The organism is Leptospira paudalimensis, assembly GCF_026151345.1.
Lineage (GTDB): Bacteria > Spirochaetota > Leptospiria > Leptospirales > Leptospiraceae > Leptospira_A > Leptospira_A paudalimensis.
This window is the reverse complement of record NZ_JAMQPR010000001.1, coordinates 403928-461598: the sequence shown is the minus strand read 5'-3', so window position 1 is coordinate 461598 and position 57671 is coordinate 403928. Positions and strand designations below refer to the sequence as shown.

52 protein-coding genes (2 of these 52 running past the window's edge) are annotated in these 57671 nt (G+C 37.7%); 12 read left to right on the top strand and 40 right to left on the bottom strand.

Features of this window, described 5'->3' with window-relative positions; all coding sequences use genetic code 11:
* The 4 genes from ND855_RS02160 to rsgA all read right to left on the bottom strand — a co-directional run.
* A protein-coding gene (locus ND855_RS02160) for a tetratricopeptide repeat protein (protein ID WP_265356985.1) crosses the window boundary here: on the bottom strand, positions 1-1045 show its beginning. 2549 nt of this gene lie to the left of the window's left edge; the window shows 1045 of its 3594 coding nt (coding positions 1-1045); the start codon lies at positions 1043-1045; its stop codon lies beyond the left edge, outside the window.
* Positions 1042-2655: an LIC10124 family lipoprotein gene (locus ND855_RS02155; protein WP_265356984.1), complete on the bottom strand. Its 1614-nt coding sequence runs from the start codon at positions 2653-2655 to the stop codon at positions 1042-1044. Before ND855_RS02155 ends, ND855_RS02160 begins: the two co-directional genes overlap by 4 nt.
* Positions 2652-3623: a FecR family protein gene (locus tag ND855_RS02150; protein ID WP_265356983.1), complete on the bottom strand. Its 972-nt coding sequence runs from the start codon at positions 3621-3623 to the stop codon at positions 2652-2654. The genes ND855_RS02155 and ND855_RS02150 overlap by 4 nt, the downstream gene beginning before the upstream one ends.
* A 65-nt stretch (positions 3624-3688) precedes the next feature.
* Entirely contained in the window at positions 3689-4642 is a 954-nt protein-coding gene (gene rsgA / locus ND855_RS02145) for a ribosome small subunit-dependent GTPase A (protein WP_265356982.1), read from the bottom strand.
* A 49-nt stretch (positions 4643-4691) separates the two neighbouring features.
* Here rsgA and ND855_RS02140 point away from each other — a divergent pair, with 49 nt between their 5' ends.
* Positions 4692-6518, top strand: a complete 1827-nt coding sequence (locus tag ND855_RS02140) for a GAF domain-containing sensor histidine kinase (RefSeq protein ID WP_265356981.1) — start codon at positions 4692-4694, stop codon at positions 6516-6518.
* A 4-nt stretch (positions 6519-6522) separates the two neighbouring features.
* On the opposite strand, the gene ND855_RS02135 is transcribed toward ND855_RS02140, so the two are convergent.
* Complete coding sequence (locus ND855_RS02135) at positions 6523-7611, bottom strand: acyl-CoA desaturase (protein ID WP_265356980.1); 1089 nt, start codon at positions 7609-7611, stop codon at positions 6523-6525.
* Positions 7612-7668: 57 nt separating this feature from the next.
* Between ND855_RS02135 and ND855_RS02130 the strand changes: the two genes are divergently transcribed.
* Complete coding sequence (locus ND855_RS02130) at positions 7669-8805, top strand: LBF_2804 family protein (RefSeq protein ID WP_265356979.1); 1137 nt, start codon at positions 7669-7671, stop codon at positions 8803-8805.
* Between the two features lie 40 nt (positions 8806-8845).
* Positions 8846-9361 carry a thiol peroxidase gene (tpx, locus tag ND855_RS02125; RefSeq protein WP_108960817.1) on the top strand — a complete coding sequence of 172 codons (516 nt, stop codon included), beginning with the start codon at positions 8846-8848 and terminating at the stop codon, positions 9359-9361.
* Here tpx and ND855_RS02120 read toward each other — a convergent pair.
* From ND855_RS02120 to ND855_RS02110, 3 genes are all read right to left on the bottom strand, one after another.
* Entirely contained in the window at positions 9345-11654 is a 2310-nt protein-coding gene (locus tag ND855_RS02120) for an ATP-binding protein (RefSeq protein WP_265356978.1), read from the bottom strand. The genes tpx and ND855_RS02120 overlap by 17 nt on opposite strands.
* Entirely contained in the window at positions 11651-12742 is a 1092-nt protein-coding gene (locus tag ND855_RS02115) for a metallophosphoesterase family protein (protein ID WP_265356977.1), read from the bottom strand. Before ND855_RS02115 ends, ND855_RS02120 begins: the two co-directional genes overlap by 4 nt.
* Positions 12743-12817: 75 nt before the next feature.
* Positions 12818-14011: a CaiB/BaiF CoA transferase family protein gene (locus ND855_RS02110; RefSeq protein WP_265356976.1), complete on the bottom strand. Its 1194-nt coding sequence runs from the start codon at positions 14009-14011 to the stop codon at positions 12818-12820.
* Between the two features lie 78 nt (positions 14012-14089).
* Between ND855_RS02110 and ND855_RS02105 the strand changes: the two genes are divergently transcribed.
* Entirely contained in the window at positions 14090-18349 is a 4260-nt protein-coding gene (locus ND855_RS02105) for a beta strand repeat-containing protein (protein ID WP_265356975.1), read from the top strand.
* 57 nt (positions 18350-18406) lie between these two features.
* Here ND855_RS02105 and ND855_RS02100 read toward each other — a convergent pair whose 3' ends face one another.
* Together ND855_RS02100 and ND855_RS02095 are read right to left on the bottom strand one after the other, a co-directional pair.
* Positions 18407-20248: a sulfatase gene (locus ND855_RS02100; RefSeq protein ID WP_265356974.1), complete on the bottom strand. Its 1842-nt coding sequence runs from the start codon at positions 20246-20248 to the stop codon at positions 18407-18409.
* Positions 20245-20634 carry a DMT family transporter gene (locus ND855_RS02095; protein ID WP_135595064.1) on the bottom strand — a complete coding sequence of 130 codons (390 nt, stop codon included), beginning with the start codon at positions 20632-20634 and terminating at the stop codon, positions 20245-20247. The genes ND855_RS02100 and ND855_RS02095 overlap by 4 nt, the downstream gene beginning before the upstream one ends.
* Positions 20635-20682: 48 nt before the next feature.
* On the opposite strand from ND855_RS02095, the gene ND855_RS02090 reads away from it, so the two are divergent.
* On the top strand, positions 20683-21528 hold the full coding sequence (locus ND855_RS02090; RefSeq protein ID WP_265356973.1) for an alpha/beta fold hydrolase: 846 nt from the start codon (positions 20683-20685) through the stop codon (positions 21526-21528).
* A 184-nt stretch (positions 21529-21712) separates the two neighbouring features.
* Here the strand turns inward: ND855_RS02090 and ND855_RS02085 are convergent, their stop codons facing one another.
* From ND855_RS02085 to ND855_RS01985, 21 genes are all read right to left on the bottom strand, one after another.
* Positions 21713-21958, bottom strand: a complete 246-nt coding sequence (locus ND855_RS02085) for a hypothetical protein (RefSeq protein WP_265356972.1) — start codon at positions 21956-21958, stop codon at positions 21713-21715.
* A gap of 474 nt (positions 21959-22432) precedes the next feature.
* A complete protein-coding gene (locus tag ND855_RS02080; protein ID WP_265356971.1) occupies positions 22433-23170 on the bottom strand; it encodes a hypothetical protein in 738 nt (245 codons plus the stop codon).
* Positions 23171-23817: 647 nt separating this feature from the next.
* Positions 23818-24723: an SH3 domain-containing protein gene (locus tag ND855_RS02075; RefSeq protein ID WP_265356970.1), complete on the bottom strand. Its 906-nt coding sequence runs from the start codon at positions 24721-24723 to the stop codon at positions 23818-23820.
* 198 nt (positions 24724-24921) lie between these two features.
* Positions 24922-25083 (bottom strand): hypothetical protein, encoded by a 162-nt coding sequence (locus ND855_RS02070; protein ID WP_265356969.1) that lies wholly within the window; start codon positions 25081-25083, stop codon positions 24922-24924.
* Positions 25084-25294: 211 nt separating this feature from the next.
* Positions 25295-26155 carry an SH3 domain-containing protein gene (locus tag ND855_RS02065; RefSeq protein WP_265356968.1) on the bottom strand — a complete coding sequence of 287 codons (861 nt, stop codon included), beginning with the start codon at positions 26153-26155 and terminating at the stop codon, positions 25295-25297.
* A gap of 292 nt (positions 26156-26447) precedes the next feature.
* Positions 26448-26657, bottom strand: a complete 210-nt coding sequence (locus tag ND855_RS02060) for a hypothetical protein (protein ID WP_265356967.1) — start codon at positions 26655-26657, stop codon at positions 26448-26450.
* A gap of 248 nt (positions 26658-26905) precedes the next feature.
* Positions 26906-27682: a hypothetical protein gene (locus ND855_RS02055; protein WP_265356966.1), complete on the bottom strand. Its 777-nt coding sequence runs from the start codon at positions 27680-27682 to the stop codon at positions 26906-26908.
* Positions 27683-27789: 107 nt separating this feature from the next.
* On the bottom strand, positions 27790-28515 hold the full coding sequence (locus ND855_RS02050; protein WP_265356965.1) for a hypothetical protein: 726 nt from the start codon (positions 28513-28515) through the stop codon (positions 27790-27792).
* 10 nt (positions 28516-28525) lie between these two features.
* Positions 28526-29293, bottom strand: coding sequence for a hypothetical protein (locus tag ND855_RS02045; RefSeq protein WP_265356964.1), 768 nt, complete (start codon positions 29291-29293; stop codon positions 28526-28528).
* Between the two features lie 44 nt (positions 29294-29337).
* Positions 29338-29604 carry a hypothetical protein gene (locus ND855_RS02040; protein ID WP_265356963.1) on the bottom strand — a complete coding sequence of 89 codons (267 nt, stop codon included), beginning with the start codon at positions 29602-29604 and terminating at the stop codon, positions 29338-29340.
* 188 nt (positions 29605-29792) lie between these two features.
* Positions 29793-30458, bottom strand: coding sequence for a hypothetical protein (locus tag ND855_RS02035; RefSeq protein ID WP_265356962.1), 666 nt, complete (start codon positions 30456-30458; stop codon positions 29793-29795).
* Positions 30459-31354: 896 nt separating this feature from the next.
* A complete protein-coding gene (locus ND855_RS02030) occupies positions 31355-32101 on the bottom strand; it encodes a hypothetical protein (protein ID WP_265356961.1) in 747 nt (248 codons plus the stop codon).
* A 2-nt stretch (positions 32102-32103) separates the two neighbouring features.
* A complete protein-coding gene (locus ND855_RS02025) occupies positions 32104-32604 on the bottom strand; it encodes a hypothetical protein (protein WP_265356960.1) in 501 nt (166 codons plus the stop codon).
* Between the two features lie 63 nt (positions 32605-32667).
* Entirely contained in the window at positions 32668-33237 is a 570-nt protein-coding gene (locus ND855_RS02020; RefSeq protein WP_265356959.1) for a hypothetical protein, read from the bottom strand.
* An 18-nt stretch (positions 33238-33255) separates the two neighbouring features.
* A complete protein-coding gene (locus ND855_RS02015) occupies positions 33256-34023 on the bottom strand; it encodes a hypothetical protein (protein WP_265356958.1) in 768 nt (255 codons plus the stop codon).
* A 195-nt stretch (positions 34024-34218) separates the two neighbouring features.
* The gene (locus tag ND855_RS02010; protein WP_265356957.1) at positions 34219-34872 is read right to left on the bottom strand and encodes a hypothetical protein; all 654 of its coding nucleotides are present in this window, start codon (positions 34870-34872) and stop codon (positions 34219-34221) included.
* A 113-nt stretch (positions 34873-34985) separates the two neighbouring features.
* The gene (locus tag ND855_RS02005; RefSeq protein ID WP_265356956.1) at positions 34986-35534 is read right to left on the bottom strand and encodes a hypothetical protein; all 549 of its coding nucleotides are present in this window, start codon (positions 35532-35534) and stop codon (positions 34986-34988) included.
* A complete protein-coding gene (locus ND855_RS02000) occupies positions 35521-35865 on the bottom strand; it encodes a winged helix-turn-helix domain-containing protein (RefSeq protein WP_265356955.1) in 345 nt (114 codons plus the stop codon). The genes ND855_RS02005 and ND855_RS02000 overlap by 14 nt, the downstream gene beginning before the upstream one ends.
* 171 nt (positions 35866-36036) lie before the next feature.
* Positions 36037-36744, bottom strand: coding sequence for a YqjF family protein (locus tag ND855_RS01995; protein WP_265356954.1), 708 nt, complete (start codon positions 36742-36744; stop codon positions 36037-36039).
* 45 nt (positions 36745-36789) lie between these two features.
* Positions 36790-38217 carry a dihydrolipoyl dehydrogenase gene (lpdA, locus tag ND855_RS01990; protein WP_265356953.1) on the bottom strand — a complete coding sequence of 476 codons (1428 nt, stop codon included), beginning with the start codon at positions 38215-38217 and terminating at the stop codon, positions 36790-36792.
* Between the two features lie 43 nt (positions 38218-38260).
* Positions 38261-39001 (bottom strand): class I SAM-dependent DNA methyltransferase, encoded by a 741-nt coding sequence (locus tag ND855_RS01985; RefSeq protein ID WP_135595082.1) that lies wholly within the window; start codon positions 38999-39001, stop codon positions 38261-38263.
* A 77-nt stretch (positions 39002-39078) separates the two neighbouring features.
* Between ND855_RS01985 and ND855_RS01980 the strand changes: the two genes are divergently transcribed.
* The 4 genes from ND855_RS01980 to ND855_RS01965 are packed head-to-tail and all read left to right on the top strand — an operon-like array spanning position 39079 to position 43339.
* The gene (locus ND855_RS01980) at positions 39079-40245 is read left to right on the top strand and encodes a hypothetical protein (protein ID WP_265356952.1); all 1167 of its coding nucleotides are present in this window, start codon (positions 39079-39081) and stop codon (positions 40243-40245) included.
* Positions 40246-40761, top strand: coding sequence for a chemotaxis protein CheX (locus tag ND855_RS01975; RefSeq protein ID WP_265356951.1), 516 nt, complete (start codon positions 40246-40248; stop codon positions 40759-40761).
* A 6-nt stretch (positions 40762-40767) separates the two neighbouring features.
* A complete protein-coding gene (locus ND855_RS01970; RefSeq protein ID WP_135595088.1) occupies positions 40768-41805 on the top strand; it encodes an alpha/beta hydrolase family protein in 1038 nt (345 codons plus the stop codon).
* A gap of 52 nt (positions 41806-41857) precedes the next feature.
* Positions 41858-43339: a DUF342 domain-containing protein gene (locus tag ND855_RS01965; RefSeq protein ID WP_265356950.1), complete on the top strand. Its 1482-nt coding sequence runs from the start codon at positions 41858-41860 to the stop codon at positions 43337-43339.
* 33 nt (positions 43340-43372) lie between these two features.
* On the opposite strand, the gene msrA is transcribed toward ND855_RS01965, so the two are convergent.
* Both msrA and mtnA read right to left on the bottom strand, forming a co-directional pair.
* Entirely contained in the window at positions 43373-43885 is a 513-nt protein-coding gene (gene msrA, locus ND855_RS01960; RefSeq protein WP_265356949.1) for a peptide-methionine (S)-S-oxide reductase MsrA, read from the bottom strand.
* Complete coding sequence (gene mtnA / locus ND855_RS01955; RefSeq protein ID WP_265356948.1) at positions 43882-44955, bottom strand: S-methyl-5-thioribose-1-phosphate isomerase; 1074 nt, start codon at positions 44953-44955, stop codon at positions 43882-43884. The genes msrA and mtnA overlap by 4 nt, the downstream gene beginning before the upstream one ends.
* A gap of 122 nt (positions 44956-45077) precedes the next feature.
* Here mtnA and ND855_RS01950 point away from each other — a divergent pair, with 122 nt between their 5' ends.
* Positions 45078-45344, top strand: coding sequence for a sigma-54 down-regulated protein (locus tag ND855_RS01950; RefSeq protein ID WP_100717631.1), 267 nt, complete (start codon positions 45078-45080; stop codon positions 45342-45344).
* A 6-nt stretch (positions 45345-45350) separates the two neighbouring features.
* On the opposite strand, the gene ND855_RS01945 is transcribed toward ND855_RS01950, so the two are convergent.
* The 4 genes from ND855_RS01945 to ND855_RS01930 are packed head-to-tail and all read right to left on the bottom strand — an operon-like array spanning position 45351 to position 49582.
* Positions 45351-46091 carry a hypothetical protein gene (locus tag ND855_RS01945; protein ID WP_265356947.1) on the bottom strand — a complete coding sequence of 247 codons (741 nt, stop codon included), beginning with the start codon at positions 46089-46091 and terminating at the stop codon, positions 45351-45353.
* Entirely contained in the window at positions 46088-47905 is a 1818-nt protein-coding gene (locus ND855_RS01940) for a CHAT domain-containing protein (RefSeq protein ID WP_265356946.1), read from the bottom strand. Before ND855_RS01940 ends, ND855_RS01945 begins: the two co-directional genes overlap by 4 nt.
* Before the next feature lie 12 nt (positions 47906-47917).
* On the bottom strand, positions 47918-48628 hold the full coding sequence (locus ND855_RS01935; protein WP_265356945.1) for a hypothetical protein: 711 nt from the start codon (positions 48626-48628) through the stop codon (positions 47918-47920).
* Positions 48629-48664: 36 nt separating this feature from the next.
* Positions 48665-49582, bottom strand: a complete 918-nt coding sequence (locus tag ND855_RS01930) for a sigma-70 family RNA polymerase sigma factor (protein WP_265356944.1) — start codon at positions 49580-49582, stop codon at positions 48665-48667.
* A 45-nt stretch (positions 49583-49627) separates the two neighbouring features.
* On the opposite strand from ND855_RS01930, the gene ND855_RS01925 reads away from it, so the two are divergent.
* A complete protein-coding gene (locus tag ND855_RS01925) occupies positions 49628-50542 on the top strand; it encodes a M23 family metallopeptidase (protein WP_265356943.1) in 915 nt (304 codons plus the stop codon).
* Positions 50543-50582: 40 nt separating this feature from the next.
* Here the strand turns inward: ND855_RS01925 and ND855_RS01920 are convergent, their stop codons facing one another.
* From ND855_RS01920 to dnaE, 3 genes are all read right to left on the bottom strand, one after another.
* Complete coding sequence (locus ND855_RS01920; protein ID WP_265356942.1) at positions 50583-52472, bottom strand: AMP-dependent synthetase/ligase; 1890 nt, start codon at positions 52470-52472, stop codon at positions 50583-50585.
* A 71-nt stretch (positions 52473-52543) separates the two neighbouring features.
* A complete protein-coding gene (locus tag ND855_RS01915; protein ID WP_265356941.1) occupies positions 52544-53650 on the bottom strand; it encodes a helix-turn-helix domain-containing protein in 1107 nt (368 codons plus the stop codon).
* A gap of 5 nt (positions 53651-53655) precedes the next feature.
* A complete protein-coding gene (gene dnaE, locus ND855_RS01910) occupies positions 53656-57153 on the bottom strand; it encodes a DNA polymerase III subunit alpha (RefSeq protein ID WP_265356940.1) in 3498 nt (1165 codons plus the stop codon).
* A 163-nt stretch (positions 57154-57316) separates the two neighbouring features.
* Between dnaE and cobT the strand changes: the two genes are divergently transcribed.
* A protein-coding gene (gene cobT / locus ND855_RS01905) for a nicotinate-nucleotide--dimethylbenzimidazole phosphoribosyltransferase (protein WP_265359327.1) crosses the window boundary here: on the top strand, positions 57317-57671 show its 5' portion. 704 nt of this gene lie beyond the right edge of the window; only the first 355 of its 1059 coding nucleotides appear in the window; its start codon is at positions 57317-57319; the stop codon falls past the right edge of the window.

Genomic DNA, 57671 nt, shown 5'->3' with positions numbered 1-57671 from the left:
CTTTTTTTACTTCACCCCATTTCCACTCACATATCCCTTGTTTGTTGCGAATCTCAGCGTTTTTAGGAACTTTTTGTAAGGCTTGTTTGGAAGTTTTTAAACAATCTGAATAATTGTGTGTTTGAATGAGAACGTTACACAGACCAACGTAAGCATTTGCATTTGTATCAGAGAGGGAGATAGATTTTTTAAAACTCTCTTCACTCTCTTTCAATTTTCCATTTAATAATTGTGCGTTCCCTAAAAAGGACCATACCGAAGCATTTTGAGGCTGTAATTCCGAAGCTTTTTTGAATTCGTTAGTTGCTTCTGCATAATTTTTTTTGTTTAAAAAATCATTTCCTCTTTGGATGAGAGAAGCAATTTTAGTGGAAAGTTTTGCGTCTTTTGCAGACTTAAGTTCTGGATTTAATTTTTCAGCTTTTGCAAAATAACTCTCAGCTTCATCATATCGTTTTAGTTCTAAACAAACATCACCTAATTGATTGAGTAATTCAATCGGATATGGGAAATCTTTTTTATCTTCTAATGACTTCAAAGTGACCAAACTTTCTTGGTAACGACCTAAGTTTTTTAATAAAAGTCCGGTTTTGTATGTGTAAATGGATTCTTCTGGTCTTAGTTTATTGAGAGTTTGATACGTATTGAGTGCAGCTTCATTCTCACCTAAAGTGGATTGAACTGTTCCCAGTCCGATAAGGATTTTCTCATTTTGAGGGTCTAAATTATTCCCTTTTTCATACGCAGATTTGGCATTTTCATATTCACCTAACTGGTAATAGGATGCACCAAGTAACGCATACCCTTCAACAAGTTCAAATGTTTGGATCGAAGATTTTGCTTTTTCTAAGGCAACATCAATGTTTCCTTTTTGGAATTCATTACTTCCATCAGCGATAAGAGTTCTAGCTTCTTCGATTTTTTGTCGATCTGAAGCATTTGATTTTTCTACAACAGAATCTTTTACAGTGACAGACTGAAAATCACGAGACCTACAACCAATAAATGTGACGAGTAAAACGGATACAACAATCAATTGTTTCATTTTTGGAACCTTTGTTCAAACTTAACCATGTCTGGGTACTGGATTTTTAATCCTCTGAGTGGGACTCCCACCAAAGGGGCATTATGTGGAGTGAGAACACCTATATTCCAAAATGTTTCAAAATTCCAAGGAAATTCCTCAACCATTTTGTTACCCAAATACAAACGTATCATTTTTTTCTCAATATCAGTTGTGAACTTTATGCTACGACCTTTGAGTTCATCTTCCTTATTCCATCGATATGAGGAACGAACTGGTGCTTCTGATTCAGATTGTGAGAACTTCACGATATGAAAATCAGTTTGGTCTACATACACTAAAATCGAGTTTTGAGAATGGTCATGGATTGAAAGCCCAAGCGCACCATTGTATTCTTTTTTTAAATCTAGTATGAGTTCAACTTCAAGGTAATCAGGAATGAGGTCTTCAGAAAAAACTCCATACCAACCTTTCGGTAATTCTTTGTTTTTTGCAAATGTCAATTTGCCTGGAAATGTTGCAGAGAAGTTAGGTGAAGGTGTTGACAGGTTCCAAAATTCTTCAGATTCCCAACCCACTCCATCTTCCAAAGAAATTGGTAAAGCAATTGATGTAATTTGTTTTGGTCGAATTTTGATTCCTGCCTTTGCATATTCAAAATGGGAATCTGTTGTGGTACGAATGAATTGGACCGGATAACTTCCGTAAGGAACTCCTGATTCAGCGAATTGTGTTTTACCTTTTTTTTGTCCATCAATGACAACATCAAGCCCAGGAGGGAAACTAGAAACAACGACAGTTCCTTGGGAAATATCATCATTCCATTCTTGGAATACTCTTGTTGTTTTCCCTGCACGAACTAAGATGTTTCGTTTTACTTGGTCTTTACCAGGTTTTGCAAATGAAAGTGTATGTTTTCCATTGATCAGTGTGTAATTGAGTAAAGGTGCTTTTCCCACTTCGACCCCATCCAGATAAATGGTTGTGCCGGGAGATGTAGAAAAAACAGAAACTTTCCCTTGTAAGGAAGATGTAAAATAATTTCGTAATTCATCAACAGAAGGAGAAGAAACCTCTAGAAAATAAGCAGGAACAAACTCTGTTAAAGGGAGGAGGTGTTTTTTTCCATGAAAGACATCGAAGGACTTTGTTGATTTGGTTTTTGGTTCTTTTTCTTCTTGGTAAACAAAAACCGCCTTACCAAAGTTTTGTGAAAGAACAGGGTCTTTGTATTGGACGTCCACTGTCATTCGATCTGCAGATTTGGAAAGACTGAGTTCCAAAATGATATCGATATCATTCGACTCAAAAAACTTGGGATCTTGTTTGATCGGGGCTTTTTGGTATGTACCCAATTTGGAATGAGGGAAGAGGATTTTTTCTTCTATGAGGGCTAAGTCAGATGGAGAAAACCCCTCTGGAATTTGTTTCCAGAGGAGAGTGAAACTTGGGGTTGATTTATTTACCAGTCGTTCTCTGTAATCTCTACCCGAAGGAAGGGGTTCAGACTCTCCAAGATCTGGAGTGACAAACTTAGGTTTTGTAAAACTTCGATTGAGTGTTTCGATCTTTGTGACCGAAGAACAATAACCGACTAAAAAACAAAGGACCGGTAAATAAACATATCTCATTTCGTCTTATCAAAACTCTCTTTTGGAGCTAATTTTAGTGAATCTTTTTGCACATCTTTTTTGATGTATTTAGAATCTTCAATTGATTTTGCAGTAGTGATCACTTCATCTGACTTTGATTTGGTGATTTCACGAGTTTTTGCTGCTTTTTCTAATTCTTCGACAGAAGAACCTAGGTTCATCTTTTGAAGTTCTTCATTGTTTGATTTGAGTTCATTTGCAAGAGACTCAAACTGTAACATTTTTGTGTTTTCAAACACTAACATTTCTTTCATTTCACCTAAGGATTGTTTGTCCATTGGTTTGATCATTTTATCAGAAAGTTTTGTGTCAGAAGCCACTTCAGCTGACTTTTGTTTGTCGACTACGATTTCATTATCAGAGTTTGATTTACGGATCGCAACCGCACCATCAAGAACGGTATACTTTACAACACAATTTGAGGATCCACATCCTACGTTTCCACCTTTAGCAGAAGGATTTTCTACATTAGTAAGGAAGATCGTTCCACGAACACCCGCGATTGACGTTGGAGTCACAACACTGAAAGATTCTGTTTTTCTTTCTTTACGAAGAACAGTTACTAGTTTTCCGTATTGCATGTTCACTTCTGTTTCACGTGTTCCATCGTTTGCAGCAAATGCTTGGCTTACACTGAGGGAAGTATTTTTGTTTAGTTTGAGAACGCCGTCTTCACCTACCAAAAGTTCAACAGATCCATTTTCACCTGTAACAATTGTGTCTTGTGAAGTTAATGTATCACCTAAGCTTGGTTTGATTTGCCCATTTTCTCTTAATACGACTACATCACCTTTTACAAAGGCAATGATCACATTACTAGCTGGTTGGTTTTTATCTGTAACATTTGTTACAGTCTCTTTTGAGTCTTTTTGGCAAGCTACGGCAAACATGGCAAAAATCGCCACAAATCCCAAAACCGACAATTTTTGTATGATTGTACGTTTCATATTCCTTCCTCCGGAAATAACATTCTTAAAATAGATAACAACTGAAGCCTTGGCAACTCTTTTCCCTAATATCTTTTTGTGACAGCTTTTGACCAATGGTCCCTGCGGGTCACACGGTAGGGGTTCTCCAAACTTTCGATCATGGATTCGAGGCTCTTTTTTCGGGTTTCGTCCATGGTTTCATTCATGTATTTACGCATTGGACACTCAGAACCCAGTTCACAGCAATAAATTTCCTGACAACTTTCCTTTACTTTGCGTAATTCAGGAAAACTTTCCCAAAGTTCGATTGGAGTGAGGTGCAAAATCCCCCATTCTTTGACGCCTGGGGAGTCGATGAGGACGGTATTTCCTTCCAAAAATAGAGCAAAGGAATTGGTGGTGGTGTGTTTTCCTTTTTTTGTAGAACCACTTACCAAATTGGTTCGTTGAACGGTTTTTTGGTGGAGGTGGTTCATGAGAGTGGATTTGCCCACACCTGAGTTTCCACAGAGGAACGTACGTTTGCCTTTAATTTTTTCCCATAGAGGTAGGATCGATTCTTCAGAAAGAAGGGATACACTCATGACATCATAACCTAACTCTCTATAGTAGGTTTCTCTATCTGTAATCTCTTCTTCAGAAACAAGATCCTTTTTTGTAAAAATGATCAGAGGTGGAATTTCTGTATGATAGGAAGCGGCGAGTAGTCTGTCTATAAACCCTGGTTTTGTTTCTGGGTCTTTACAAGAAGCAAGGATTGCCACTTGGTCTAAATTTGCACATAACACATGACTGTCGCCTTTATCACTTTTGCGAGTGAGGTAGTTTTTACGTTCCAATCGTTCTGAGATGACCCACTCTTCCCCCGACGATTTTTCGGCTAGAATCATGTCACCGACCACGAAGGGATGGCGTTCGTTTGAATTTTTAAGGCGGAGTTTCCCTTTGAGTACAGCTAGGGCATAGGAAGTGGCCTCTGAATAAATTTCATAATAGGCACCAAAGATACGAGCGATTGTAAATAGTTCTTTACCCAAGTGGATTCAACACCAAAATATTCTAGTTCGTACATTGTATACAATCGACATGCAAATACAAGTTTTCTTTCTTACTTCTATCATTCTAACATCCAGTTTTGGATGGTTTGCCTTTGCTTATGGATTAAGCAAAATCCAATCTTCTCCTTTCTTATCCTTGGTTGCGGTTGGTATGGGTTGTTTCAGTTTCACTCTCTTTTTCTTTATCCCTCGTATGAATCAATCGCAAGGTGAAGAAAAACCAAAAAAACGAGATGAACTCGTTCAAAACCTCTTTGCCTTAGAGAAATTCAAGGAAGAACTGATCTCGTTTAATGATCCAGACCAAATTAGTGAAACCATCAGCCAATTTTTAGCTTCTAAAATTCCTGCAGAGTTTGTGCAAGTGTACACATGGGATGAAAAGGAAGGCCAATTTAGACCAAGACCTTTCCTAACATCCAAAGACCACCAACATTCTGACTTACCATCCATTCCTGTTTTCAATCCATTTTTGCTTTGGTTATCCGAACGAGAAGGGATTCATATCAAAGAAAATTTTATCCAATATGTTTCCCCAAGTCATGAAAAAATTGCGAAGGAAGCATTACATTTTTTTAGCGATACTCGTTCTGAATTGGTAGCAACACTATCGATTAAGTCAAGTTTGGTGGGTTTTATCTTACTTGGAAAACACAAAGAAGGGAAAATTTACGATTTAGAAGAAATTGAAATCATTTTAGATATCCTTTCGGTTTCACTCATGTCCCTTTCCAATTCTATGATTTACCAACAGTTGCTAAACTTAACAGAAACCTTGGAAGCAAAGGTAAGAGAAAGAACAAAAGAGTTAGAAGAAACACAAGCCCATCTTGTCCAATCGGAAAAAATGGCTTCTCTTGGGGTGATGGTAGCAGGAATTGCTCATGAAATCAACACACCAGCTGCCGTCATCAATGGTGCCGCAGACAATCTGGATGCCAATCTGGTTTTCGTCTTATCCCACTTAGGTGATATTACACACCTCATTCAAAATCCTGATTTTCGTTCTTTGTATTTGGATATCTTATTCAGTTTTGTCAAAGAAGATCCCAATACTAAAATTGATCCAAAAGACAAATTCAAACTGAAAAAAGAAACCAAACTCAAGTTCATACATGATGGGATGCCAGAAAACGATGCTACTGATCTTGCAACCTTTCTCATCGATCACCACCTCATGCATATGCAAGAAGAATTATTACGTATTTGGAAATCGGGCGGAAAAGAAACCTTTGAGATGTTAAAGAACACGTTAAGCCTACAACGTAATATCAAAAATATCAAATATGCGATTCGTAATATTGTTAGGATCGTGAAAGCTTTAAAATACTATTCCCATCTAGGCCAAAATTCATACGAAGTATCAGACATACATGAAGGACTTGAAAACACACTGGTGATTATGCAAAACCAAATCAAACATGGTGTGGAAATTGAACGTAATTATGGAACTATCCCTCTTGTTCGGTGTAATTTGGATGAACTCAACCAAGTTTGGACAAATCTCATCACCAATGCCATCCATGCGATGAAAAAAGTCGAACACCCAAAACTCATTATTTCTTCCAGAAGGATTGGAGAAGAATATGTGATGGTTAGTTTTGAAGACAATGGATCAGGGATTCCCACTGAAATTAAAGACAAAATATGGGATCCATTTTTTACAACAAAAGACCAAGGCGAAGGAACAGGTCTTGGGCTTGGGATTGTGAAAGGAATCATCGAAAAACACAAAGGAAGGATTGAAGTGGAATCGTCCCCCGGTAGAACATTATTTATGGTCTACTTACCGTTAGTGGGTCCAGGTGATGTGCCAAATCTCCCTAAAGAAATCTTTAGGGAGGTGAGAGGGTAAATTATTACGAAAAAAGAGGACGACTTAAGAGTTTTTCCCAATTTTCCTTTGTGGTTTCAAAGTTCTTTTTGGAAAGTCCTGCTTCAGTTTGATTCTCAGTTTGTTTTGCTTTGGACCATTTTTGGTATTCTGCGATGGCAGTTTCTCTGAGATGTGCCAATTGTTCTGACCAAGTTTTTAGTTTTTCTTCACCGAGATTTGCATACTGGTGTAATGTTTCCTTTTCTTTGATAAACATCGTTTTTTGTAAGATCTTTTCTTCAGAAACTTTTTTCAAATTGTAAGTGAGACCAAAAAAAGAAAGGAATTTGATCATCCATTTGGATGGATCATAATCATACCAACGGATTCCATTGCGGTAGTCCATTTGGAATTCGTGGTGGAAGTTGTGGTATCCTTCACCAAACGTAAAAAAGGCGATGATCCAATTGTCACGTGCTGTTTGTTCTTTTGAAAAAGTTCTTTCTCCCCAAACATGGCAAGCACTGTTGATAAAGAAAGTAAACTGGTGAACCACAAACAAACGTAAAAACCCAGCGACAAAAAATCCTTCTAAAAAGGACCCCCATAACATGGTGATAAGACCTGGCAGGATAAAACACATAAAGATTGAAATCGAATAAAAATGTTTGTGTTGCCAAACCACAAGTGGGTCATTCATCAAATCTTGTACCCCTTGGCCTACATACTTTCGTTTGCGAAATAACCAACCAATATGAGCATACCAAAACCCTTTTTTAATGGAGTATGGGTCTTTGTCAGTATCTACAAATTTATGATGGATACGATGGTCTTCACTCCATTCAAGTGCAGTGGATTGAAAGGCAGCAGCACCAAATAATAATAACAAAAGTTTTATGGGAGATTTGGCTTCATAGGCTTTGTGAGAAAAAAGTCTGTGGTAACCGACTGTAATCCCCATACCTGTTGCAAAAAAATAAAACAAAAAGAGTGCCCAAGTTCCTAAATGAATGGATTCATAAAGATACACATAGAGGGTTCCGAAAATACCAACGAGTGGTGATGTGAGTAAAAAAATCGTGGTCACCCAATCGATTGGGTTTTTGACTTTGATTTCAGCTTGTGTCGTCATAGAAAATTCCTGTTCCATGGAGTGGGAGTCCGAAATCAGATTCCGGTTGCAAAAAAAATGAGTACAGATCGTTACAAACCAGGAATTTTAGAACAATGGGGGCGCCGAGTTCTCATTTCCTTGCGTACTCTTACGAAAGAACAGAAGTCCGAAGGAGAGAAAGGTTTTTCGAATGTTTCGAAACGGCTCCTCTTTTGGGGGAGTTTTTGGTCTTTTTGGATTGGATTTTTCCCTTCCGTTCTCTTTGTGTATCTTTCTGTATATTTACCTCCTATTTCTTTCGAATCCTTCTCCAAGGTTTCGTATGAAGGTCTCTTTTGGTTTGTATCCTTACTCACCATCGTGACTGTGATTGAGTTTTACCTCTTGTTTCGATTGGGGTTCTATCTTTCTTACCAGATGGCAAAGGCAGCTGATGTGGAACTGGCAGACGAACCCGAACTCATCACACCGATTCCTGGGATGATGGCACGACTTGTTTTGGAAATCCCTGACCCAAGGATCCGTTTGTATGGAATTGATCCCTATAAACATTTAAACGAGAGAGCATTGTTCTTTCGCACATTACTCTATAAAAGTAAGGTTTTCCTTTCCAATATCTTCGCAAAACTAATGTTAAAAGTGATTTTGGGTAGGACAAGTTTACGGTTTCTCATTGAATACATCTCAGGTCCCATCACAGGGATTTGGGATGCTGTCACCACCTACATGATTCTTTTTGAACTCCGAAAACGAATCATCACACGAAAATTAGCAGATTCCATTTTACTCCAAATCAAAGCAAAAAACCGAAATCCAAAACTCATTGAATCGGTGTTACGTTCTGTGGCCCTTTCTATAGTCTATACCAAAACCTTCCATCCCAATTTTGAATACTTACTCTTTGGGTTACTTGGGCTTTTACCCAAAAGAGCAAATTTACAAAACCTGGATGATTGGGAACATTTTGTTTTGTCGTTACAAGGCCTTACAACAGAAGAGAAAAAATGGCCAGTATCTGTCTTTGCCATATGTGCTTCCTTTGATGGAAAATTAAATGCAGAAGAGCTTAATGCTTTTGTCGGCCTCAGTGAACATTCACCCACCTGGATTTTGGAACGTGTACGTTTTTTAAGTGCGACCATCCAAAAAGGAGAACTAACAGAATCTTTCCTTTGGATGGAAAAAATCCTTCCAAAAGAAGGAAAGACCTAAGAGACTCATGTTTTAGTCTAATAGAAACATAGGAGAAAATATGGCTCAAGTAACACTCAAAGGAAATCCCGTACCTCTCGAAGGATCCATCCCAAAACCAGGAGACAAAGCTCCCGATTTTAAAGTCGCCAAACAAGATTTAAGTGATATATCCTTAAAAGATTTAGCAGGAAAGGTAAAAATCCTCGTAGCAGTACCGAGCCTTGATACTCCTGTTTGTGCTATCGAAACTAAAAAGTTCAATGAAAAAGTTGCAAAAGAAAATGGAATCACAACTCTCATTATTTCTGGTGACCTTCCTTTTGCCATGAAACGTTTTTGTTCCACAGAAGGCATTGATTCAGACAACCTGATCACTGGTTCTCAGTTTAAAGATTTTTCGTTTTCCAAAAACTACGGAACCCATATCTCTGGTGGTCCACTTGCTGGTCTTTCTGCTAGAGCCGTATTCGTTGTGGATAAAAACGATGTCGTTCGGTATACGGAACTTGTTCCTGAAATCGGAAGTGAACCAAATTATGACACCGTTCTTGCAGAAGCTAAGAAACTGGTTTAATTAAAGAATGGATCTGGCAGGGAAGTTTCCACTTTTCTGCCAATCCTTTGATTGTCGTAACCAAATCCTCATCAAAACTAAATAATACCAGTTTCCATTCCTCACCTGCATTCAAAATACATTGTAAAGTATATTCCAATGCGGCATTTCGCCGAACATTGTCCATATGACGAAATGGTTCATCTAACAATAAATAGGGAAGTTTGTACTGGGTTCCAATTCGGAAAGCATATTCCAAACGTAAAACATAGGATATTTGTTCACGAGTTCCCGTAGACAATTGACCGAAACCCATCTTAGCTTCGTTTGCCTCTGTTTCCACTTGGATTTCATCTGAAAATCCATCCCATTTGATTTGTTTTGTAGGAAGAGATCCTTTGATGGCATCCATTCTGTGTTGTAAAGAACGAACAAGAGAAGACATTTTGTCAGTACTCTCCGCTTCCATTTCCGAAAAGAGTTCAATGAGCACTTCAAAGGCTTGGTAATTCTTTTCAAGTTCTGCTTTTTTCTTTTCTTTTGTCTCAAGTATTTTTTTAGAACTCTCCCATTCCCTTTGTGCAGGAACCATTTGGGATTCCAATACTGCCTTTCCAGTCTCTAATTTTTTTTCTAACTCTACAATCCTTTGTTCTAAATGGCGAATGGTTTCTGATCGTTCTTGGATGACCGTCTCTAACTTTTGTTTGTTTGTGCGATCTTCGAGTTCAAACCCTTTTCCAATTCCTTTTTTCTCCCAGTCAGAGATTTTATCTTTGAGTTTGAGTTTGAGAGTTTCGGTATCAGTGGTTCCCCATTTTTTTCCTTCTAAACGAAGATTGTCCTCTAAGGTTTTGATTTTGTCCTGTTTGAGGCGTGCTTCCACCAAACGTTCGCTCAGTTCCGACAAAGACTTCACTCCCAAGGATTGGTAGAGTTTGGTTAGAGAAGTTTCCAATTCCTCTAATTCCAGTTTTTCTTTTTTGGATTGGTTTTGTAAGGTTTCAAATTCAGATTCGAGTTTTGTGATTTGTTCCTTGAGTGATTGTAGTTCTAACTTTTGTTTTGTATATTCCCTATCAAATCTTTGGAAGGCCATTTGCAGGGAATCTAAGTGTAAAGAATCTGGTTTCCAAACACCCAAGGTTTTAGTTTCCATTTCACTGGCAATTCGCCTCACCATTTCGTTCCATTTGGATTCGTCTTTTTCCAACCGGGTATCTTTCATCTTTGTTCCAAAAAACAAAGTGAGCCCTAAAAAGAGAATAAGTGGTAAATACATCCCAAAACCGTAGTCAGTGAATAAAACAGCAATCAGAGAAATGAGGACTCCCACAAAGGAACCAAACGCCAAATTCCTGTTTGTTGGATTCCAAGTGACAACGGAAACAACAGGAAAATCTTGTTGGAATTTGTTCACCGTTTCTTTCCAAGTTTCAAAGGATGAATAATAAAATTCTAACGACTGGAATTTGGTTTCGGATTGGGTTTTGGAAGTTTTTACGGATTCGATTTTGGAATCCGAGGAACCAATTTGTTCCTTTTGGAGAGAAATTTTTTGTTTTTTGGAGCGAATGTTTTCTTCTAATTCTTTTGCTTTTTTTTCTGCATCTACCTGTAATCCCGCCACCTCTTCTTTGTTAGCGGAAGAAAACATTTCCCATTGTAGGATTTGTTGGTACACTCGGTCTGCTTCCGTATGGAGTTCTTTTTCTTTTAACTCTTCGAATTGTTTTTGGAGATTTGTTCGTTCGATTGTCAAAGTTTCTACTTCGGCTTTTTTGGACTGTCGTTCCAATTCCCAAGTAGGTAGTTCGGCAAATTGATTTGCGATTTGGTTTAGAGTTCGCTCACTCAGATCAAACTTTTGTTTGGCGGATTCTAATTCAGAAAGTGTAGCCATCCAATCTTTGGCAACTTTTCTGACACCAGTTTTTGCCACTTGTTGTTCCGCCATTTCCTTTAAGTGAGTTGGGTTATAACCACTGTCAAATATGGATTGTTCGATGACTTGGATGAGTTCTTTTTCGGATCCCACATCCATATTCCCTTCTCGGATCACAAGGGAGTTTAAGTATAAATTTTGAGAGAGTGATTGTTTGGACACACCCAAATCGGATTTTCGATTGGCCTGGTATCTGACATTGAGGATGGTTCCATACTTTGTACTACCTACCACTTTGACAAGGGCTGATACAAACGCGTCTAAGATGGTAGTTTTTCCTGATTCATTGGGACCTGTAAACACGGTGATCCGTTCGATGGGAAATTCTTTTGAGGAAAAAATTCCGAAGTTTTCTAATTTCAGTTTCACTTTACTTTTCCTCCATCTAAAATAAAACGAATGCCTGTTACGCGAGTATGTCTCCACAAACTCGGATCCATTTGGCTTTTTCGTTCATTCATTTTATCTAAAAATTGTTTGATGAACTCGTTTTCTGAAATGTGTTGGATGACAACAATTTGAGATTCATCGGGATCAAATTCACAAATTCTAAATTTTGATTTCCATTCCTGAAGGATGGTTTCTTGGAATTTTTGTTTTCCTTCCATCGAATCCACATACCCAACAAACCGAAAACAAATCCAATCATTGGGATTTGTATTTTGTAAGTATTTTTCTGGACTAAACTCTGGATTTCCATCTGTATCTAGACTCACGATGATTTCGCGGTATTCTCCAGCTGATAACCAAGGGACAAATTCTGTATGAACCTTTCCTTGTTTGACTTCGAGTAAAATTCCACCTCTTGGTCCCACTTCCCCTTTTCTCCAAACGCGAGATGATCCCGCATAACCAACATTACAGTTTCCGACATTGCCAAATCGGTGTTTATGCAAATGGCCAATTGCCAAATAATCCAATTCTAAGGTTTGTAGTAAATTGGGGTCTAAGTAGGATCCACCTTCTTCCTCTTCTTCTTGTAGGCCGGTGAAACTCATACCTGATACTGTCCCATGGGCAAGACCAATGCGTATTTGTGTTTTTTTTCTTGGTGGGGGGTTGAGTAAAATTTCGGAATAGTTTTCTTGGTGGGGGATGGCTACAAACTCGATTCCATTTTCTTCGAATAATGTAAAAGGGAGTTGGTCGAGTACAATGACTTTTTTGGACCAATCATAGGCGGAATATGTGTTTTGGTTTCCCTTTTTTTCTAAGACCTCATGGTTCCCTGGTAAAAAATAAACAAGTCCAGAATAGGTTGAGACGACTTTTAAAAACCCAGACCGTAAGGTTTCCAGGTCTGGAAATGTATTAAAAACATCCCCACAAAAAAGTACTCGTTCACAAGCTTTTGTTTCTGCTGTTTCAAAAATTTCTTTGAGGACTGCGAGAGAATACGATTCTTCTTCTTTTGAGGCTGAGGAAAGGTGGAGGTCTGATACTTGTAAGTACTTCATATACATTTGTTTCAGGGAGAGTATACCTCCCCCCTAGGACAAAGTACAGAAGTTCGATTAAAAAAGCAAGACCCGTTAAATGACTCTGTCTTTTTTGAATCCTGAAATCGTGTCTTTGGAAAATCCCAACTGGGTGAGAATTTCCTCTGTGTGTTCCCCATGTTCTGGTGGATCATTCCGGTACACAAACGGAGTTTCTGAAAAATGAAAGGGAGAACCAAATTGTAAAATAGGTCCATACTTTGGATGATTCCTCTCGAGTACCATCCCTCTTTCTTTCATATGAGGGTCCTGTGAAACTTCTTTCATATTCAAAATAGGAGACAAACAAGCATCTGTATTATCAAAAATAGGTTGTAAGTCAGCATAAGTTTTGGATTTAAAATATTCGGTTAACTTTTGTTTAATGACAGGAATATTTTCCTCGGTCATTGGATACTCTTTTGTTAACGTATCCAAACCAGCCGCACGTAAAAAAGTTTGGAAAAACATATCTTCCAAAGCACCAAGTGCTACATACCTACCTTCTTTGGTTTCATACACATTATAGTTTGGTAATTTACCAGAAAGGATATCGTTTCCAGCTTCTGGAGATTCACCTGATGCGGACAAAATCCCACCATACAAAGAGATGAATTGAACCGATGCATCCGTCATCGAGATATCAATCCTTTGGCCTATGCCTGTTTTTTCTCGGTAGTAGAGGGCAGCAAGGATGGCAGATAATGCAGTGAGTGTCCCACCACCCACATCAGCCATTTGGAAACCCGCTGGTCTTGGAGGATTTCCTGTTTGGTCAAGGACACCTGAGATCGCTAAGTAGTTGAGATCATGCCCAGCAAAGTCTACGTACTTACCACTTGTGCCGTAACCAGAAATGCCACAGTAAATCAGCCGTGGGAATTTTTCTTTTAAGACATCATAACCAATTCCCATCTTATCCATACCATCTGGTCGAAATCCTTCTAAGAGAATGTCCGCATCTTCTAATAATTTGAATAAAATCTCTTTTGCTTGTTCTCGTTTTAAATTAAGCGTGATCGCCTTTTTATTTCGATTGAGCATCATAAAGAGTGCAGGGTATCCTGTTTTCCCTTTGAACATGGCACGTGATCCATCATAGGCACGAGGGTTTTCAATTTTGATCACTTCTGCTCCCATATCCGCAAGGTGTTGCGAACAGAGTGGTCCTGGAAGGAGTAATGATAAATCGACTACCTTCACTCCAGCGAGTGGTCCTTTTGCATTTGGGTTTGAATTTTGTTTCATTTGGTTTTATTGCATTTCCTAGAAATTTTTTTCTGATTTCGGGCTTTTTTCTCGTAGAATAGAGAGGGAGAACCCTAAATGGGATTCAGAAGAGGACAATTCGGTTTCGTGTTCAAACAAAGGTTCTCGCATGCCTACCTCTTCCTCCTATTTTTCCTTTTCTCCTGCCAATCGGTAACTTCTGTTAATCTCCAGATGTTGTTCGGTTCCTTTTTTGTTTCAGCGTCCGGACAAGGTTCTGTAATTTATGAAGCCCCGAATTTTTTATTCACGAGTGAAAATGGAAAACAAGCAGAATTCATACTTCGTTTGAACATTGAACCGAACAGTTCAGTGAGAATTGGCCCCATTACGATCTCTGATCCTACCGAAGGTGTTTTATTATCAGATACTTTTATCGATTTTAATGAAGACAATTGGGACTCACCACATATAGTTCGTTTGGCGGGAGTTGACGACCTTTTGTCAGATGGGAACCAAAATTACCGAGTACAGTTAGGAAGTATCTTAACCTCCGACATTCGTTTTTCCACCCAAGCACTTCCCGTCCTACTTGTTGTGAACACTGACAATGAATCTTCAGGTGTGGCCGCAAGTCCTGTCTTTGGCTTACTCACTTCAGAAACTGGGGAAACTGGCCGTATTTCTTATGTTTTGCAAACAAGGCCGATGCAAGATGTTTACATTCGTAATTTTATTTCCAATGATACAACGGAAGCTACTGTTGAATCTGTTGAACTAGTCTTTACACCTAACAACTGGGATGTGCCACAATCGGTAACTGTCACGGGTGTTGACGACTTTAGTGTGGATGATAGTACCTTTCAGATTTCAGCTGACCCAACCATTTCGTTTGACCCAGCTTACATGGGGAAACCTATCCCCATCATCACGGGAACCAATGTGGATGATGATATCGCTGGATTTACCGTTGTAAACTTGTCAGGTCTCACAACAACAGAAGCAGGAGGTGCTGTCACTTTCGGAGTAGTATTAAATACACTTCCGACCCATGCAGTCACCATTCCTTCCATCGTTGCCACACCCGGGACGGAAGCCACAGCAAGTCCTAGTTCCCTTACCTTTGCTCCATCAGAATGGTTTACTCCCAAAATCATTACGGTCACTGGTGTTGATGAATTTATCGTGGATGGTTCACAGACAGTCTCTATTGTTTCCAGTGCGGCAACATCAACCGACACAGATTACAATGGTTTGGCGGGACCAGTATTTCCTTCGGTAACAAATACCGACAATGATGTACCAGGATTTGTGCTAACCTCACCTGGAGGATTGACGATTTCAGAAAATGGTGGGATTTTAAATTTTGCCATTCGACTTTCCTCACAACCTCCTCCTGGATTCACAGTTACCCTAACAGGTATTAACGAAAACAATACCATAACCAATGTTAATACGAATACATTGGTGTTTACAAATGCGAATTGGAACATTGACCAAACAGTCCAAATTACAACCAATAATAATTCTATCGATGAAGATACAAGGACTGTGACTTTACAATTTGGATCTGTCGATACAGGTGGAACTGCAGATCCTGTGTATAACAGCATCACTCCTCCGGCACCGGTGAGTATTTCTGTCACTGACGATGATACTGCGGGAATCACAGTCACTCCAGTTGGTGGGCTTGTGGTACACGAAAATGGAACTCCCTTTACCGAAACGTTTACAGTCGTATTAGATTCACAACCCACACAAACGGTAAATCTCTCTTCCATCACTTCTAGTAACACTTCAGAAATCACGGTCTCACCATCTTCCTTATCCTTTACGACCGCCAATTGGAATACACCACAAACTGTCACCATTACTTCTGTGTTAGATGGTGTAGATGATGGGGATCAAAATGTAAACATCAACTTTAGTAATGCGAGTTCTACAGATCCCAAATACAGTTCGATGGCCATTCCGGCAGTTACAGCCATCAATACAGATAGTAATGAACCACTGGTTCGCATCCAAAATCTCTCGGCATCTTCCATCACAGAAAACGGAACATCCACCATCACTTTTGAAATTCGTTTGTCTTTAAAACCAAATTCCAATGTAACTATCGGCCCCATTACCTCCTCCGATGGAACGGAAGCTGTATTACTCAATAGTACATCGGGAGTGGCGGCTTCTCGCACATTAACGTTTACACCCACCAATTCGCAAGCCGCTAGTTATACGGGGAATACAAGCCAAAGTGGATGGGATGTACCACAAACCATTACCATTCGATCGGTCAGTGACTCGTTTGATGATGGAGACATACCTGTTACCATTCATATCCCTCAAGCAAATGGTTCGTATTTTACGGGGCTTTATCCAACAGGTGCGGTTCCTGGTTATACTGATACAAACGGAAATTTGGTGGTGACCATCACAGACAATGATACAAAGGGATTTACTTTATCAGCTACTACACTGAATCTCACGGAAGGAGATCCAGATGCCACATTTACTGTACGACTCAATGCAGCTCCTTGTGATACACCTAGTAATTTGGCAAACTGTACAAGTGGATCTGTTACCATTCCGATTACAGCCGAAACCTTTTCCTTACCTGATTCCACACAGTATACAGTATCACCATCAAGTTTAACGTTTACACATTTAAATTATGCATCACCCCAAACAGTTACGATTTCAGTTGTGAATGATGCCATCAATGAATCCAATACCAGGACCCATACCCTCACGTTAGGTGCTATTTCTGGATCTGGAACCGATTATGAAGGCATGAATCCAAATGATGTTACCATCAATATCACAGATAATGATAACCCTTCTCCAAAAATTCTTTTTACCTTGGATACAGGCCAACCTTACTTCACTACCGAGTCTGGATTTTCTACCTTTTACAGTTTACGTCTTGGGAGCCGACCCATTCCAGGGAATTCAGTAACTGTCACCTTAACTTCTTCCGATAACACAGAAGGAATGATCAATGACAGCGGAACTCCTGTTAGCTCTAAACAGTATGTTTTTACCGATGCCAATTGGAGTACATCCGTTCCCGTTGAAATTTTGGGAGTCTCAGATGCCTTAAGTGATGGAAATATAAGTTATTCGATCACAGTTTCAGGAACGGAAACTGGATCCTTTCCTTCCTGGTATGACAGTTTTTTATCAAGTACGGGAACTACGGCAAGTCTTGTGAATTATAGTGTATCAGAAAATCCAGTGACAGTCATCACACCGCAAGTCATGGTGCGTGCTGAAAATGCTGCCTCCTTTTCTGTATATATTTTACTCAGCCAAGCACCAACAGATGATGTGACCATTCCCATTTCTCTTTCTTCCAGTTTTCCTTGTACTTTGTTTACAGGACCCACTGTTTCTCAATTTTCTGTTTCCACGAACCTCGTGACTATCACAAGTGCCAATTGGAATTCCATTGGTGCCCATAATACGATTACAATCACACCCTTTGATGATTCAGTAGATGATGGAAACGTATCTTGTCCCATCATCATAGGTGTTCTTTCTTCCAGTGATGGATTTTATAATACTGTAAATCCTTATCCATCCGCAAACTACCCCGAACTTACGTTAAACGACAATGACACAGCAGGGGTCACCACTTCTGGATTTTCCCCAGCGTCAGTCATCACTTCCCAATCTGGGGCTGGTTCTCAGTTTTACATCCATCTGAATTCACAACCCACAGCCGATGTTACCATCAACTTCTCAACAGCACCTGGTGGACTTGTCCAATTTCCAACGGCACCACTTACCTTCACACCTTCCAATTTTGGAACGGGGCAACTTGTCACTATTCTTGGGTTAGACACGGCAGATGGATCGGATGTAAACTATAACATCACTCCCCAACTCACTTCGAGTGAATCAGGAACTGGATTTTCACCTTCCACCATTTATAGTGCACTTACACCATCATCCATTCCTGGTGTACATTTGTACAATCTATATGATATCATACCTTGCACAGACCCAAATCCCGTGGCGGCCTGCGGAACCTCTCCCAATGCCCAAGGAGGACTTGTCACATCACCTAACTTAATCACTACGGAAGCCGGTGGCCAATCTCGTTTCCAAGTGCGATTGCGAGCAAGGCCTACATCCAATGTCACAATCGGTGTATCCAGTTCGAATGTTGCAGAAGGGACAACGTCAGTACCAAATTTGACCTTTACTTCCAGCGATTGGAATACCTTTCAAAATGTTGTGCTCACTGGTGTCGATGATGCGCTTATCGATGGGAATGTATTGTATTCGATTTTATTCGGATCGTTAACGGGAGGTGGGTCCGGATTTAATGGTGAGTCCTTACCAAACCTATCTGTCACAAACCAGGACAATGACTAAGTAGATTTTCTTCGATCCAAACAGAATCAAAAGGGAGTATTGATGATTCTACAAGGACTATTGCACATAGCCTTGTTTTTTTAAGATATCCAAAGCATCCGTTCCTAACTCTTGTTTACTTTCGTAGGATTTTTTTTGCCCACCTTCTTTCCAAAAATGGACCTTGGTTTCAGGATGAATGATGGGACGAATGGATTGTGATTCGTATAACAGATCACAATCTTTTGTACAAGCCGACATGGACACACCAAAATACCCAACATGAATGTCCGATTTTGGGACTTGTCTTTTCCCAAACCAAACTTGGAACTCAGGGAAACTCACATCAGGATACACTTCAAAACTGATTTGGAATGGTTGTGAATCTTTGGTGTGGATGTTAACCAGCTTTCCCTTCTCTTCTACAACCACAGTGTTTGGGAATTTTGCCAACCGAAGGATTCCACTTTGAACCTTGATTTGGATCTCTGTTTCTTTTTCCAGTGGGTTTGGTCGAATCCAAAGGTGGTACAACGGAAGTTTTGGTTCCATGGATCGAATTTGTTTCCAAAACCTTTGGATTTTTTTCTCTAATTTTGCATCTAACTTAAGTTCACCGACATTTGCCATTTGGTTGATGCGAATGGGACTAATTTGGTTTGGATCTTTTATTGTATCGAAGTACAAATAAAATTCATTTCCCACTGAACCTTGCCAAAATTTCCCCAATTCATGGAACCTGTATGACCTTTGTAATAAAAATTCATTTCCTTCTCCATAGCCTTGCGTAAACCGAGTTTCTCCATAGTACGTTCGCTTGGTGGTCTCTGTCCCTTCGATGATCGGGCGAAGTGACAAACCATGGATGGATTTGGGAATGGGAAGTTCCGCATAATCCAGGATTGTCGGGTACAAATCAATCGACCTTGTCATCGCCTTCACTGTTTTTTGTTTTTCGGTATGAGGGAGTTTGATGAGCAATGGGACATGGATATTTTCTAAAAATAAATCTTGTCCATGGCCATAATAGGTATTGGTTCCAGTAAAGGGAGAGATGGCGTGCGAGGCATGCATCACTTCCCCGTGATCGGCTGTGATGAGAATCAGTGAGTTGTCCCAAAGGTTTTTTGTTTTGAGATCGGCAAACACCTTACCCAACTCTTCATCCACAAAGGCAACTTCCCCTAAATAGTTTAACTTCCGTTCGTCGAGCGATTCATTTGTTTTGATACGATTGGTAAATCCAGGAGGAGGTGTATAGGGTTTGTGAGGGTCATTGTAATTTAAAAATATAAAGAAAGGTTTTTCTTTGGAGGAAACTTCTTCCAATACTTCTATTGTTTTTTTGGTTATTTTTTTTGTGTCTTCACTGTAGTTCGAAAAATCATATAAAGAATCAAACCCAACTTCGACACCTAACCCAAATTTATCGGTCAAAAAAGGATTATTCCCCACCATCACCGTATTGTATTGGAATTCTTTTAACAGCTTGGGCAAAGGTTTTTTCTCAGAACGATAAAAGGCATCTACTTCGGATTTGGTGGTTGGGTAATCCCAAAAATTCACAGGATTGGCTGATGCATATTTCCCAGTAAAAAACACTAATGTGGAAGGTCTCGTCCAAGCAGCATTCACAAGATGATAATCAAATTGGATTCCCTCCTTTGCAAACAAATCCAAGTTAGGTGTAACATTAAACTGACCAATGATATCACCTCGAAGGCTATCAATCACAATCCAAATGACATTTGGTTTTGTCTGTGCGAGTTTGTCTCCTTCCTCAACCAGAAGGTTTTTTTCTGGTGTGGCAGATTCTTTCTGACAAACACAAAGGAGGGAAAGTAGGAGAAATAAAAAAAGTTTTAAAAGAAAGGAAGGAAAAATCGAATCAATAGAATTACGAGTGAATTTTGAGCTCAAGAGTTAACGTCAAACATCTGCAAGGCGGTTAGCCATACACCCACTAAAATAAAGGAAATCCCAAGCCACTGCGTAAAATTCAATCGTTCTTTAAAAAAAACAGAAGAAGCAATGAGAACAATGATAAATCCACTGGAAGTAAACACCGGATACGCCAAGGATAACTTCAATCCCTTACCCAAAACATAACGATAACCTAACAACGCCAATCCGAAGCTCGCAAGCCCAGCGATAAAATAAGGATTAAATACAGTAAACACAAGATTCCAAAACCCTTCTCCAGGTGCGACTTGTTTGTCTTGCATAGAAGATGTTTTGATTAAAATATTCGCCAATGCATTGAAGAATACAGCTATACAGAAGAAGAGGATGACTTGGAATTGCATGGGATAGAGACAAAATCCGATGCAAATCAGCAAGGGTCAAATAGAAAAATGAAACTTAAATCCTTTCGATACAAAAATTGGGATACTGCGTATTTAGATTCAGAAACACCAGGCCCCACCCTAGTTTTCTGTCATGCCAATGGCTATAGTGCAGGTTGTTACCAAACTTATTTTGAAAGATTAAAAAAACACTACCGCGTGATTGCACCCGACTTCATTGGTCATGGTCGTTCTGCCTTCACACTGGACTTCCATAATTGGAATGTATTCCGCGACCAAATCCTTTCCCTCCTCGACCACGAATCGGTTAACGAAACAACAATCATCGGCCATTCCCTTGGAGGAGCCTCCTCACTTCTCGCTGCAAAAAAAGAACCCGAACGATTTACAAAAGTATTGGCGATGGATCCCGTCATCCTGGGTTGGAAACTCATTTTACTTTCCAAATTTTTAGAAAATCCACTTGCCAAAGGTGCCAAAAAAAGAAGGACCCATTTCAAATCCATAGAGCTTGTTAGGCGGTCATTCCGAAAGTTCCCTGCCTTTGCCAAATTTGATCCTTCTATTTTCGAAGATTATCTCAATTCTTGTTTTGTACCAACAGGCAACGAAGACGAAGTCAAACTTTGTTGTGACCCAAGAGTCGAAGCCAAAATTTTTGGCCATGCCCATTTCCATGTCTTCAAAAACTTCTATGGCATCAAAACGGAAAACCACATCGCCATACCCGAATCATACGAAGTCTGTAGTCCTAAATATGCAAACCTACTCACAAAAGTAAACCCCAAGTCGGATGTGACCATCTTCCCAGGTTTCACCCATTTTTTTCCCTTCGAACGCCCAGAAGAAACATGGAATTGGATGAAACGATGTTTGGATATGAAAGAAGATTAAGATACATATCTTGAAGATGGAAGAGCAGGGCGCCTCACAATCCTTTGGTGTGCGTTTCCTTTGATGGAAGATGTGACCGCGCTTTTCGCTCCAATCTTTTTGCTTATGCAAAAAGGATTTCCGCTGCAATCGCTGGCGCGGGGGTGGGGTTAAAATATTAATATTTCAATAAATATATAGAATTCTAAACTATAACTAAATTATTCAACATTCCGATGATAAAATTGATAATTTCGTTCCATTCAGCATCTGAGAAATTTGGAGTAAAAATCATGTTTATTGTAACTCGGTATGTTTTTTTATATTTTTTGTGGTAATAAAATGCTACTACCTTTTCACCTATGATCTCACTCGGACCATAATAGATTTCCATTTTTTCTGTTTTGTAACGAATGAATTTTTTCCAGTCGTTTACAGACTGGGGTTCCAATCTGAAATCTTTTAATTTTGATTCAGTTAAAATTTCTTCGAAGGATTTTATTGAATCGGCTATAATCGAAACATCAATCAATCAATAAAGAAAAACACTCTGTTTCTTGTTTGCAATCAGCTTTAAAAAAAGTAATTGGATACTTTAATTCCTGATGAAAGGTGTCGATCCTCCGAGTTATATTTGGAACATAGAGAAGAACCGACTCAACTTGCTCTCGCCTTACAGGATAAAATGTGATACCTCGATAACTTTTTGTCAAATCCAACTTTTCTGCATACAAAAAAGCGATAGGTATCAATATTAAGAAAAGAAAAGTTTTTTTCATTCTAATGCACCTGGAAAATATATAGAGGTTAAACATCATTATTCTCTGCGAACTGATTGCACCCAGTCCATGATTTCTACCCTAGAACCAACTTCGTAAGAAAGAGATGGATTTGATTTATAATCAATCATTACTTGAATTTCTCTTCAATCATATAAGTTAAATTTAATTTTCCGTTGATACTTTTTTTCATACGCTTTAATTAGCGCATCTTTATCATCATAGCTCGCATTTTTCCAACTGCGTAGCCAAATTTCATTTAAGTTAGGATGGTCTAGAATGCATTGCAATGCAGATTTAGGTAAGTCTGTATCTTCAATACGAATAAATTGTAAATTTGGTAAACTCAAAAGAGTTTTGCAAAAGGAATCCTTACTTATATTTGAACCTCTGCCAATTAGTAGGAAGTTAAGCCTTTGGAGTTTGGAAATACAAGGCATCATTTCATCTGATAAACCGCTTTCTGAGACATCAAATTTCAAAAGTGAATTTCTAAATGTATTTGTTATCTTACAAAATGCATCTTTGTTCATCTTTACCTTAAAAATACTCAACCACTCTAATTCCATTTGAGAACAAGCTTCTATTTCCTTATCAGTAAAGGTAGGGAGTTCGGTCCTTTCAAAGTCGATATTTTTTATCTGCCTTAAAGAGCAGATTTTGATAAAATCGCCACCCTGATAGACTGAATGGGTTTGTGATAAATTGTTCGGGATGGCATCTTTTTCCGATGAAGATATGTTCCTCATACGATAGCCCCTGTCGCGAAGGTGTTGGATCGTTTCCTTTGTTTTCTCTTCTTCGTTGATGAAAAAAGTTGAGCAGTTAAAGAATCCAAACAAAAGAAATAACGAAATGGATAGTATAGTTTTATTTTTTAACATAATCAAATTTTATCCTCTAGCGAACTGTAACTTTATCTAGAATGGAAATTCCAAGGTTTGTGAATTCACACCAGTCTCTCCTTGAAAAACGAGGTGTGTAAATAATAATATTTGTGAAACGAAATGTTTTTTGGTATTTTTTGTGGCGAATGATTGAGCAGAAGATAAGCCAATCGAAAGTCTTTTTGTTTTGACTAGGAATAAATACATTCAGCAACTCTATCTTATATAACAATATTGCTTACTTTGAAGACTTATCATAAGTGAGTTTACTCTTTCACTCTTCAGAGTATTCGCAGCTTCCATATAAAAATCCTGATGGAATTCTACACTTAAAGTTTTTTGCACAATCCGCATTCGATTGACACCGACTAGTTCTCGAAAGAACATATCGAAAAAAAGGAGAATTTGGATCGTTGATGATAATACAAGTCCCGATTTTATTACCAAAAGTAGGAACATAACATTTTTGCTCGACAGAACACTCTTCATCTGTCGTACAAATGTTTTTTGAGAACTCAGTTATATTATCCATCTCCAAAATTTTTTCCTCGTAATCTCTTTCTCTGCAAAAGAAAAGGGTAGAGGGAACCAAGAGAATAAACCAAATAAATTTCAATTGTATAAGTATATTGCAAATCCAAAGATTATTTTGAATTGGCTTTTTTCCACTCCTCAGCTTTTCTTTTAATCTCATAAATATCTATTTCTCCAGGTGTTCGAAGGTAAGCTCCGTGGATAAAGCCCTCTATTCCTGTATTCGTTTTCACCTTGAGCCAATTTGATAACACTATTGAATTAGCCAAAATGTCCCTTTTCCCAGTATCTTCCAGAACTTCTACTTTTTCGCCTCTAGGAAGTTTTGCAAGTATCTCACCATTTAAACTTGGAGTGGATCGAACATTGACAAGCGAACCCATTGTTATGTATGTGCCAGGGAAGCGATAATGGTAGCCAAACTTACATGTGGTTGTGCACTTCTCTTTCGTGTCAAAAACATTGACAACTTCCAAATCACTGTTTACTTCTATCTTTTCTCCACAGTATTGTTTTTTAAAGATATCTAGTACATCTTTCTGATTGTTAGGTTTATGCAAACAACTCATTTGATAAAGCTGATTATCTCGAAACTCTAATGCCAAGCCACCTCGGAATCTGTATCCTCCAAAATCATAATTGTTTGTGTTATGGATATACGGTTCGGTATTCACAATCATTATCAGTGTATCATCTTTAAACCAATAATCTAAATATGCTTGACTATCATAATTACTTTTTCGATCCCGTTGAATTCCAATAGAGTAATTGATATCTTCTCCTGGAAATCGTTCTTTTGATATCCCAAGAGCAAAGTTCTTGTGCTCATATGCAATTCCAGTATTCCCAAGTCCTTCTGTTAAAAATCTTGTTCTTAGTTCGTTTGGGATCGCAATATAGAAAGTACTTAACTTTCGATTCCAAGCTTCAATCAATTCTTCTTTCGACGGACTTGGTATTAACTCATTTACAATAAATAAAAATAAAATAATAAAGAAAAATTTTTGCTTATTCATTGTGTTGGACAGCTCCTACTTCACTCATATGGAGATGATGACGATGGTTCCACATTTGTGTTTGAATATCAAGATTTTTCTTTCGATAACAATTTAGTCAAAGTTAAAAGCTATTGAACGTAGGAATTTATTCGGAAACATCACCATACCGAAGTTTTGTGATGGCAGAACTTACCCTAGTTTCGAAAGTATCCGTTATCACAAAGAAGAAACACAGATAATTCCTTTTTCTTGGTTTAAGTCCTCTTCATTTACAATTTTATGAGAATCTCCATAATAAACTTGGTGGGAAAAAAGATCATCAATGTTATCAATTACCCAAAATGAATCGATTCCAAAATTAGCGAGAGATTTAAACAATGAAGAATTTTAAAAAATTTCAGTATCGGATTCAGAAATTAAACTACGTTTATTTTGATGCGATATTTTTGCACACCAAAGTCCTGCTTGTTTGTATGTTCCTTTCCCCAAATACAGAAACTTTATCTCGTTTAAGTTTGAAGCAATATATTCTAAGAGAAAATTGCTAAAAATAGAAAATAAAAACGATTCATCCTAGGATAAACATTTATTATTTTTCTTTCCAACCGTTGTTCTTCTTCCATACATTCGCTTTTTCTTGAATGGAGACTACATCAATTTCTCCAGGTGCACGAAGAAATGCTCCGTGTACATAACCTTCACGTCCATCATCTAACTTCACTTTGCCCCAAGTGCCATAATGCGGAAATATTTCTTCATACACTTCTGCATCGGCAATCACTTGGATGGGTGTGTCTTTGCTTAGTTCGGTGATGATTTCTGATTTGGTAGAAGGTTCTTTGCGAACACGGACTTTGTGATCTGCTATAAAATAAAATCCTGGAATGCGATAAGGGACTAAATGACCACAACCTTTTTCACATTGGGCTTTTTCTTTCACGACATTTACAACTTCGCCAAATGAATCCAAATGAATTACTTCTTGGCATGGTTTTTGCCGGAAATAGCAACCAATGGTTTCGATTTTGCCATTCTTGAAATCAAAACGTAGGCCATAATCGCCAGGATAGGAAGGTCTATCTGGTGGCATAACAGGTTCAGTGTTTACAATTCTAAATATACTGCCTTTTTTAAAATAAAAGACTTTTTCTCTTCCCTCTTCATAAATATTTAGCGATTCTTTAATCGCAATCGTTGCAGATAGATTTCTTCTCTCTATAGCTGAAGTGTTAATTGTAACTTTATATTTTGAAGATTCTAAGTAAAGATTTTGAATCCATGTATCAGGATATTTTTTTTGCCTCATTTCTTTCGATATCGGAACATGACTTTCCGCCAGGTATTTAATTTCAGGTAGATTAATAGGTTCTTCATCAATGGATGATTGCGATTTTAGATTTTGTGAACATCCAATTAGTAAAAAGCTGAATAAGAAGATTTTCATTTTCATCTGTTAATTTCCGTTATATGTAAATGGTGTCTATGATTCCACATCTGATTGATTGACTTTAGATTTCCTAAGTTCCACAATTCTTGTTTCACTGCCAAGAATTTAAATTTGTTTCCATTTCCGTACATTCTTAGTTCCCAGCTTTCACCTGCGATGTAAAACATCGGTAAAAAATCCAATTCTTCTATTGTAACTGCACACAATTGGACATGGTACATTCCAATCTCTGAATATTGAACAGCGACTGTAAGAATGTTTTTTCAGATTGGATAGATAAACGTTCTTGATTCTGTTAGTAGGCGTCTATATAACCAAGAAGGCCATTCCCTAGAACATCTTTTACTTTCACCAAAATGCGATCTTTGATGAATCCATCAGAATTGTTTCCTGCTGTGTAAAACGCAAAGTCTTCTTTTCGCGAATCAAGTGTTTTCGGCCGGTTTGGATCGCATATAAAATGGAATGCGAAGTGAACACAAGAATTTGGATCGAGTTTGAACACGATCAAAGTCTCCAACTCCAGAATCAATTCCTTATACACTGAAAAGTCTCCCAATTAAAGGAAGCCATTCAGCCTAAAAAGCGACTAGATAATTGAGCCCTAGATAGTCGTTAATTCCAATTTGAATTAAAACCTTTTACTATCAACTTACAATGATTAGATGTGAATATCAGCAATCGTTTATGCGATCACTCTCGCCAATTAGCATGGGCTCACTATCGATCAGTAGTGCAGAGAAAAGAATTCATTCACTCTCCCTCCACAGGATCCTGTAATTCTGGAACTGGACAATGGTTGATGATACGTGTAATTTCATAGATAGTAAACGGTTTGTTGAAATCATGATCGACATTTATTGTGATTGCATGTCCGCGATCTTCAGAATCTGTCTCTAACTTTGGATCATCGTTATGGATAAAATCTATTCGATACGTAAAATGATAGTCAATTGGAACTTTTGTTTCAGGATCACGACGCGGATCGAATGCTTGGTATGCACGAATTTCTATTTTTTTAATTGGTTTTATAAAAAATAGAGAGGTGCTGCAATATCCTTCACCTTTCCGGAAACTATCCATAAATGCAGTTTTGACTTTAGCATAATGGTCATCATTCATATAGACCGGTGAAGGATCTCCATCTTCTTCATATTCTAGCTTATAAATACCAAGCTTAACAGCTAAAGGTTCTCTAATGGTATGAGAGATCTCATAATAAAAATCTTCATATTTTTTTTCTCGAAATATTTTCTCCAATTTTTGGGCATAAGGGACAACTAACATCTTAGCAATTGCTCTAGGATCTAGGTTTAGTCGGTCAAATAGATATTCACTATTTGTATCTTTATTGTTTCGTATATAAAAGATATTTCCTTCTATTAGTTCAACATCGGGTCTTTCTTTCCACTGTTTGCCAAATCCTTCCTTCTCGAAATATTTACATTGAGAAAAAACCATTATGATAATAAACAAACACTTAAAATAAACTATCTTCCTCATCTTTAGTATACTTTTATTATTTTTCAAACGCTATCTCCTGCTGATACTTTTCCTGCCATATCTTTCATAAAATAAGCGGGATTAATTCTGACAAATTTGGGTATCCCGTCTTTCTTTAAAATATAGAATGAATATCAATCTAATACATCCATACATTGTGCAGGGTAGGCATCAATGATCGACGTCTGCATGACATGATCCCCTTGGATTAAAAAATAGACTCGGAATTGAATCGAATCAAAATCATCCATCCCTTTCTCTGGTTCCATAAAATATTCTATATCATATTGTGTTTGGATAGCATAACTTTTGCTTTTCGGATCCAATGCTCTATCCTCTACAGAATATGGTTTCACTTTAACTTTTTTTATTTCTTTGAAAAATAAACGTCCAAAATCACAAAAGGAATTTTTATTATCTAGATTTTGTCTTATATACTCATAAATTCTTTCCAGATCTTCCCGACATATATAGTCTACCCCTCGATCATATTTGCTATATTCGACTCCAATTTTTTTACCAGCAACCGCAAGGAAGGGTCTATATAAGGAATAGGCAAAAACTTCCCTCCCTTTCTCGGGATCCGAATTTTGAAATGCATCAAGTAAAGACTTTGCTTTTAATACAACAAATCGTTTTGCAAACTCCCTTGGATCAATTCGATTCTTAAAAAATTTCTGGTTCAAGTCCTCATCTGGTTTAAAATAAATAATATTATAATTGATTATTTCTGACTCTGGCCTTTTTTCTTTGAACCATTCCGTTCCATAGAGTCCTATCGTAGGATCATTAGTATCTGTCTTCGGGGTACATTCAAATACCGCTAATAAGAAAAATACCAATAATCTAGAATGTAGCATGGCCAGGCGATTACCAATATTCAAACTGTTCTTCGGGCGGGCGTAGACTACGGATATGACTCCAACCTTGGTGATTTTTAAAATCAACAATTCTAAAATGAGTTTCATTTTCTCCTTTTCCAAATACACTCAACTCCACCTCTAAACTATGCAAACCTTCCGAGCCATCTTCATTTAGAATGCCTCTAGGAAAGGTTATCGAATAAGTTAATTCATATTTTTGGAATGGCTTTTTTTCATTTAATTCTCTTGGTTCGACTTTACTAACACTTAATCCTAAAAGTGGAAATTTTTTTTCAAATAAGTAATGAAGATCACAAAAAGATTCTTCAGACCTCAATTTTTCATGAATGTATTGAGTAAGTTTTCTAAATTTAATATGATCAGACATATCTTTATTCTCAACAATGCCTAATTCTTTTTCTGCTTCCACTTGAAAGTAATAACCTATATGCTTTTCGATAAAGTTGTAATTTTTTTCTTCCAACGCCTTTCGTAGCTGAATCACAAACGGAAGTACTTTTAGTTTTGCAATTTGACGTGGATCCAGTTTTGATTTGATTAGAATTTCCTTCACTTTTGGACTTTCCAATCTGTAATACATTATCCCTGGAGCCCACTTCTCAGGACTTGGTGCATCCACCCAATCTGTTCCAAAAATACCAACCTCAGGGTTTATAGTGTCTAAGACGGATTTTGGTTTGCATCCATAAAGTCCTATCATTATCACAATGGTTATAGAAATGATTCTATTTCTATTGTTTGGCTTAAAACTCATTTTAATACCCTTTCTTTTGTTACCATAAAGTCTTCATCCCTGATTCAGTAACCCCAAAACATAAAACATTGAATATCCTTTGTAGGCATTTCTTCTAGTGATTCCGATTTCGTATTTGCAAAAAACATTTTTACAGGTAAATTCCCTACAGAGTAACCAATATTCATTAATATCACAATTTGATCTTGATTTTTATCGGTTTCAATACTACAAGGTGTATTGTGGTGCAGGAATAATCTCCACAAATAATGATTTTGATTGTCGTATTGATCATCAAATCGTGCTACAGCACCTTGTCTGTTTGTATCCAATCAATCAAGCAAACCTTCTCCTTTTTTTTTCAGACCAACCAAAATGAGATTCGTAGCTATAATAATCTTTGCCTTTCGGGATTTCTGGAAAACATCCAGTCAGGTAAAGTAAAGTTTGTAGAATCAGTAAAGATCGAATACTATGATTCATCTTTCCATACACCTATAAAAAGAACAAAATCCTGCTCTTAATCTTTTTCGCTAGGATCAGTGGAATATGGTTCAAAATTAGGTTCTGGACAGTGACCGACAAATTCTTTGATTGCATTGTAAGGAGGCCAGAACGGAGGTGTTGGAAAAAAAGAAGATCGCGTTATAACATTAAGGCTAAGTGGGTAGTCACTCAATGGGAAGTATATCTTTATATTATAATACAATGTATATTTTGTATTATCATCGGTTTTCTGAACCTTGATGACTTCTTTCATTTTAATTTCCAATTTATTCAATGGGGATTTAAACAAAAGATCAAAGTCACAATAAGGATCTCTTCTATTTTTTTTGTATTCATCTACCCATACATCCATCACGTCTTCACTGTCTCGATAACCAAGTAATTTAGATGATAAATCACCTCTAAAAGTAGTATTATTGATAATCCAGCCAAAATTTTTCATTTCAATATTCAATTTCAGCTCTTTCACAAATGGCAAAATGTCTTTCATTGTAATGGCTCGTGGATCAATTTCATATTTGATAAAATCTTTCTCTACAAATTTGTCTCTCATATAGAATATCCCTGGTGCAATCTCTTCTACTGCGGGTCCATCGATCCAATCTTTTCCAAACATTGGTTTTTTGCAGGAACTACTTCCTATGAATAGGAAAATGACAATCACATATTTTGTTTTCAATTGAGTCACCAGTTCTTAACTTACTCTAAATATCATACTACCAAGCTGATTGATACTCTTAATTTTATTTGCACCATCGCCTATACTCTCTCTATGAAAAAAGTCTTTTCACTTCTTTTCTCTCTTTATTTTCTCTTCCAATTCCCACTCTCTGCTGATTGTGAATTCCCTTACCTGTACAAAATTGCCGATGACCTGGAAATCAAATCAGAACCAAAAGAAGACTCTAAGACCCTAAATACAATATCAAGATTAAAATTTGGCCGTTGTCTGGAACAAAGCCCACCAAACAAATTACAAAACAACCCAGCTTTTTTCCAAATTCGCCACGAAGATGTTAGCCAAGGCTGGGTTGATGCCAAGAAATTTTTTTTCATTAAGGAACCATTGGGAACCAAAACCTTCTATCGGAAAAATCGAAAATCGTCGTTTCCGATGGAGGTGATGGATTTTTGTTTGTATGGAAAATTGTGGATGGAGATACCACACTCATTCATAAAACAGGCAATTACATGCAAGTGTAGGTAAGGGAGAAGTAAATGGTAGAAATTTGACCTAACCTTTCCATTACGATTTATGATTTTTAAGCCGGCAATGGCTTGGATATTCCCGTTCAATTTTTATCTGGTAAGTAATCTTCCTACCGAACAATGGAACGAAAATCTTATTTCTCAACGTATAATGAAATTAATGCCATAGGCATTCCCAACGGCTCCATAACAAAAACTAGTTTTGACCTAAAAGATTCTTAAATCACTAAAGAAGTGTATTCAAAATCAGAGCTACTTTTATAGACAGCAACCTATTCCTTTGCGGATGGAACCATCAAACCAATGCAGTGAAGGCAAATTTCTCGAATTTGTTACGCTACCAATGCGATTTTAAACTCCGTTTATTTAAGGAGAATCATATTCAAAAACATCAACAGTCACTTTACGACCGTTTTTTTTGAAATACAAATCCTCTAATTTTTTCATATCACTAGCGGTGCGGCCTTTAATTTTTTTAAAACCGAAAAATTCCACGCCTTTTAAATCAAGGAGGCAATTAAATTCTTTAGGTGACAATTCGATATTGGTTAGGTGAAAGCTTTTTATTTTCATATCGCTTTTGCATAAATTACAAAAAGCTTCATTAGTAAATTTCTTCAAAGGTCCTTGGAAACTCAATTCTTCTATAAATTCAAATCTCTTAAGACAGTTTAGGTCTTCATCATTGATATTTGTATTCACGAAGCCAAGATTGTTGTGAAACTGATTTTTTTCAGATAATTGGCAAAATAAGCCATTTTTAATTGCAACATCCTTTAGACTCAAAAGCTTCATTTCACTAAGATTACATTCGTCTAGTTGATTAAAAAAAGATTCTGCAATTTTATTATTGTCTATTATCAAATTTCTAAGATTTGGCAAACTGCAAATTTTCCGTAAATCTCCATCAATCATCTTCGTATTTGGATATGCCGTCACATAGGAATGGATTCCTTTGTAAGAATTAATTTCTACATCATATCCTTTGCTTTGTAAATCACTTACGATCAAAGTAGAATTCAGTTTCTGATCCACTTCTATTTTTTGTGATGTATTACATTGACCAGAAACTGCGAATAAACCGACTAGTATTAGACATTCAAAATATTTCATGTTTATTTCTTTGAGTATACGGGAAAAGCAATACTTTCTGGAGTTTTCAGTCTGTAAGTCTCCTTTGTATACAAAATAGAATTCTTAATATCATTCGGATCTACAATCGATCCATTAATATTACTATGCCCTGTATCTTTTACTATCCAATCACTCCCTGGACCATCTCGATGAATGGAAATTGTATGTCCACTAGTAATACGAATCATCACTGAATTGGATGTGGTTGTTTTCATGGCGTCTGCAATTTTCACATAAGCTTGGTCGCGAGTGATATTAGGATTAGTATCTTCAAAGGTATCCCTATACCACTCTTTACCATTTGCCTTTGCATAAGCATTCATAATTGTGTCGTTACCCGTAACATACATAACACTCCCTGGCTTGATTTCGATACTATTTTTATGATTTTTAACAAAATCAACAAAATTATCAGGAACTGCAGAACCAAATTCCTTGCGACATGTTGCCCAGAGAGACGCTGCTTGGTGATATAATTCCATCGCGCTTAGATTGTTTGGTCTTGTAGTAACCTATCTTCATCTGGATTCCGAGACATTGACAATCTATCGAATTGTAACACTATTCAGAATGGAAACTGCATGATTGGTAATTTCACTCCAATCTCTCTCTGAAAAATTTGGAGTGTAGATCATATTGATCGTGATACGATATGTTTTTTGGTATTTTTTATGGTAATAAAAGGCGATTACCTTGCTTCCAATGATTTCACCTGGGCCATAAAGGATCTCCATGGGCTCTGTTGTGTAGCGAAGATACTGTTTCCAATGAGGCAGCGAAGTAGGAGTCAATCGAAAGTCTTTTTGTTTTGACTCGGAAACTATTTCATCAAAAGATTTCATTGAATCATCAATGATAGATACATCGATCAGTAGAGAAAAACATTCGGAAACTTCTTTGCAATCAGCCTTGAAAAAGGTGATTGGATATTTGAATTGTTCCTGCACTGAATCAGATCTCTCCGTCATTTTCGGAACATAGATGACAAGAGATTCCACTTGTTCTTGCCTGATTGGATAAAAACGAATCCCACGGTAACTTTTGTTTAAATTCGGTTTCTCCGCCTCTAGTAGGATTAGCGGAAACAATACAATTAGTAGGCAAATCTTTTTCATGACAATATTCTAAACCGATTATGGTTTTTCATAACCAACTGGATCGTAAATGGAGGCTTCAATCTTTCGTTTGTGTTTTGCTTCATAGGCAGAGACAAACTTCTCCATTTGGCTCTCAGGAACATGTTTCCACCTTTTTAACATAACGTCTTTGAGAGAGGGTAGGTTTAACATACAATCCGTACTTTTTTTTGTTAGAAAATCAATATCATCCATTCGAAGGAATGTAAGATTTTTTGCATTCTGAGAAAATTGGCACATTCCTTCATCAGTAATTTTGGCACCTTCCCAAACGATAAAAGTATCCAAATTTTGTATTTGTGAAACACAAGTAAGTTCTGAATCTGTCAAAGGAATATAATTAAAATCAATTCTTATCTTTGGAGCCTTCAAACCTTTCGCAATTTCACAAATCTGAAAATTATTTAGTTTGATATTGTCTATTAGAATTGTATCTACGTTAGAATTTTTACATGCCCGAATTTCTTCAAGGCTGAAATCAGGCAATTCACCTGACTCGATCGACAAGTATTTCAATTTTTTAATTGAACAAACTTTTAGTAAGTCTCCAGGCAAGTATTGCCCCTTCCCGTTCATTTTTATAGCGGGAATTTTAACTTTATTTTTTGCATCTATTGTTTCCAAATAAAAACGATATGACCGAGAGGATAACTCTTGGATCAGTTCTTCATCCGACATTTTCGCTATATTTTCTGAAGTTGTAGAACAAGTTGTGAGAAAACAGACGAAGAAAAAGGATAGTGCCCTTTGCAATGGATATTTCATTTTTATTTCCCTTTGATTCGGAATGTCCGAGGGATAAACTACAACTGACAGATCTTAAAGTCTATTCTAAAATCAGGAAGCGATGGGTTTTTAAAGAAGTCAGTGAATCAAATCAACATTCGTTGCTTCAATATTCATTTGGAGCATTGCAATTGCCATTGAGACGATACATTCCCCGATCACTCACCCCCCTTCTCAATACCTTCTCTCCTCTACCGTAAAAAAATCTATCTGGCTCAATACCGGCCCACAATAGAACAAACTGATTGTGGATAATAGAATATTCGGTTCCAAAAGATGCCGAAACGATATTGATTTCCCTCTGGTCTCACCTTCTGACAGTTTAATTTCCTGAATGCTTTTTTTCGTCATCTGAATGGAAGGGCAAACCACTTTGTCTTCCCTTAAAAATTCACATGTGTTCGAGGTGTAAGGAACCGTTGGATTTTTTGGATCATAGGGTTCTCTAAATTGAAAGCCATGATAAATTGTTAGATCACTTACCTTACAACGAAAGAAGGAAACATCACCATACCGAAGTTTTGTGATCGCATAATACTCTCCTAGTTTTAGAGGGATCGCAAAGGAAGGATCAGACGGCCGGAGATTCACAAACTTTTTGATATGGTCCTGAGATGAACAATTGTATTCCCCATGGCATCCCTTTGGATCTTGGAATACTTTAGTCTCAACCACTACATAACCATCTCGGATGGAATTGGTCCATCGAAAGTATCCGTAATTTGTGTCAGTCAACACATCTGCTTCCAACGTTTTGGGATCGGAAGTCGAACATTGGAACAGAAGAAGGGTTAGGAGAGAAAAGGAAATGGATAGGTATTTTTTCACTTTGTTTTGTTTACTATTTATAGTTAGGTTTCGAAACTAAATCTGATTTTTGATTAACTTGAAATATTCTCGAATTATATTCACGGGGATCGGACAAGTTCCTAGGTAAGAATTTATTTATGATACAGATTTACAAACTCATCAAAAACTTCTTTTCCATTACTAGATTCATTCAAACACCATTCTTTCACTTTTTGTAAATCAAATCTTTGATTCTTTGCAACGAGTAAAGCTTGGTCTAAACATTCACGTGCGTTAAAATGTAGGTAAGAAGCAAGTCTATCTTTAATACAATCAGTAGGTGACAAAATCTTTAGAATTTTACCATGAAATTCTTTTTCATCTGGAACAATTTTATAATCATCTCCAATCGATACTGGTGCAGAAACGAATTCAATGTATAAATGTTTGCACTTTGGATGAACAAAATGGCGATTTACTTTTTTAAAACCTATGCTTTCCATTATAGTTTGAATTTCAGATGATTTTGATAATAGAGGTTCAACTAAATCTAAATCACCGGAACGATATGCACCTTTAGAATAGATAGCAACAACTGCACCTCCAACTAAAACCGATTGGATTCCTTGATATGCAAGATGCCATCCAACAAATTTCCAAAGCTCTTCCTCATTAACTTCTAACCAATTAGGTTCTTCCATAAATTGGTTTTCCCTTTTCGCGAGGTCTTCTTCTTGTGGAGAATATTTTTTCCTTTTCTTCCATTGTTAAAGAATGATAAAATATCTCTAGAATAGCCTTTATTGGTTTAACGAAAGGGGATTTTTGATTAAAGGAAAAAACCCTGGTTCTTCCTACATTTTTAGCAACAATGATACCAGTTTTTTCGAATCTTTCCAATTGCATTCGGATAGGTGTAGATGCTACGCCATAGTCTTTCGCAATTGCGGCCGAATGAATTTCATTGTAATGAAATAGGTGCAACAATACTCTCGATGCAGTTTTATTTCCAAATATTCCATCAAGGATCATTGCTAATTTGTATCAATCTACCAATGATTATCAACTAAAAAATAGTCGATATAAGCTAAAAACTAGTCCATAGAGTGCGATATCATATCGGGATTAGTGAAATAGCACAACTTTAAACTGCGAAGTAATTTTGGGACCGGGTGTGGCTTACGAAACCTCTTCCCATTTCTTTCACAACCAAGCGAGTACCTGCACTCCCGGAGAATAATGGCTTAGGTTTGGATTCCCAAAATTGACTAACCCATCGTAGGCCGCATAACGAAGGTTTAGTTTCGAAAATTCCACTTGGAATAATTCCCAAGGTTTGTGGTGCACATCCATTGCTGTTTCCTCTGGGTTTTTCCCTCTGTACAATGAATACCGTTCCGTAAGCCAAAGTTCTTTGGGAGAGGGAAAGTCGATTCTGTCTTTCTTTAAAAATTCAATTCCAATCTCACAACGTTTCCCACGCAATGTGTAAGAATCGTTTGTCCGAATGATCGGAGAATGTTGGTATGGTAGTCCCGAAGCCAACCTCGCAAAAATTGTTGGTAGGATTTTTTCTGCTTCAATACTGAGAAAATACACACCAGGTTTGCCATCACGTGTCACATAGGTACGTAGATTCACTTCATGAAAAGTGGAAAGGAATGGGATGGGGAAGGTAAACCTTGGACGTACTCGATCCATAGTAAAGGCAACTACTGATACCCAATGTTCGCCATCAAACTGATCCAATTCCAAATGCTGAGGAACAAGTTCTCGTAACCGTTTCCCATTCACTTGGTAATGCAAAAAAATAACTTCGTTCCATTCTTGGTACCAAAACCAGGAAGGGTTAGGAATGGGCCATGGCCTGTGGCCAACTGTATGTAAGATCGTCTGGATAGGTTCTTTCATATAGAATTCACAAGTGGGTGGATTCTAATTCCCTTACACACTCTCTTAAATATTAATCGCCTCACCAAGTACTGCTGCAGCACTTTCCATAATCCCTTCCGCAAGTGTGGGATGAGCATGGATGGTATTGGCAAGTTCCCTCACAGTAATTTCCATATTGGCACCTAGTGTCAGTTCTGCGATGAGTTCAGTTGCTCCAGGCCCAATGATATGTGCTCCTAAAATTTCACCATGTTTGGCATCGGACACAATTTTTACCATTCCCGTTGTATCCCCTTGTGCTTGGGCACGTCCACTCGCAGTAAACGGAAATTTACCTACCTTAATGTCGTGTCCCATTGCTTTTGCTTTGTCTTCACTAAGACCCACACTCGCCACTTCTGGATGGCAGTACGTACAACCTGGTATGTATGCATAATTCAAACGTTGGATTTGGATGTGATGAGGATTTCCCATACGAATGGAGATGTCCTCTGCCGCACGAATCCCTTCCGCACTTGCCACATGGGCAAGCGAAGGTGTCGGAATACAATCACCGATCGCATAAATATGATCTATGGTGGATCTATAGTTTCCTACATATTCCACAAACCCATTTTTTAATTTCACTCCAATCGCATCGAGGCCAATGGCAGTTGTATTTGGAGTGATCCCCACACCCACAATCACCTTATCAAAGTTTAATTTCTCTTTTTTAGCGGAATTTCTATCAAGTAACGTGAGTTCAACGCCTTTCTCAGAAACAGTTGCTGTCTCCACACCATAACTCAAATACTGTTCAATCCCTCGTTTTTTAAAACTACGTTCGAGTATCCCAGAGATTTCTTTGTCCTCATTCGGAAGTAGGTGGTCTTGGTATTCGATGATGGTGACTTTAGATCCCATACTTGCATAAAAATCAGCAAATTCAACACCAATCGCACCTGCACCGATGATGGCTAAATTGGGAATGACCTTTGGTTCCACCATGGCTTCTCTTGCAGATAACACTCGTTTGCCGTCAAAAGGTAAAAAAGGTAGGGATTTGTTTTTGGCACCTACTGCCAATATAAAATAATCTGCGGTAAGGGATGAAGTTTCACCCGTGTTGGATTTCACCTCTATGGTTTTTGCATTTGTAAAACTTGCTTCACCATTTACCACGGTGACCTTGTTTTTTTTCATGAGGAACTCAACACCTTTTGCCATTTGGTCTGCCACTGACCGTGAACGTTTGATGATGGCCTCAAAATCGGCTTTGATATTGTCTGCCGAGATTCCAAATTTAGACGCTTCTCTTAAATGTTCTAAAACATGTGCACTTTCTAACAATGCTTTGGTGGGAATACAACCCCAATTCAAACAAACTCCACCGAGTTTGTCGCGTTCGACAACACATGTTTGTAAACCGAGTTGGGCAGCGCGAATAGCAGCGACATAACCACCTGGCCCTCCTCCAATCACGATCACTTGGAAATGGTTTGAATTGGACATACGTTCTCCCGATAGAATGAGATACCGTACTAAAAAAAGAAAGTCAAGACCTCTTTTTGGCGACGATGAGCATCCTTGCGCCTGTTTTGATGTACTTTTCTCCGTCGTAATTGCTATACACGTTTAAGATATCAAATTTGTTTTCGTCTAAGAAATTCCTGACTTGTGGGAAATGAAACACTCGCATGGTATGTTTGTCTTTTAAATCCTTTTGGTTTAAATTATAAACATAATTCACTTCTACGATGGCAATGTCATCTGCCCTTGTTAACCGAAATCCGCGGTTCCTTCGTATGGATGTTGTCCCTTGTCTTACATTGCTTACAGTGGTGATGGGTTTGCGTTTGATGCGGTGGATGGGATCTGCATTCCAAATTTCCAAAACAAGTAACCCAGCTTGTTTTAAGTTTTTATAACAATTTCGTAGGAAATTTTGTACCAAATCATCATTTACTAAATAATTAAATGTTCCATACAAACAAATCACTCCATCAACAGGTTGTTTGGCGACGTAGTTTTCCATTTTTCCAAGTTCAAAACTACAATGTGGAAATCTTGCTTTTGCAATCTCGAGCATCCGGGGTGATCCGTCTACTCCATGTGGTTTGAAACCCATCCCTTGTAATTCTTTGATGTGTTCCCCTGTCCCACACCCAATGTCGAGGACAGTATAAATTTTATGTCGCTTGAATGTTTCTCTTAAGAAAAGGATTTCTTCCGAAAACTTTCGGCCAGGTTCTTCGATGGTAAAATAGTATTCTGCTAATTCGGAATAGAGTTTCATTTGCCCCTAGCGGAAAAGGAAAATCAGTTTAGCGAATCCCCATTTTACCCGTTATATTGAGTAACGGCTAAGGTACCATGAAACGATATACAATTCCTATTATTTTTTTTGCCATTGGTGTGACCCTACAAACCCTGTTTTACTTTTCCTGGGTGAGTTTCACTCTTCTCACAGTTTCATGCCTTCTCCTCACTCTCTTTTTGTACAGTTTGGATTTACAGTCCTTAACCAATTCTCCAGAAACTAGTGCATCAAGCAAAGATGTCTTATCCAATACAAAGGTAAGTCCACTGAACGAATCAAAGGAAACTTTTGCTTCGGAAGGAGTTTTTGATACACAAGTTACACAAACGCAGGAAGCCTCCAATGATGTAACAGAAGAACCAAAACCAAAAGAAATCTTATGGAAAGTGGACCCTATTTTTTTTGCGAGAGAATCGGTTCGATTGGAAGAACGAAATCTTTTTTGTGATACGGTAAAGGAATTTCCGTTTTCCTTCGCTAGCCCCAAACTCTCTTCCATCCAATATGTATACTTTGATGGAAAAGAATTTAAAGAATGTTACTGGCAAAAGTCAGAAATGTTAGTCGAAACAGATGATAATCCTGTTGAATGGAATGAATGGGAAGAAAACCAAATTAGAGAATCTCTACCTGTGATTTCCAAAAACAAACGTAAGTTATATGTTCCATTAACCATCAACGCGAATTTATTTGGATTTTTATGTTTTACTTCCAAAGAAAGTTGGTCAAACGAAGACATCCAAGTGTTTTGGGAAGAAACAACCAATTTGTCTGAAAAAATACTGGCAAAACGTGAATACGCAAAAGTCACCAAACACCCGTTCACAAAACTATATACGGTTTCCCATTTTTACCAAATGGCAAAAGCTTCCTTTGAGGCTTCTGAAAAAAAGACCTTGGTTTTATTTAAGTTCATTGATACCAACTTCCAATCGGAACTTGCCATCGGACTCAACCATATGGGAATCAAACAATCTGTACTTGGCCTTGGACTTTTCCAATTGGAAGAAGACTTATATGCAGCTCTCATTCCCAACGAACGACTAGAATCTTTTTCTTCTTTTTTCAAACAATTCATTGAGGAACTAGACCAATTGGGTTACCCTTCCGAAGTGGCACTAGGTTATTCCAATCCACTCATACCTGATTTAAGGTTTGATGCTTGGATCAAAAAAGCATATAGTTCTTTAGAAGAGAGTATCCTCTACCACGCAGCTTAAATGGATCCACTCATTGATGAAAAATTCATTTTAACGGTTTCACAAGTATTACCGGACCACTTTTACAAAACCTTACTCGTGTTTGCTGAAAGAGAAGCATATGGTCCTTCCAAAAATGAAGGACTATGTTTCGAAAATTGTACGTTAGTAGAATTTGTGGGTGATATCAATGGAAAACTCTATTTAGCACTCGATGGTTATACTAAACTCAAACTTTTACCGAAAATAGCCAAAGCCTTTCAAATTGATCCAACTTCTAGAGCCCACTCATCGTCCATCATGATGGAATTTGCCAATCAAATTGCAGGTAAATTGATTACAGAAATGCGTCTTGGTCGTTACGAAATTGATATCTTGCCACCAGAAAATTTAAATCACAAACTAGTTCCGATTTCACTGAAACACTTTCGCCAATACATTCTCATCTTTAACTTAAAAGACCGACGTGGGGATGAATACATGGGAAGATTGTACCTGATTTTATTGTTGGAAAAATTTCCCACTCCCCAAAACTAAAGTCGAATGAAACCCTATGTTTTGGCTCTCCCTCTAATTTTGAGTTATGCCGGACTAAAACAAAAAAAATCTCTCGAACGAAAAGAATTCACTTTATCCGAAACGGGTCGTCGTAGTTTTCTTTTTTATCCGAAGTACACTGATCCAACATCCTTACCTGGTGTCTACATCCAACATGGAATGAGTGCCATGGGTATTGATGACCAAAGGATCATCGACTTAGCAGAAAACATCGCAAGCACTGGGCATAGTGTCATATTACCAGAACTTCCGGAAGTCAAAGGATTAAAAATCGAAGAAACTACCATCTCCAATATTCAAAATTTGATGTTAGAGATTTATTCAAACAAACAATTGTTTAACGGTAATGACTTAGGGTATTTATCTGCTAGTTTTTCTGCGGGAATGGGAATCATTGCTGCTTCCAGATCCAATACTCGTGATAAAATCAAATCGAGTATGCTCATAGGTGGGTATTGTAACTTTTTGGAAGCAGTTCCTTTTGTTTTCTCTCATTACGAAGTAGATCCGTACGCTGTGTATGTTATTTTATATAATATGCTCCACCGTTTCGAACGAGAACTCGCAGAAGAACTTGAGTCCGTGTATTATGAAGCCGCCCTAGACAATGGACTCAAACGAACAGGGCAAAATGCCAAGTCCGAATTGTATTTAAACAAATCTTCGAAACTTGCGAAAGAATTTTTTGACCAAGTCCACAACGATCGAACCTTTCGGATCAGTTTGGCCCAACGGGTTTTGGACACAGTTCCCGAAAAAATGCCAGAAAATCTTTCTCCTTTTTACCAATTGGAAATGTTAAGTGGCCCAGTTTCCCTTCTGCATGGAAAAACAGACCCCGTCATCTCGGCCGAAGAATCGGAAAAACTGGCCCTCCTCCTCAAAGGGAAAGGGATCCCTTATGTCCACAGGACTTCCACTGCCCTTACCCACGGAGACAGTCTCCCTCTCCATTCCCAAATTTTTGGGGTCCCTGCTCTCTTACAAACTTTTGGAAGTTTTCTGCACTGGTTAGACCAATAGCACTACAGAAATTGTCGATTCTCCTAAAAAACCTGCCGATACTATAGTCAGAATGGACGTAAAAAATGCACCGGACTTCAATCCGGAACGAGGACTCAAGATCCAAATCTCCGAGGATCGTTTGACAGCCACTCTCTTAGTCAAACCAGTTTGGCTGTTAGGTGGCTCTATGAGCAATATACTCATTTATGAAGCACTAGATAACGCGTCCATTCATAGAGACCGCATTTTGATGAAAGATGTGGACCTAGCTGCCCTCGAAATTGATAAAATTTTAAAGGATCCAACCAAGGTAAAAGAGGATTTTACGTTTGTTGTTGGGAAAGGGATTCCCGCCAAACAAGGGGAAAGTGGTTGGATTAAGTTTTATTTTCCAAGAGCCCAACGAGTTGTTTTAAAAGAAGATGGTTCGGCTGATTTTCGTAATATCAATAAATATGTTCACGTAAAAGAAGGGGAAAAACTTGCTACCTTATTTGAAGGGGTGGCGGGAGAACAAGGAACAGACGTCCTTGGAAATCCAATTTACCCGAATCCTATTGACAGACCAAGGCTCACCTTGGGTAAAAATGTTTTGCCTAAAACCATTGATGACCCTGAAAAACCAGGTAGACAACTCAAAGAATACTTTGCCACGTTAAGTGGTGTGGTATTTTCAACAGACACTTCTCTTACCGTATCTCCTGAGTTAAATATTGAAAGTAATATTGGATTAGGAACAGGGAATATCAATTTTGAAGGTACCATCCGTGTCAAAGGAACCATTGAAGAAGGTGCGATTGTCAACTGCCAAGGTTCCCTTTATTTAGATGGAAACGTTGAATCATCTGATGTGGTTGTTGGTGAAGATTTAGAAGTCAAAGGTGGAGTGAAAGCAAAAGGTAAGGGAGTGATCCGCATCAAAGGTGATCTTCGTGCAAAGTTTGTTGAAAATGCTAACCTTGAAATTGATGGCGATTGTATCATCGAAAACTTTATTTTAGGAAGTAGAATCCTTTGTTTGGGGAATATCATCTTAACTGGGGAATCCTCTTCTATCATTGGAAGTGATTTAATTTCCTACCAAGGAATCACCGTTTCCTCACTCGGTTCCTCAGCACAAATGGACACAGTTGTAGAAGTTGGATTCCATTATAAAAATGACCGACTTCTTACAGAAGGGAGTTCTCGCCTTTCCGATATGGAAAAGGAACTGGAAGCACTTGTACCTGAAATCCAAAAGATCAAAGAAGTGGTACAACGTTCTCGTGGAAAAATTGATGATGCCAGAAAAGAAAAGTTCAAAGAAATCTTTGATGCCTATCAGAAAAAAAACAAAACTGTTGAGTTACTCAAATCAAAAATTGAAGAACTAAAAGGTGCTCGTTACAACCAAGACAATGTAAAAGTGGTAGTACGAAACACTGCTCACCCTGGAGCTGTCATCAAATACAGAAGGCAAGTGGAAAAAATCACCAAAGCACAATCAGCTTTTGTAATGAACTTTTTTCCAAACCAAGACAAAGCAATGCTCACAGCCTTTAAAGGCAAATGATAAGTCAGCTAACCTGAATTAGTCGCACTGTAATCAATTTAACTTTAGTCCCAATTTTTTCAATTTTGGGAAAATCACATAATGGCAATACGGATTTTGTGGGTTTAATGTAAAATAATTTTGGTGGTAATCTTCTGCTTTGTAAAAAGTAGGAGCTGGCGAAATTTCAGTGACGATGGGATCAGGGAACATATAAGCATGTTTTCTTTTGGATTCGACTGCGAGTTCTTTTTGTTTTTCATTCAAATAGAAAATCACAGATCTGTATTGTGTTCCTACGTCATTCCCTTGCCGATTGAGTGTGGTTGGGTCATGTGAGGCCCAAAAAATCTCCAATATTTTGGAATAGGATATCACTTCTGGGTTAAACTCAATTTGGATCACTTCGGCATGACCGGTGGTTCCTGTGCAAATTTCCTTATAACTTGGGTTTGGTGTTTGACCACCTGCATAACCAGATTCTACAGAAATTACACCCTGGATGCGTAAGTACACTGCTTCCGTACACCAAAAACACCCACCACCTAAAATCGCTTTTTCCGTCATACTTTCTTTAGACGAATGGGAATCTCTCCAGGTACAAAACATCCTAATTCTGTAATAAAGTTTTTGATAAATTTGGCCTTTGTGATGTCAAAAGATGGATTGAGAGCTCTTGCACCAACGGGTGAGGTTTTCCCCTCCGGAAATAAATACTTTCCCTCCGGAGATTTTAAAAAATCAAACTGAGTTACTTCTGATTCCTTTCGCATTTCAATGGGGATCTCCTCGCCCGTTTTTAAATTGAGATCAAAACTGTCCTTTGTTGCACAAACATAAAACGGTACGTTATGTTCGTGGGCAACAATTGCTAAATTGTATGTACCAATTTTATTCGCCGTATCTCCATTCGACGCAACACGATCACAACCAACAAGGACTGCATCAATTTTCCTGTGGTTCATGAGCCATCCAGACATTCCATCTGTGATGATATAACATTCGATCCCTTCTTCCATCATCTCAAAAGCAGTGAGCCTTGAACCTTGTAAAAATGGTCTTGTTTCATCAGCATATACAACAACCTTTTTTCCCAAGTCACGTAGACTTCGGATTACCCCAAGTGCTGTTCCATGACCTGCTGTTGCCAACGCACCTGTATTACAATGGGTAATGATATGAAACTCTTCCTGGTTTTTGGGAAATAAATTTGCCCCATTTTTTCCCAAGGTTTGATTGGCATTGAGATCATCCACCATCATTTCTAGTGCATACGATTCCCAAATTGTTTGTACGGATTCCCAAAGAGTTTCTGCTTCCACTCGTTTTTTTGCTTCTTGTAATGCAAAACTTAGATTCACCGCAGTTGGTCTCGACTCAAACACTTGTTTGATGAGAGAATCAATCTCTTGTGAATCGACTTTCCCTGATTTTTTTTTGGCACCAAGAGTGAGACCAAAAATACCAGTGATGGCAATTGCAGGTGCTCCCCTAACAGCCATTTCACGAATTGCAAGTATTGTTTCTTCAACAGTCTTAATTTCTAAAAATTCTTTTTTGCCTGGCAAGGCCCTTTGGTCAAGTAGGGAGAGATAAGTGGATTTCCACTGGATGGGTAAAAATTCCGGTTGGGGCATCTTTCCATTTTTTTTGTGCGATGCAGGAAAAAAATGAAAAAACGGGTTGACGGATCTCTGTGCAGCGCACAAAAAGGAATAGTGCATTGCACAACTGAGAACCGAAAAAAGGAGAAATGAAAATGGAACAACAAGTAAAAGACGGATTAAACTTTATCTTAGGCGCAGTAAACACTGCAAAAGTAGAAGCTGAAAAGGCTTTCTCTAGCATCAATGCAGAATTTCAAAACTTAGCAGCGAAAGGTGCTCAAGACCAAAGCGAAATTTCTGTAAACCTTAGAAAATACGTTCAAGAAGGTCTTTCTCAAGTAGAAACCATCGTTGGAAAAGCTAACACTGTTGTTGCGGAAGCAAAAGCAAAAGTAGCAACTGTTACTTCAAAAGCATAATCCAAATCACTTATCAAAAAACCCGGATACTTCACCTCTATTCGGGTTTTTCTTTTCCCACTCTTCCTTCCAACGAATCCAATCCATTCCTAATTCCGACTCGAAATACAAACAAACAGACTCCAAGGTCAAAAAAGCATCGTAATTGATTTCAAAGGATGTGAAATTTTTTTGAATGGATGTAACCAATCGTAATCGAAACAATTCTACAAGTTCCAATCGAAAGGTTTGGAACATTTCTTCGACGTTATGATCGGAATGGGCAAAAAATTTCTCAACTGCATATGTAAAGATATGATCAGCGGATAAAAAAGAATATTCGATCGAATCTTTCGCAATTTCGACAAACAATACTTCCCACAATTCAGCGAGTGCATTTTCCTTTGTTTTACAGTCATAAGCCTGGCAAATGGATGTTCCATAAAATGAAAAATTTTGGCTTTTGGGATCTCCTGTAAATATAGGGTGGATCATACAACCTATTCTTTGTTTGGTGTCGTCTACATAACCCAAAAAAGGACAATTGTATGTCATTTCATCTTTTTTAGGTAGATTTGACTCTTTGGTTTCTCTTTCTTTTCGGTAGATGGGAAATGTATGCCTGATATCAAAATTGACAGTGTTATGAAATTCAGTTGTTCGTTCTAAGAGTAAATTTTTGAATTCTTTGGTTGTAAGTTTTAAATTAAAAAGTCCACAACAGGCACCACAGGAAACATTCCCTCGTTCTGGATGGCATAAACTCAATTCTGTTTAGCTCCGATTACAAACGGAATGAGACCATTGAATACAAGTTCCAATTCACCAGTTTCCTTTTTCTCTTTAAAATAAGTTTGAAAAGGGATTACCATTTTTCTGCTTTCGTGTAACAACACTAAGTTTCCTTTGTGATGTGACAATTGTTCTAAAAGTTTTTCACGAGATCCGTGGGAAGTCGGATACAAATACGATGGTTTGATCCCTTTAAAATAAAAATGTGGGTTATTGTTCTCCGAAACGAGTAAGATACTGATTCGTTCTAATTCAGCAAATTCCAACAACATATTCTCTAAAAAAAACTGAAGAATGATTTGGTAAGATTCTAATTCTTCCGCATTGATATCACTCTCTTCCCAAACTTCCAACCATCCTAAGATTTTAAAAATGGTTTCCTTTTGTTCGTGTAAAACGGGAAGAGCAGAATCAAATATACTCGTAATCTTTAATTTTTGAAAATCCCATACACAACTATAAACAAGTTCCCACCATTTACGTAGTGTAACAGCATCATCCAAATTATTAGGTATGGATTTGTTCATTGCGTGTGCAGCATGATCACTAAAAACAATCATTCCAACCACTTGGCTTATCGATTCAAACAATCGGATCAAATTGAGGAGATTTGTTTTATCAACTGTTTTGTTTTTATTTAAATGATTACACTTGGAATAAGAAGCAGCGATTGGAGTTGGATAAAACTCTAATACAGCAGTTGGATTTAAAATTTTTGCTGAATGAAAATTCCTACGTTCTTTCACAAACATTGCAAAATCAGGATTCCCATATAAAGAATAATTAGCCCAAGTTAAATCATTCGCATGGTAATTACGTCTTGCAAATTCTTTCGATAAGAACAAGGACTCTCCAACAGATTTGTCTGAAAATAGATATGTATAAAATCTTACTGTAAAATCAATTGTCCTTTCATTGTCTAAAATTTCCCAATTTGTTCCTACAAATGTTTTGATTCCTGCAGTCAAGAAAGCACCTGCATATTGGTTTAAAATATTTGTATTTAATTTTTTACCTGCAGATTTTGCCGACATACAAGAGTTAGAGAATACTAAATCAGTATCAATACCTGTTGATTTAATTTCACGTGCCTTGAGAACTTTACCATCCGACAATAACCAACCATTTTCAAGAGAGTCATCGGAAAAATGTAAGTGGCCTGAATAATGGATGATATGTTTGTCTTTGATAAGAGAAAGTAACTTGAGTTTGGTGACCTGTTTCCCACCTATAAATTCTAATTCGAGGAGATGGTTAGGTACCTTTTGACTGAGAACTGAAAATAAAACCTCACCTTCCTTTTGAGCATGTGGCAAATCTTCAGTTGGATCTGCAATGATGAGCATTTTGATTTTACGATTTTCTTTATGAGTGGAACGATGTAGACCACCCCGAATCGTTTTTCCAATTCGAAATTTGTCAGAGAGAAAACTCGTTCCATCATGTAATAATTCCCAAGGAACAAGAGCAAGTGTTGGATCAATATTAAAATGGATACTATGTTTGTTTGTGTTTTTTAATTTTTCGATGATAGAGGTCGGGAAAAACTGTTGGAAAAATGTTTCCCCGAGTACTTTCAGATCCTGTAAAATATCAACATTTAATATTTGGTTGGGTTTGGACAATACGGATTGGGAAACATGGACAAGACGTTCCACTTCACCCAAATACTCTAAAATCAAATCATCATCTAACGTAGATTGTATGTGGGATTCTTCTACAGGAAGATTATCCTCTAAAACATTGAAGATATTGACATTTCCAACACGATCTATGATGAGAGAGAGCATTCTCCCATGAAGCTATCCAAGGAGAATGGACAAGTCAAACGATTTTGAAAGATTAGGACCCACAAACTCTATGGTGTAACTACCAGGGGTTAACCCCGAAAAACTAGCACTGCCATCCAGATTGATTTTGTTGGATAAAATGAACCTGCCATCCCTGCGAAGGTTTACTTGTTGGAACCCAGAACTTCCTTCCGCTTTGACGGAAAGGTAAACTTCTGTCTCATTTTCTTTTACGATCTGGTAATAGAACTTTTGGTTTTCTTTTGTGGTTTCTTCAAAAATAACAGAATTTGTATTTTCTGAACGTACATCAGCGGATGCCGAACGCATCATCGGAGCCAATTCCATTGTCTCTCGGATCTGGAACGACTCTATGAGACTATCAATCACACGAATCCCTGATTGTGTTAGGCGGACAATCAAATTGTCTTTTGTCTCAGGGCTCGACAAATGTTTTCGCGTGTATTCTTTTAAGTATTCTGGGAAAGGAAGTTGCGCACGGTGAACAGTGTTTTCAGCTTTATGGAGGAGAAAGGTCTCAGCTAACGCATCTTCCTTCCATACCTCTTTTCTCAATTCTGCAAAAAAGGATTCCTCACAGAACCAGTATGCATCCCAAAGGTCTGGGTGATCTTGCAACTCAGCCTCACTAGGAAATGCACCCTTTAGGAATAATTCCCTAGCAATTTCCAATGATTCTGCGTTAAAGTCCTGATTTTCCATGTGGCCCCTCCACGGTATAATGTATGACGAAGGAAATCACGACTCTCCCGCTACAGAATGCATTTTTTTTTGTATTTTTTCGAGTACACGGAGCAGGGTGACACTCACCCCACCTTCGGAAATCCCTAAGATTCGGGCAATTTCCCGGTAAGGGGTACGAACGAGGAAGTGGCCTTTTTGTTTTTTCTCGATTAGTTTTTTTCGCTGTTCGTACTTCTTCGCAAGGGCATGGTCCAATCGTTCTTTATAATATTGTGCTTCAACCGAATCTCCCTGGGCCTTTTGTTTTTTCTGCTCTTTTAAATCTAGAATATTCAAATACAAGGAAGTGATTTTGTCCTCCATCTTGAGGTTTTCCTCCTCGCGGTTGGACAACTCTTCTCGTAGTGACAAAATTTCAGAACGAATCTCTTCCTCAGGTCGGGTCGTTTTTTCCGCGATGTACAATATTTCTTCAGGGTCTAGGTGGAGGTAGTACACAAAAGATAATTTGAATACGATTCGATTTTCCATTTTAATTGTGGAAAGTACGGACTGGAATTGGTCGGAGACATCAAGCGCATGGGCAAGGGCATCCGCACGTTTATCGGGTTCGTCTTCGATTGTGCTGTATTCCTTCCCTTCCTTATTGACCTTGGAAACTGTCTGGGTTTTGACCTCACGTTTGGTGCGTTGCCAATCAATGAGTAGGTTTCGGAGTACGGAAAAAAACCAAGTCTTAAAACTCGATTTCCCAACAAAACTTTTGAACCGTTTGCCAGATTTGAGTCGCTCAAACGCATAAATATAATAGTCGGAAGCATCATCTTCCGTTAGATGAAAGACTCGAATGGGAAAATTATAAATATCTTGGGAATAATGATCAAAAAACTTTTGTAGGGATTTTTCGTTGCCAGTCCCACATTCTTTGACAAGTTCCAAAATTTCTTCGGTGGAATAAGAAGTCTGTTCCATAAACTACTTTCCTAAAAAGGAACCCACCCCAAGACTTCTAATAACATGAAACGTATTGTTGTGATTTTGACTCTTCTGGCAAGTTTTATTTTCGCTGAGGGACAGAAGTCCAAAGGGAAACTTAATTTTGTTTGGCCTATCCAAGGTTTGGAACTCTCCTCCCTAATCACGAGTACCTTTGGTGAATCGAGAAAAGACCACTTTCACAATGGATTAGACATTTCCTCAGTCTTACAACCCGTTCGTTCCATGGGAGATGGATTCATTTTGTACTCTCGTTATGCGGAAGATAATCCTTTTGAGGATGAAAGAGGTTCAGGAAATATTGTTTGGATTGCACATAAAAATGGTTATGTGAGCGGTTATTACCACTTAGGTGGAACAAGGAACGAACTCGTCAAAAACCATAAACCAGTGAAGGCGGGTGATACAATTGGAATCTCAGGTAACACAGGTCACTCAACCGGTGGACATTTACACTTTGTTCTAGGAAAAGACTACGGAAAAATTTTACTCGACCCTCTCTCCTATTTACCTCCCGTCGAAGACAATATGCCTCCTCAAATTGCCAATTTGTTCATCCATGTAGGAGAAAATTATACCAATCTAAATGATGGAGACAATATCAATGTATCCAAAGCTTTTCCGCTAACAGTAAGTATCATTGATGGTGGGATCAAAAATAGCCAACGAAGAGGTATCAAAGAAGTGAAATACTTATTTAATGGTGAAACATACAAAGTGGCAAATTTTGAATCCCTTCAATTTGATGGTTCCAAGTGGAAAACAAAAGATGGCCATAGTTTTGATGATTTATTCTTTAAAGACCGTTATTTGGTAGGAGTTTTGAATCTCAAAGCCGGCGAAAATACAATCAAAGTGCAAACAAAAGATTTTTCTGGTCATGAAGGAGAAAGAAACTTCAGTATTAACATCACAAGGATCAGTGGAGGAAATTAACCCTCCACCAAACTCCAATTCAAATATCCAAGAAAGCCAATCACTCGTAAAGAGCTTGGATTTGGTTTTTATATTTTTCTGTGATCACATGGCGTTTGAGTGATAACTTCGCAGTAAGCTCATCACCTACTTCAAATGGTTTTGGGATCACAATCACACCAACCACTCGTTCAAACGATTTAAATCCAGTTTGAGAATTAATCTTTGATTTGATCTCTGATTCCATTTTTTGGATCACATCTTTATCTTTCCAAAATTCTTTTCCTGGCGTTGTTTCAAATCGATTTAGATTGGGATACACCATTGCACTCAAAAATTTTTGGTCCTGCCCAACAACCATACATTGGTCAATCCATTCAGATTCTAAAATTTTAGATTCAATCGGTACTGGCTCCACATTTTCTCCTCCGAGCAACACGATTGTTTCTTTGGAACGACCTACTATACGTAAGTTATGGTTTGAAGTAAATATTCCTAAGTCACCAGTATTCAACCATCCTGCTACGAGCACCTTGTTTGTTGCTTCAGGGTTTTTATAGTAACCTGCCATAACCTGTTTTCCTTTAACGTGAATTTCCCCTTTTCTTCCATACACATATTTTCCGATTTCAGTATCTAGGAAAACTTCACCAGTGTTTAAGTCGACAAGTCGTAGGTCTGTTTTGGGAAATATTTTTCCAACTGAACCAGGAATGATTTCCTCAAAGGTTCGCATGGCAAGTACTGGTGCAGTTTCTGTCATACCATAACCTTCCAAAACAGGAATACCAATCATATTGAAGAATTCATCAACATGAAATGGTAGTGCGCCTCCTCCCGATACGGAACCTCTGAGTTCTCCTCCAGTTGCATTTCGAATTTTGGATAAAACTAAAAAGTCAAAAATAAAATATGGAAAACACACGACAAAGAATCGAATCAAATGGTAAACAAAGCGTATGATTTGTTTCCATATCACCATTGGATGGATATCGAGTACATTCCCAGTAATGACTTGTCTTGAATGAAAAAAACGTTTCGCAAAGTACATCGAAAGTTGAAACATCTTTTGTTTGACTAGTGAAGATTTATTTAAAGTACCTAAGATTCCACCATAAATGCTCTCCCATAACCTTGGTGCAGAAGCCATAAAGTTGGGTTTTATAAATTTTAAATCTTCTTTGAGTGTACGAACACTGCTGTAATAAGTACAAGCTCCATACGATAAACTAAAGATTTCAAATATCCTTTCGAAAATATGCCAAATGGGTAAGATCGAAAGTGTTTTATCACCTTTTTTTAAACTCAATGGTAAGTTCCTCAGTTGAAACAAAATATTTCCATGAGTTAACATCACTCCCTTCGGAGTTCCCGTTGTTCCTGATGTATAAATCATTGTAAACAAATCAGATTCTTTGATCGTATTCTCTAAAAATATTTGATCAGAAGGATCTTCTTTTCTTTTTTGATTTCCTATTGTCACTAATTCCTGTAAGGTTTTGATTTTAATTTTTCTGGATTTGAGTTCTTTGTTTTGTTTTGGTGGATAAAATAAAATGATTTCTTTTAGAAATTCTAAATCTTTTTCCAACCTGATCACTTTCTCAAATACAGTTTCATTTTCTACGAAAAGTATTTTGGATTCAGAGTGATTGAGAATGTATAATATATCTTGGTCGGTAACATCCGAAGCACGTGGTACGTCGATTGCGCCAAGGAGAGTTGTTGCAATACTCGTCTGGATCCATTCATAAGAATTGTCAGCAAAAATAGCGACTTTGTCTCTTTCTGACAAAGTTTCACTCAGTCCTAATGCCAAATGTTTTGCTTCATTTAACAATTCCATATAGGTTTTGAATTGGTAAACACCTGGACCCAATCTGGTTCCAAACGCTTTTTTATGCCCAAATCGTTTTGGGAGATCTAGATAAAAATCTATCATGGTTCGCATCGATATTCCTCTTTTGGATACAAGAGTAATCGATACAAAAACGTTTGTCGTCCTCTAGAATTCTTTGAGACTTATGGTTCGGAATGTTTTGATTGTTTTCGGAAATCTGTTGGCGTCACTCCCACCTTCTCTAAGAAAACACGATTGAAAGTGGATTTGGAATTAAAACCGACCGCATCGGCAATGGACAAAATGGTTCGTTCTTTGGGTTCCAATAAATAACGTTTTGCTTCTTCGATCCTATACTGGTTGATGTAATTGTAAAAACCAAAACCATATCGTTTATGAAAGTATTCAGACAACTGTCCTGACTTCACTCCAACTAACTCAGCCAATTTAGATAAACTTAAGTCCTCATCACAGAAAACTTTTTCCAACATCAATTCATATAATTTTTGATCGATTATTTCAATTGGAACAGAAGACAACTTCGATTTTTCATATTTATTTTTTTGAATTGTATCACGTACATCAGAAACAAAGGGTTCCCAAAATTCACGAGTAAAAAAATAAAAATACATAAGAGTTGGCAATAGGTATGCACTCAATTTCCGAAAGAATGGAATTTGGAATCCAAAACCGATACTCCCTACCAGTAAATCCATCCAAATCAAAAGAATAAAAACCAAAGAATAAATGGCACGTTTCGTAAAAAAGACAGACAAACGTACGTTTGGTATCCATTCGCGGATTAAAAAAATTCCTACAGAAATTAAAACGGAAAGTTTGATTCCAAAATTAAGGCCAGATAATATACTTCCATATTCACTAGTTGTAATCGTGTTTAAAATTTTTATTTTTTCTATATCTGATTCCAAGTAATATGGAATTAGGAATACAATGGAAACCAAAGAAGGTAAAAAACAAATCCAATGTAGATTGATTTTTTTCTCTAGAAATAAATTTTCTAAATAAAGATACAAAAAGGAGGCTGATAAAAATACAAATGGAATGTGGATAAAAACTATGGAAGGAAGTTGGTAATAAAATCCTGTAAACATAAAGGCTCCAGTTAACAACCATAAGCCTGTAGAAAACAAAATAAATGACCAAAGCAGATCTGATTTTTTTCGATTTTTGATTATGTTAGATAATGCCCAAATGAGGCAAAATATGGCACCAGATCCCATCCATAAAAACTCTAATAATAAAACGAGGGAAATAGATTCTGTTCCCACAGGAATTACCCGTAAACTCTCACTTCTTCCCCAACAGTATAACGCACAGCACCTTTTCCTAATATATCTGTTAACATCTTCATCAGATCTGTTGTGATTTCGATGGAAAAATGATCGTGAGCACGTATGACTTTTTTTTCGTCACCGTTTCCAATCAAATGAAAAAATACTGAAGAGGCACCTCTATGAACGGAAAGTATATCTTGGAGTTTCAAAATCACATCTCGATTTTTTTCTTCCTTCATATTGATGGTTAAATGGAGGGTTTTTTCCATTTTTTTCTCAATCGTAACGGAATTGAGCTCTTCTAGTTTATTAACTATGATTTGACCCTTTAACTCTGATTCGTCGGCATCAATCCGTTCCAAAATTCCTTTGATAAATACTGTGTTGTCTTCAGTGAAAAGATGCTTGTATTCGGCGTAAGTTTTTGGAAACGCCACACATTCAATTTCACCAGTTTGGTCTTCCAACATAAAGTTAACAAATTCTTCTTTTTTCTTTGTAAGTTTAACAACTTTTTTGGATAATACACCAGCAATTTCCACTTTAGATTTCGGTCGAACTTCCTCTAAATTTTCAATGGAAGTTGGGTTTAGACTTTTGAGTTGTTCTGTGAATTTATCCAGTGGATGCCCAGACAAATACAAACCGGTAGTTTCTTTTTCTCGACGAAGAAGTTCGTCTCCGTTCCACTCAATTCCATCTTTAGGTAAATTTAAGTTTTCTTCCGTTCCACCATTTGCACCACCAAACAAAGAAAATTGGCCTTCCTTTTCTTCAGCTTGTTTTTTGTTGGCATAGTTTAGTATGATATCTGTAGATTCAAAAATTGTTTTTCTCGTATAACCAAAAGAATCAAATGCTCCACCTTGTGCGAGAGACTCCAAAACTTTTTTATTCGCAAGACGAGTATCTAATTTTTTTGTAAAATCACTGAGTTGTTTGTAACCACCAAGTTCATTTCGATTTTTGATGATATTTTCTGCGGCAAGTTCTCCCACCCCTTTGATGGAAGACAATCCAAATCGAACCGTTTTGTCATCTGTGATCTCAAATGAAATTCCCGATTCTCTTACATCTGGACCCAAGATTCTGATCCCCATATCTTTTGCATTATTGATGTATTTCACAACATCAGTGATCTTTGAATGGTCTCCCGATAATAAGGCAGTTAGGTATTCAATGGAATAATTCGCTTTCAGGTATGCAGTTTGGTATGTCACAAATGCATAGGCTACCGAGTGGGATTTGTTAAAACCATACTCACCAAATTTTTCTAATTGTTCGAATAGTTCGGTTGCTAACTTTTCGTTGATCTTTTTTTCGATGGCACCTTTTACAAATTTTTCCTTTAAGGCAGGAAGTTTGGACTTATCTTTTTTAGCCATCGCCTTACGAAGAACATCCGAGTCTCCCACAGAGAATCCACCCATGATCCTTGAGATACCCATTACCTGCTCTTGGTAAACAACAACACCATAAGTTTCGCCGAGGACTTCTGCCAAACTTTCATGTGGGAAAATTACTTTTTTCTTTCCGTTTTTACGATCTAAATAATCATCCAACATCCCTGATCCCATGGGACCAGGTCTATATAACGCAAGCAAGGCGGCAATTTCTTCAAATTTTTGCACCTGTGCTTTTGCAAAAAGGTCACGAATTCCTGAGGAAGAATCCAACTGGAAAATACCCAACACATTCGCTTTTCGCAATAAACTAAAAGTAGCTGGGTCATCGAGTGGTATGGTATCCAAATCTAGTTTGATACCATGTCGTTTTTGAATCAATTGTGTTGCATGATGGATGGTAGTTAAGTTTTTTAAACCTAAAATATCCATTTTGATAAGTCCCACTTGTTCCGACATATTTTTGTCGTACTGTGTAACAATCGAACGCCCATCACGTCCCGGTTCACTAACCGTTGACAATGGGACAATTTCTTCTAATGCAGTTGGTGCAATGACAACTCCAGCCGCGTGTCTTCCCACCTGACGATAGTTACCTTCTAATTTTTGAGCAATGGAAAATACTTTTTTATTGAGATCAGATTTTTCTGCGACATCACGTAAGTCTTTTGAAGTTTCAACTGCTTCCTGGATGGTAATTCCTAATTTTTTAGGAAATAACTTACTCATCTCATTCACTTCTGAAAATGGTACATTAAAAACTCGAGCCACATCTTTAATTGCCGCTTTTGCAGCAAGGGATCCAAATGTAATGATTTGGCCGACTCGGTTTTCACCATACTTATGTTTGATGTAGTTGATCACTTCTTCGCGACGTTCTACACAAAAGTCAGTATCAATATCAGGCATATCCTTACGATCTGGGTTTAAAAATCGTTCAAATAACAAATTATAACGAATTGGATCTACATTTGTGATTCCAAGTGCATATGCGATGATGGAACCTGCTGCCGAACCACGACCAGGTCCTACAGGGATTCCTGTTCGCCTTGCAAAATTGATATAATCTTGAACAATGAGAAAGTATCCTGCAAAATGCATGTTTCGAATGGTTTGCATTTCATATTCAGTTCTTTCTTTGACAATGGGTGTGATTTCTTTGTATTTTTCCTGAATTCCTTCCCAAACCAATTTCTCTAAATAACTGTCTGTATCATACCCATGTGGTACTTCGAAAGGTGGAAGTAATGGGTTTCCAAATTGGAAATTCAAAGAACATTTATCACGAATGGCAAGTGTATTATAATATGCATCCAAATGATTGGGAAAAAGTTCCTTCATCTCTGAAGGAGATTTTACATAAAAATTTTGATTAAACCCAAAACGCATTTCATCATCGATGTTTTTGCGCATTCCAATGCGTAATAAAATGTCCTGTGCTTCTCGATCATCTTTTGTTAAAAAGTGTGAATCATTTGTGAGAACAAGTGGGATACCAGTTCGTTTGGAAAAACCAATGACAGCTTCAGCAACAATCTTTTGTTCTGGAATTCCATGGTCTTGGATTTCCATATAAAAATCTTCTTTACGAAAGATCTCATGCAATCGACCAGCTAACGCATACGCCTTGTCTTCTTTGCCTTCCAGGATTTTCCGGTTCACTTCTCCTGCAAGGCAAGCTGTCAAACAAACAAGGCCTTCACTATGTCGTTCTAATAAATCATAGTCAATACGTGGTTTGCGATAAAAACCTTCTGTAAACGAACGGCTAGCAAGTTTGATGATGTTATGATAACCAATTTCATTTTTGCATAATAAGATGATGTGATAAGCTCCACCATCAGCAATTTCATCTAACTCGGTTTCTGCGCTTCTGGAAGGAGTCACATAAAATTCACAACCAATGATGGGTTTGACTTCGTGTTTCACTGCCTCTTTGTAAAATTCGATGGCACCATACATGTTGCCGTGGTCAGTGATGGCGACAGAACTCATTCCCAATTCTTTCACTCGTTTCATCAAATCACTGATTCGAATGGCACCATCCAACATGGAATAGGTAGTGTGCAGATGCAGGTGGGCAAAATCTTCCATGGCTTAGTGACATAGTAAAGCCGATGCCCCCGTACGTAAAGCGCCCCAAGGGAAGGATTTCCGATTTTTTTTGGCCCAAATTGCCAATTCCCAAACCTGCCAAATCCATCCAAGCCCAAAAACGATGGAAGGTGTCAGGGCATTACACAAACTGGTTTTGTCTATGTCCCCATTTTCCCTACCAAAAATTAGCCCCATAACTCATGTTTTGCGAGACAAAATCCAAGAAAAAATTGATACCAAAACAAAACCATTAGGTTCTCTTGGTGCACTCGAAACGATTGCACTTCAAATTGCAGAAATCCAAAACACTACGTCTCCAACACTCAAAAATCCGAAGTTGATTTTATTTGCAGGGGACCATGGGATCACGGAAGAACCGGTTTCCCTTTATCCAAAAGATGTCACATGGCAAATGGTCTTTAATTTTTTAAATGGTGGAGCATGTGCTAATGTATTTGCAAAACATAGTGGGATTGAAGTTGAAGTTGTTGATGTTGGAGTGGATCATGATTGGG

Excerpts from the sequence above, each read along its gene's own strand:
- ND855_RS02155 (WP_265356984.1), bottom strand. The coding sequence starts at position 2,655 with ATGAGATATGTTTATTTACCGGTCCTTTGTTTTTTAGTCGGTTATTGT.
- ND855_RS02150 (WP_265356983.1), bottom strand. The coding sequence starts at position 3,623 with ATGAAACGTACAATCATACAAAAATTGTCGGTTTTGGGATTTGTGGCG.
- ND855_RS02140 (WP_265356981.1), top strand. The coding sequence starts at position 4,692 with ATGCAAATACAAGTTTTCTTTCTTACTTCTATCATTCTAACATCCAGT.
- ND855_RS02135 (WP_265356980.1), bottom strand. The coding sequence starts at position 7,611 with ATGACGACACAAGCTGAAATCAAAGTCAAAAACCCAATCGATTGGGTG.
- ND855_RS02130 (WP_265356979.1), top strand. The coding sequence starts at position 7,669 with ATGAGTACAGATCGTTACAAACCAGGAATTTTAGAACAATGGGGGCGC.
- tpx (WP_108960817.1), top strand. The coding sequence starts at position 8,846 with ATGGCTCAAGTAACACTCAAAGGAAATCCCGTACCTCTCGAAGGATCC.
- ND855_RS02115 (WP_265356977.1), bottom strand. The coding sequence starts at position 12,742 with ATGAAGTACTTACAAGTATCAGACCTCCACCTTTCCTCAGCCTCAAAA.
- ND855_RS02110 (WP_265356976.1), bottom strand. The coding sequence starts at position 14,011 with ATGAAACAAAATTCAAACCCAAATGCAAAAGGACCACTCGCTGGAGTG.
- ND855_RS02105 (WP_265356975.1), top strand. The coding sequence starts at position 14,090 with ATGGGATTCAGAAGAGGACAATTCGGTTTCGTGTTCAAACAAAGGTTC.
- ND855_RS02095 (WP_135595064.1), bottom strand. The coding sequence starts at position 20,634 with ATGCAATTCCAAGTCATCCTCTTCTTCTGTATAGCTGTATTCTTCAAT.
- ND855_RS02090 (WP_265356973.1), top strand. The coding sequence starts at position 20,683 with ATGAAACTTAAATCCTTTCGATACAAAAATTGGGATACTGCGTATTTA.
- ND855_RS02080 (WP_265356971.1), bottom strand. The coding sequence starts at position 23,170 with ATGTTAAAAAATAAAACTATACTATCCATTTCGTTATTTCTTTTGTTT.
- ND855_RS02075 (WP_265356970.1), bottom strand. The coding sequence starts at position 24,723 with ATGAATAAGCAAAAATTTTTCTTTATTATTTTATTTTTATTTATTGTA.
- ND855_RS02065 (WP_265356968.1), bottom strand. The coding sequence starts at position 26,155 with ATGAAAATGAAAATCTTCTTATTCAGCTTTTTACTAATTGGATGTTCA.
- ND855_RS02050 (WP_265356965.1), bottom strand. The coding sequence starts at position 28,515 with ATGCTACATTCTAGATTATTGGTATTTTTCTTATTAGCGGTATTTGAA.
- ND855_RS02045 (WP_265356964.1), bottom strand. The coding sequence starts at position 29,293 with ATGAGTTTTAAGCCAAACAATAGAAATAGAATCATTTCTATAACCATT.
- ND855_RS02030 (WP_265356961.1), bottom strand. The coding sequence starts at position 32,101 with ATGAAATATTTTGAATGTCTAATACTAGTCGGTTTATTCGCAGTTTCT.
- ND855_RS02025 (WP_265356960.1), bottom strand. The coding sequence starts at position 32,604 with ATGGAATTATATCACCAAGCAGCGTCTCTCTGGGCAACATGTCGCAAG.
- ND855_RS02020 (WP_265356959.1), bottom strand. The coding sequence starts at position 33,237 with ATGAAAAAGATTTGCCTACTAATTGTATTGTTTCCGCTAATCCTACTA.
- ND855_RS02015 (WP_265356958.1), bottom strand. The coding sequence starts at position 34,023 with ATGAAATATCCATTGCAAAGGGCACTATCCTTTTTCTTCGTCTGTTTT.
- ND855_RS02005 (WP_265356956.1), bottom strand. The coding sequence starts at position 35,534 with ATGGAAGAACCTAATTGGTTAGAAGTTAATGAGGAAGAGCTTTGGAAA.
- ND855_RS02000 (WP_265356955.1), bottom strand. The coding sequence starts at position 35,865 with ATGATCCTTGATGGAATATTTGGAAATAAAACTGCATCGAGAGTATTG.
- ND855_RS01995 (WP_265356954.1), bottom strand. The coding sequence starts at position 36,744 with ATGAAAGAACCTATCCAGACGATCTTACATACAGTTGGCCACAGGCCA.
- lpdA (WP_265356953.1), bottom strand. The coding sequence starts at position 38,217 with ATGTCCAATTCAAACCATTTCCAAGTGATCGTGATTGGAGGAGGGCCA.
- ND855_RS01985 (WP_135595082.1), bottom strand. The coding sequence starts at position 39,001 with ATGAAACTCTATTCCGAATTAGCAGAATACTATTTTACCATCGAAGAA.
- ND855_RS01980 (WP_265356952.1), top strand. The coding sequence starts at position 39,079 with ATGAAACGATATACAATTCCTATTATTTTTTTTGCCATTGGTGTGACC.
- ND855_RS01975 (WP_265356951.1), top strand. The coding sequence starts at position 40,246 with ATGGATCCACTCATTGATGAAAAATTCATTTTAACGGTTTCACAAGTA.
- ND855_RS01970 (WP_135595088.1), top strand. The coding sequence starts at position 40,768 with ATGAAACCCTATGTTTTGGCTCTCCCTCTAATTTTGAGTTATGCCGGA.
- ND855_RS01965 (WP_265356950.1), top strand. The coding sequence starts at position 41,858 with ATGGACGTAAAAAATGCACCGGACTTCAATCCGGAACGAGGACTCAAG.
- msrA (WP_265356949.1), bottom strand. The coding sequence starts at position 43,885 with ATGACGGAAAAAGCGATTTTAGGTGGTGGGTGTTTTTGGTGTACGGAA.
- mtnA (WP_265356948.1), bottom strand. The coding sequence starts at position 44,955 with ATGCCCCAACCGGAATTTTTACCCATCCAGTGGAAATCCACTTATCTC.
- ND855_RS01950 (WP_100717631.1), top strand. The coding sequence starts at position 45,078 with ATGGAACAACAAGTAAAAGACGGATTAAACTTTATCTTAGGCGCAGTA.
- ND855_RS01940 (WP_265356946.1), bottom strand. The coding sequence starts at position 47,905 with ATGCTCTCTCTCATCATAGATCGTGTTGGAAATGTCAATATCTTCAAT.
- ND855_RS01935 (WP_265356945.1), bottom strand. The coding sequence starts at position 48,628 with ATGGAAAATCAGGACTTTAACGCAGAATCATTGGAAATTGCTAGGGAA.
- ND855_RS01930 (WP_265356944.1), bottom strand. The coding sequence starts at position 49,582 with ATGGAACAGACTTCTTATTCCACCGAAGAAATTTTGGAACTTGTCAAA.
- ND855_RS01925 (WP_265356943.1), top strand. The coding sequence starts at position 49,628 with ATGAAACGTATTGTTGTGATTTTGACTCTTCTGGCAAGTTTTATTTTC.
- ND855_RS01920 (WP_265356942.1), bottom strand. The coding sequence starts at position 52,472 with ATGCGAACCATGATAGATTTTTATCTAGATCTCCCAAAACGATTTGGG.
- dnaE (WP_265356940.1), bottom strand. The coding sequence starts at position 57,153 with ATGGAAGATTTTGCCCACCTGCATCTGCACACTACCTATTCCATGTTG.